Source organism: Pseudoselenomonas ruminantium (genome assembly GCF_900104055.1).
Taxonomy (GTDB): Bacteria; Bacillota; Negativicutes; order Selenomonadales; family Selenomonadaceae; genus Selenomonas_A; species Selenomonas_A ruminantium_C.
Genome location: NZ_FNJQ01000003.1, coordinates 1 through 55,426, shown reverse-complemented (window position 1 = coordinate 55,426; position 55,426 = coordinate 1). Strand labels below are relative to the sequence as shown.

61 protein-coding genes are annotated in these 55,426 nt (G+C 51.3%); 25 read left to right on the top strand and 36 right to left on the bottom strand.

The window, feature by feature from the left end; genetic code table 11:
• The first annotated feature begins 193 nt into the window (after positions 1-193).
• Positions 194-940: an NAD-dependent protein deacylase gene (locus tag BLQ59_RS02045; RefSeq protein WP_074571268.1), complete on the top strand. Its 747-nt coding sequence runs from the start codon at positions 194-196 to the stop codon at positions 938-940.
• Positions 937-1,449 (top strand): O-acetyl-ADP-ribose deacetylase, encoded by a 513-nt coding sequence (locus BLQ59_RS02040; protein WP_074571267.1) that lies wholly within the window; start codon positions 937-939, stop codon positions 1,447-1,449. The genes BLQ59_RS02045 and BLQ59_RS02040 overlap by 4 nt, the downstream gene beginning before the upstream one ends.
• 121 nt (positions 1,450-1,570) lie before the next feature.
• Here BLQ59_RS02040 and BLQ59_RS02035 read toward each other — a convergent pair whose 3' ends face one another.
• Positions 1,571-2,044 (bottom strand): hypothetical protein, encoded by a 474-nt coding sequence (locus BLQ59_RS02035; protein ID WP_074571266.1) that lies wholly within the window; start codon positions 2,042-2,044, stop codon positions 1,571-1,573.
• Positions 2,045-2,369: 325 nt separating this feature from the next.
• Here BLQ59_RS02035 and BLQ59_RS02030 point away from each other — a divergent pair, with 325 nt between their 5' ends.
• The 4 genes from BLQ59_RS02030 to BLQ59_RS02015 all read left to right on the top strand — a co-directional run bounded on the left by BLQ59_RS02030 (position 2,370) and on the right by BLQ59_RS02015 (position 7,342).
• Positions 2,370-4,997 (top strand): alpha-L-rhamnosidase, encoded by a 2,628-nt coding sequence (locus BLQ59_RS02030; RefSeq protein ID WP_074571265.1) that lies wholly within the window; start codon positions 2,370-2,372, stop codon positions 4,995-4,997.
• Between the two features lie 218 nt (positions 4,998-5,215).
• Positions 5,216-5,665, top strand: a complete 450-nt coding sequence (locus BLQ59_RS02025; RefSeq protein WP_074571264.1) for a hypothetical protein — start codon at positions 5,216-5,218, stop codon at positions 5,663-5,665.
• A gap of 206 nt (positions 5,666-5,871) precedes the next feature.
• Complete coding sequence (locus BLQ59_RS02020; protein ID WP_074571263.1) at positions 5,872-6,585, top strand: MmcQ/YjbR family DNA-binding protein; 714 nt, start codon at positions 5,872-5,874, stop codon at positions 6,583-6,585.
• Positions 6,578-7,342, top strand: coding sequence for an SDR family NAD(P)-dependent oxidoreductase (locus tag BLQ59_RS02015; protein WP_074571262.1), 765 nt, complete (start codon positions 6,578-6,580; stop codon positions 7,340-7,342). Before BLQ59_RS02020 ends, BLQ59_RS02015 begins: the two co-directional genes overlap by 8 nt.
• Positions 7,343-7,346: 4 nt before the next feature.
• Here BLQ59_RS02015 and BLQ59_RS02010 read toward each other — a convergent pair whose 3' ends face one another.
• Positions 7,347-8,477 (bottom strand): AraC family transcriptional regulator, encoded by a 1,131-nt coding sequence (locus tag BLQ59_RS02010; protein WP_074571261.1) that lies wholly within the window; start codon positions 8,475-8,477, stop codon positions 7,347-7,349.
• 309 nt (positions 8,478-8,786) lie between these two features.
• On the opposite strand from BLQ59_RS02010, the gene BLQ59_RS02005 reads away from it, so the two are divergent.
• The 7 genes from BLQ59_RS02005 to BLQ59_RS01975 all read left to right on the top strand — a co-directional run bounded on the left by BLQ59_RS02005 (position 8,787) and on the right by BLQ59_RS01975 (position 17,937).
• Entirely contained in the window at positions 8,787-10,100 is a 1,314-nt protein-coding gene (locus BLQ59_RS02005; RefSeq protein WP_074571260.1) for an MFS transporter, read from the top strand.
• 70 nt (positions 10,101-10,170) lie between these two features.
• Positions 10,171-11,601, top strand: coding sequence for an S-layer homology domain-containing protein (locus BLQ59_RS02000; RefSeq protein WP_074571259.1), 1,431 nt, complete (start codon positions 10,171-10,173; stop codon positions 11,599-11,601).
• Positions 11,602-11,626: 25 nt separating this feature from the next.
• Positions 11,627-13,336, top strand: a complete 1,710-nt coding sequence (locus BLQ59_RS01995) for a glycoside hydrolase family 3 protein (protein WP_074571258.1) — start codon at positions 11,627-11,629, stop codon at positions 13,334-13,336.
• A gap of 6 nt (positions 13,337-13,342) precedes the next feature.
• Positions 13,343-13,984, top strand: a complete 642-nt coding sequence (pgmB, locus tag BLQ59_RS01990) for a beta-phosphoglucomutase (RefSeq protein WP_218122851.1) — start codon at positions 13,343-13,345, stop codon at positions 13,982-13,984.
• Between the two features lie 51 nt (positions 13,985-14,035).
• Positions 14,036-15,340: a glycoside hydrolase family 1 protein gene (locus BLQ59_RS01985; RefSeq protein WP_074571256.1), complete on the top strand. Its 1,305-nt coding sequence runs from the start codon at positions 14,036-14,038 to the stop codon at positions 15,338-15,340.
• A gap of 133 nt (positions 15,341-15,473) precedes the next feature.
• On the top strand, positions 15,474-16,445 hold the full coding sequence (locus tag BLQ59_RS01980; protein ID WP_074571255.1) for a phosphatase domain-containing putative toxin: 972 nt from the start codon (positions 15,474-15,476) through the stop codon (positions 16,443-16,445).
• 481 nt (positions 16,446-16,926) lie between these two features.
• Positions 16,927-17,937, top strand: coding sequence for a tyrosine-type recombinase/integrase (locus BLQ59_RS01975; protein WP_074571254.1), 1,011 nt, complete (start codon positions 16,927-16,929; stop codon positions 17,935-17,937).
• Between the two features lie 160 nt (positions 17,938-18,097).
• Here the strand turns inward: BLQ59_RS01975 and nadE are convergent, their stop codons facing one another.
• Genes nadE through BLQ59_RS01955 form a run of 4 tightly spaced genes read right to left on the bottom strand, consistent with a single transcriptional unit; the run spans position 18,098 to position 21,502 of the window.
• On the bottom strand, positions 18,098-18,877 hold the full coding sequence (nadE, locus tag BLQ59_RS01970; RefSeq protein WP_074571253.1) for an NAD(+) synthase: 780 nt from the start codon (positions 18,875-18,877) through the stop codon (positions 18,098-18,100).
• Positions 18,878-18,912: 35 nt separating this feature from the next.
• Entirely contained in the window at positions 18,913-20,130 is a 1,218-nt protein-coding gene (gene pncB / locus BLQ59_RS01965) for a nicotinate phosphoribosyltransferase (protein WP_074571252.1), read from the bottom strand.
• A 24-nt stretch (positions 20,131-20,154) separates the two neighbouring features.
• Entirely contained in the window at positions 20,155-20,706 is a 552-nt protein-coding gene (locus BLQ59_RS01960) for a cysteine hydrolase family protein (RefSeq protein WP_074571251.1), read from the bottom strand.
• Entirely contained in the window at positions 20,696-21,502 is an 807-nt protein-coding gene (locus tag BLQ59_RS01955; protein ID WP_074571250.1) for an NUDIX domain-containing protein, read from the bottom strand. The genes BLQ59_RS01960 and BLQ59_RS01955 overlap by 11 nt, the downstream gene beginning before the upstream one ends.
• Positions 21,503-21,731: 229 nt before the next feature.
• On the opposite strand from BLQ59_RS01955, the gene BLQ59_RS01950 reads away from it, so the two are divergent.
• The gene (locus BLQ59_RS01950; protein ID WP_074571249.1) at positions 21,732-22,121 is read left to right on the top strand and encodes a hypothetical protein; all 390 of its coding nucleotides are present in this window, start codon (positions 21,732-21,734) and stop codon (positions 22,119-22,121) included.
• Positions 22,122-22,430: 309 nt separating this feature from the next.
• Here the strand turns inward: BLQ59_RS01950 and BLQ59_RS01945 are convergent, their stop codons facing one another.
• From BLQ59_RS01945 to BLQ59_RS01935, 3 genes are read right to left on the bottom strand one after another with little or no spacing between them, the layout of a single operon-like run.
• Entirely contained in the window at positions 22,431-23,603 is a 1,173-nt protein-coding gene (locus tag BLQ59_RS01945) for an MFS transporter (protein WP_256324576.1), read from the bottom strand.
• A 19-nt stretch (positions 23,604-23,622) separates the two neighbouring features.
• Positions 23,623-24,489: a histidinol-phosphatase HisJ family protein gene (locus BLQ59_RS01940; protein WP_074571248.1), complete on the bottom strand. Its 867-nt coding sequence runs from the start codon at positions 24,487-24,489 to the stop codon at positions 23,623-23,625.
• A gap of 1 nt (position 24,490) precedes the next feature.
• Positions 24,491-25,480, bottom strand: coding sequence for an ROK family protein (locus tag BLQ59_RS01935; RefSeq protein ID WP_074571247.1), 990 nt, complete (start codon positions 25,478-25,480; stop codon positions 24,491-24,493).
• 186 nt (positions 25,481-25,666) lie between these two features.
• Here BLQ59_RS01935 and BLQ59_RS01930 point away from each other — a divergent pair, with 186 nt between their 5' ends.
• The 4 genes from BLQ59_RS01930 to BLQ59_RS01915 all read left to right on the top strand — a co-directional run bounded on the left by BLQ59_RS01930 (position 25,667) and on the right by BLQ59_RS01915 (position 28,546).
• On the top strand, positions 25,667-27,073 hold the full coding sequence (locus tag BLQ59_RS01930) for a hypothetical protein (RefSeq protein ID WP_074571246.1): 1,407 nt from the start codon (positions 25,667-25,669) through the stop codon (positions 27,071-27,073).
• Between the two features lie 122 nt (positions 27,074-27,195).
• Complete coding sequence (locus BLQ59_RS01925) at positions 27,196-27,465, top strand: hypothetical protein (protein ID WP_074571245.1); 270 nt, start codon at positions 27,196-27,198, stop codon at positions 27,463-27,465.
• 166 nt (positions 27,466-27,631) lie between these two features.
• A complete protein-coding gene (locus BLQ59_RS01920) occupies positions 27,632-27,877 on the top strand; it encodes a DUF4405 domain-containing protein (protein WP_074571244.1) in 246 nt (81 codons plus the stop codon).
• 63 nt (positions 27,878-27,940) lie between these two features.
• Positions 27,941-28,546 carry a DUF1847 domain-containing protein gene (locus tag BLQ59_RS01915; RefSeq protein ID WP_074571243.1) on the top strand — a complete coding sequence of 202 codons (606 nt, stop codon included), beginning with the start codon at positions 27,941-27,943 and terminating at the stop codon, positions 28,544-28,546.
• Between the two features lie 89 nt (positions 28,547-28,635).
• On the opposite strand, the gene BLQ59_RS01910 is transcribed toward BLQ59_RS01915, so the two are convergent.
• The 7 genes from BLQ59_RS01910 to BLQ59_RS01880 form a co-directional block, all read right to left on the bottom strand.
• The gene (locus BLQ59_RS01910; RefSeq protein ID WP_074571242.1) at positions 28,636-29,823 is read right to left on the bottom strand and encodes an MFS transporter; all 1,188 of its coding nucleotides are present in this window, start codon (positions 29,821-29,823) and stop codon (positions 28,636-28,638) included.
• A 156-nt stretch (positions 29,824-29,979) separates the two neighbouring features.
• Positions 29,980-30,381 (bottom strand): pyridoxamine 5'-phosphate oxidase family protein, encoded by a 402-nt coding sequence (locus tag BLQ59_RS01905; protein WP_074571241.1) that lies wholly within the window; start codon positions 30,379-30,381, stop codon positions 29,980-29,982.
• Positions 30,382-30,493: 112 nt separating this feature from the next.
• The gene (locus BLQ59_RS01900) at positions 30,494-32,179 is read right to left on the bottom strand and encodes an FAD-dependent oxidoreductase (protein WP_074571240.1); all 1,686 of its coding nucleotides are present in this window, start codon (positions 32,177-32,179) and stop codon (positions 30,494-30,496) included.
• A complete protein-coding gene (locus BLQ59_RS01895) occupies positions 32,176-32,745 on the bottom strand; it encodes a cytochrome c3 family protein (protein WP_074571239.1) in 570 nt (189 codons plus the stop codon). Before BLQ59_RS01895 ends, BLQ59_RS01900 begins: the two co-directional genes overlap by 4 nt.
• Before the next feature lie 86 nt (positions 32,746-32,831).
• On the bottom strand, positions 32,832-33,362 hold the full coding sequence (locus BLQ59_RS01890) for a phenolic acid decarboxylase (RefSeq protein WP_074571238.1): 531 nt from the start codon (positions 33,360-33,362) through the stop codon (positions 32,832-32,834).
• A 244-nt stretch (positions 33,363-33,606) separates the two neighbouring features.
• Complete coding sequence (locus tag BLQ59_RS01885) at positions 33,607-34,875, bottom strand: PucR family transcriptional regulator (RefSeq protein ID WP_074571237.1); 1,269 nt, start codon at positions 34,873-34,875, stop codon at positions 33,607-33,609.
• Positions 34,876-35,032: 157 nt separating this feature from the next.
• Complete coding sequence (locus tag BLQ59_RS01880) at positions 35,033-36,142, bottom strand: alpha/beta hydrolase (RefSeq protein ID WP_074571236.1); 1,110 nt, start codon at positions 36,140-36,142, stop codon at positions 35,033-35,035.
• Between the two features lie 164 nt (positions 36,143-36,306).
• On the opposite strand from BLQ59_RS01880, the gene BLQ59_RS01875 reads away from it, so the two are divergent.
• A complete protein-coding gene (locus BLQ59_RS01875) occupies positions 36,307-36,858 on the top strand; it encodes a PadR family transcriptional regulator (RefSeq protein WP_074571235.1) in 552 nt (183 codons plus the stop codon).
• An 18-nt stretch (positions 36,859-36,876) separates the two neighbouring features.
• Here the strand turns inward: BLQ59_RS01875 and BLQ59_RS01870 are convergent, their stop codons facing one another.
• The 3 genes from BLQ59_RS01870 to BLQ59_RS01860 are packed head-to-tail and all read right to left on the bottom strand — an operon-like array spanning position 36,877 to position 39,062.
• Positions 36,877-38,196, bottom strand: coding sequence for a replication-associated recombination protein A (locus BLQ59_RS01870; RefSeq protein WP_074571234.1), 1,320 nt, complete (start codon positions 38,194-38,196; stop codon positions 36,877-36,879).
• A gap of 15 nt (positions 38,197-38,211) precedes the next feature.
• Positions 38,212-38,616, bottom strand: coding sequence for a winged helix-turn-helix transcriptional regulator (locus tag BLQ59_RS01865; protein ID WP_074571233.1), 405 nt, complete (start codon positions 38,614-38,616; stop codon positions 38,212-38,214).
• Positions 38,617-38,630: 14 nt separating this feature from the next.
• Positions 38,631-39,062, bottom strand: a complete 432-nt coding sequence (locus BLQ59_RS01860; protein ID WP_371118266.1) for a DUF4440 domain-containing protein — start codon at positions 39,060-39,062, stop codon at positions 38,631-38,633.
• A gap of 115 nt (positions 39,063-39,177) precedes the next feature.
• On the opposite strand from BLQ59_RS01860, the gene BLQ59_RS01855 reads away from it, so the two are divergent.
• Positions 39,178-39,702 (top strand): MBL fold metallo-hydrolase, encoded by a 525-nt coding sequence (locus BLQ59_RS01855; protein WP_074571231.1) that lies wholly within the window; start codon positions 39,178-39,180, stop codon positions 39,700-39,702.
• A 9-nt stretch (positions 39,703-39,711) separates the two neighbouring features.
• On the opposite strand, the gene BLQ59_RS01850 is transcribed toward BLQ59_RS01855, so the two are convergent.
• On the bottom strand, positions 39,712-40,584 hold the full coding sequence (locus BLQ59_RS01850) for a LysR family transcriptional regulator (protein WP_074571230.1): 873 nt from the start codon (positions 40,582-40,584) through the stop codon (positions 39,712-39,714).
• A 151-nt stretch (positions 40,585-40,735) separates the two neighbouring features.
• On the opposite strand from BLQ59_RS01850, the gene BLQ59_RS15880 reads away from it, so the two are divergent.
• Positions 40,736-40,897: a hypothetical protein gene (locus tag BLQ59_RS15880; RefSeq protein WP_176756693.1), complete on the top strand. Its 162-nt coding sequence runs from the start codon at positions 40,736-40,738 to the stop codon at positions 40,895-40,897.
• A 57-nt stretch (positions 40,898-40,954) separates the two neighbouring features.
• Here BLQ59_RS15880 and BLQ59_RS01845 read toward each other — a convergent pair whose 3' ends face one another.
• Positions 40,955-41,746 carry an MBL fold metallo-hydrolase gene (locus BLQ59_RS01845; RefSeq protein WP_074571229.1) on the bottom strand — a complete coding sequence of 264 codons (792 nt, stop codon included), beginning with the start codon at positions 41,744-41,746 and terminating at the stop codon, positions 40,955-40,957.
• Between the two features lie 157 nt (positions 41,747-41,903).
• On the opposite strand from BLQ59_RS01845, the gene BLQ59_RS01840 reads away from it, so the two are divergent.
• The gene (locus tag BLQ59_RS01840; RefSeq protein WP_256324575.1) at positions 41,904-42,800 is read left to right on the top strand and encodes a LysR family transcriptional regulator; all 897 of its coding nucleotides are present in this window, start codon (positions 41,904-41,906) and stop codon (positions 42,798-42,800) included.
• 32 nt (positions 42,801-42,832) lie between these two features.
• Here BLQ59_RS01840 and BLQ59_RS01835 read toward each other — a convergent pair whose 3' ends face one another.
• The 3 genes from BLQ59_RS01835 to BLQ59_RS01825 form a co-directional block, all read right to left on the bottom strand.
• On the bottom strand, positions 42,833-43,048 hold the full coding sequence (locus tag BLQ59_RS01835) for a hypothetical protein (RefSeq protein WP_074571228.1): 216 nt from the start codon (positions 43,046-43,048) through the stop codon (positions 42,833-42,835).
• A complete protein-coding gene (locus tag BLQ59_RS15685; RefSeq protein WP_176756694.1) occupies positions 43,015-43,191 on the bottom strand; it encodes a hypothetical protein in 177 nt (58 codons plus the stop codon). The genes BLQ59_RS01835 and BLQ59_RS15685 overlap by 34 nt, the downstream gene beginning before the upstream one ends.
• A 222-nt stretch (positions 43,192-43,413) precedes the next feature.
• Entirely contained in the window at positions 43,414-44,397 is a 984-nt protein-coding gene (locus tag BLQ59_RS01825) for a YeiH family protein (RefSeq protein WP_074571227.1), read from the bottom strand.
• A 123-nt stretch (positions 44,398-44,520) separates the two neighbouring features.
• Between BLQ59_RS01825 and BLQ59_RS01820 the strand changes: the two genes are divergently transcribed.
• Positions 44,521-45,390: a LysR family transcriptional regulator gene (locus BLQ59_RS01820; protein WP_074571226.1), complete on the top strand. Its 870-nt coding sequence runs from the start codon at positions 44,521-44,523 to the stop codon at positions 45,388-45,390.
• A 520-nt stretch (positions 45,391-45,910) separates the two neighbouring features.
• Here BLQ59_RS01820 and BLQ59_RS01815 read toward each other — a convergent pair.
• Both BLQ59_RS01815 and BLQ59_RS01810 read right to left on the bottom strand, forming a co-directional pair.
• The gene (locus tag BLQ59_RS01815; protein WP_074571225.1) at positions 45,911-46,459 is read right to left on the bottom strand and encodes an SMI1/KNR4 family protein; all 549 of its coding nucleotides are present in this window, start codon (positions 46,457-46,459) and stop codon (positions 45,911-45,913) included.
• A gap of 164 nt (positions 46,460-46,623) precedes the next feature.
• Complete coding sequence (locus tag BLQ59_RS01810; RefSeq protein ID WP_074571224.1) at positions 46,624-47,658, bottom strand: Gfo/Idh/MocA family oxidoreductase; 1,035 nt, start codon at positions 47,656-47,658, stop codon at positions 46,624-46,626.
• A 171-nt stretch (positions 47,659-47,829) separates the two neighbouring features.
• Between BLQ59_RS01810 and BLQ59_RS01805 the strand changes: the two genes are divergently transcribed.
• Positions 47,830-48,828 (top strand): hypothetical protein, encoded by a 999-nt coding sequence (locus BLQ59_RS01805; protein ID WP_074571223.1) that lies wholly within the window; start codon positions 47,830-47,832, stop codon positions 48,826-48,828.
• 103 nt (positions 48,829-48,931) lie between these two features.
• On the opposite strand, the gene BLQ59_RS16290 is transcribed toward BLQ59_RS01805, so the two are convergent.
• Together BLQ59_RS16290 and BLQ59_RS16285 are read right to left on the bottom strand one after the other, a co-directional pair.
• Complete coding sequence (locus BLQ59_RS16290; protein WP_371118265.1) at positions 48,932-49,129, bottom strand: hypothetical protein; 198 nt, start codon at positions 49,127-49,129, stop codon at positions 48,932-48,934.
• An 11-nt stretch (positions 49,130-49,140) separates the two neighbouring features.
• On the bottom strand, positions 49,141-49,329 hold the full coding sequence (locus tag BLQ59_RS16285) for a hypothetical protein (protein ID WP_081342399.1): 189 nt from the start codon (positions 49,327-49,329) through the stop codon (positions 49,141-49,143).
• A gap of 63 nt (positions 49,330-49,392) precedes the next feature.
• On the opposite strand from BLQ59_RS16285, the gene BLQ59_RS16485 reads away from it, so the two are divergent.
• Positions 49,393-49,563, top strand: coding sequence for a transposase (locus BLQ59_RS16485; protein ID WP_081342398.1), 171 nt, complete (start codon positions 49,393-49,395; stop codon positions 49,561-49,563).
• Between the two features lie 126 nt (positions 49,564-49,689).
• Here BLQ59_RS16485 and BLQ59_RS01790 read toward each other — a convergent pair whose 3' ends face one another.
• The 8 genes from BLQ59_RS01790 to BLQ59_RS01755 all read right to left on the bottom strand — a co-directional run.
• Positions 49,690-50,244, bottom strand: coding sequence for a universal stress protein (locus BLQ59_RS01790; protein ID WP_371118264.1), 555 nt, complete (start codon positions 50,242-50,244; stop codon positions 49,690-49,692).
• A gap of 11 nt (positions 50,245-50,255) precedes the next feature.
• Positions 50,256-51,440 (bottom strand): ABC transporter permease, encoded by a 1,185-nt coding sequence (locus BLQ59_RS01785; protein WP_074571221.1) that lies wholly within the window; start codon positions 51,438-51,440, stop codon positions 50,256-50,258.
• Complete coding sequence (locus tag BLQ59_RS01780) at positions 51,421-52,524, bottom strand: HlyD family secretion protein (protein ID WP_074571220.1); 1,104 nt, start codon at positions 52,522-52,524, stop codon at positions 51,421-51,423. Before BLQ59_RS01780 ends, BLQ59_RS01785 begins: the two co-directional genes overlap by 20 nt.
• 56 nt (positions 52,525-52,580) lie before the next feature.
• Positions 52,581-53,066, bottom strand: a complete 486-nt coding sequence (locus BLQ59_RS01775; RefSeq protein ID WP_074571219.1) for a MarR family winged helix-turn-helix transcriptional regulator — start codon at positions 53,064-53,066, stop codon at positions 52,581-52,583.
• A gap of 159 nt (positions 53,067-53,225) precedes the next feature.
• On the bottom strand, positions 53,226-53,774 hold the full coding sequence (locus BLQ59_RS01770) for a glutathione peroxidase (RefSeq protein WP_074571218.1): 549 nt from the start codon (positions 53,772-53,774) through the stop codon (positions 53,226-53,228).
• A 24-nt stretch (positions 53,775-53,798) separates the two neighbouring features.
• Positions 53,799-54,029, bottom strand: coding sequence for a glutaredoxin family protein (locus BLQ59_RS01765; RefSeq protein ID WP_074571217.1), 231 nt, complete (start codon positions 54,027-54,029; stop codon positions 53,799-53,801).
• Complete coding sequence (locus BLQ59_RS01760; protein ID WP_074571216.1) at positions 54,023-54,970, bottom strand: NAD(P)/FAD-dependent oxidoreductase; 948 nt, start codon at positions 54,968-54,970, stop codon at positions 54,023-54,025. Before BLQ59_RS01760 ends, BLQ59_RS01765 begins: the two co-directional genes overlap by 7 nt.
• A 217-nt stretch (positions 54,971-55,187) precedes the next feature.
• The coding region (locus BLQ59_RS01755; protein ID WP_143005248.1) for an IS3 family transposase at positions 55,188-55,426 on the bottom strand (239 nt) is incomplete at its 5' end.

Sequence of the window (55,426 nt, the reverse complement as noted above, 5' to 3'; positions counted from 1 at the left end):
ACTTTACTACCTACAGCGTTGACTAAATACTGGTGCTGAGTGATAAATGGAGAGGTATGGGCTGTTTGGTTATTTGCTAGGCAGTCCTTTTCTTTGGTGGTAGAGAATTGTCATGTAGTGATGTATAATAATTGTAGCAAAATTCTCAGAACGAAGGCCGGCGAAAGCCGGAAGAGGATGGAGGTGCCAGGCAATGAGCAGGATTGATGAGTTGGCAGGAATTATTGCCGACAGTTCCGCTATCGTATTCTTCGGCGGTGCGGGAATGTCTACGGAGTCAGGAATACCAGATTTTCGCAGTGCTGACGGTATATACAATCAGAAACTTGATCGGAAGTTCAGTCCGGAGGAGATGGTGTCCCATACTTTCCTGCTTGACCATCCGCAGGAGTTCTTTGCGTTCCTCTTTGCCAAGATGATATTCCTTGAGGCCAAACCCAACGCAGGGCATCTGGCTTTGGCTGAATTGGAAAACAGCGGAAAACTGCTGGCAGTGGTTACCCAAAACATAGACGGCCTTCATCAAGCTGCCGGCAGCGAAAATGTGTGCGAATTGCATGGTTCACTCATGCGCTGGCATTGCATGGAATGTGGCAGGCAATATACATTGGAATATGCTCTGCAAAATAAGCCTGTACCTGTTTGCAAAGAATGCGGCGGTATAGTGCGGCCGGATGTCGTCCTATATGAAGAAGCACTCAACGAACTGGTAATCGAAAAAGCTGTGCAGGCCATTCGTAAGGCCGATACGCTGATTGTGGGTGGCACTTCGCTGGCCGTATATCCGGCGGCGGGATTACTGGATTATTTTCGTGGCGACAATCTGGTGGTCATCAATAAGACTGCCACCAAGGCAGATAGGTCTGCAAATCTAGTCATACGGGAACCGATAGGCAAGGTGCTGAGTGAGGCGGTTAGGAAAAGCGGAGGTGCAAGATGACAATAATCAGAACGGAGTTAGGCGATATCACTGCCAAACATTATGCCGATGCCATTGTAAATGCAGCCAATGAAAGCCTGCTAGGTGGCGGTGGCGTGGACGGGGCCATTCACCGGGCAGCAGGGCCGGAACTCCTGGCAGAGTGCCGGACGCTGCATGGCTGCAAAACGGGGCAGGCCAAGATCACCAAGGCCTATAAACTGCCTTGCCGTTATGTTATCCATACGGTGGGCCCGGTATGGCATGGCGGCAGGCAGGGCGAGGAAGACCTGCTTGCCGGATGCTACAGGCATTCCTTAAAGCTGGCCATAGAGCATGGAATCCGTACGGTGGCCTTTCCGTCCATCTCCACAGGTGTGTATTCCTACCCGGTGCAACAGGCGGCGATGACCGCCATACAGACGGTTCGAAAGATGGTTGAACAATACCCGGGGGCGTTTGATGAAATCCTGTGGGTGTTGTTCGATGAGCGGACAAAATTAGTGTACGATGGAGAGCTGCAGAAATGAGAAGACACAGGCGGCTTCATCTTAGCGATGAAGCCGCCTGTGGTTCGTACTCCAATAGAGGCCTGCCGCACGGTTGTGCGCGGCAGGCCCTTTATGTATGATCATGAATTTTACCGCATCATCAACTGGCCATAGCGCATTTGTTTTGGGGGAAGGAATTTTTGATGCGCTCCACTTCCAGCAATGCCTGATGCATCAGTTCTTTATGCCAGCTGTTCTTGCTCCTGGCATAAAGGCTGCGGTAGAGGTCAGCAGCCATCTGTTCATAGCTGAGCCAGTAGCCAAGGGCTGCATGATGCAGGCGGTCTTTTTCCTGTTCATCCTGAGGTGCCTGACCGGTCAGCCTCATCATGAACAGCTTATCCCAAGGCTGGGGAACCCGGATATTAAGCTTATGATGAACCATTACACCGAATTTATCCACAAAATCACTGCGTGTGGTCAGATTGTCATCCACAGCCGTCTGCATTTTCTCCTTCAGCACGCGTGACATGCGTTGGGAACCAAGCCAGTGATAAAACTCTGCCAGATTGCCATATAAGCGAATACCATGTTCCTGCAAGTCCAATACTTGCGCTTCCAATAAATGTTCCATTTCACTTACCTCATAGCTTTCATCTTACACCTATGGATAACCCGCCGATTGTTTACACCCTATTGTATTTTACTCGTCTTACCTTGGCTATAATATAGCATAGCCGTTTTTCTCCCACAATACAGGGAAATCATCTTGAAGCAATGTTTCATAAACAACAGGGAAATTGGGAAGCGTTATTACAGCAGGCGTGCAAAGATGCCGGTATATTTTTAGTTCCTTCCGACATCTCTTTGGCAACCGCCTTGAGCCCCGTGAAACGGGGCTTTTTTCGTGTTACAATACCCATGACGCAAGAACAATAACGATGCGGGGAGGAAACATCATGTTTACCATCAGGAAGATTTTGCTGGATTATATGGAAGAGGCAAATGGCGTTTTGCGCTGCCCCGTGCTGAGCTGGCAGTTTGAGACGGAAGAGCGGAATTTCCGGCAGAGTGCCTTTCATATACAGATAGCGGCAGATGCGGCGTTCACGGATTTGATCTATGACAGCGGGGAGACTGCGGGCACGCAGTCGAGCGGTATCCGGCCACAGGTGAAGCTCGTCACGGCCCGGCGTTATCATGTGCGGGTGCGGGCTGCAGCCGGGAATGTCTGGTGTGACTGGTCGGCGCCGGTAAGCTTTCTCAGCGGTAATGTCGAAGGAAAGTGGCAGGGAAAATTCATTTCGGCGGAAACGCCTGCGGATAAAGAAAATTCCAAAGGCACATACCTGCGCAAGGAAATCCGCCTGGCGAAAGAGGTAGCTCATGCTGTTGTCTATACCACGGCTTTAGGCCTTTATCAGTTCTTCATCAATGGCCAGCGGGTGGGGCGGGATGAGCTCACACCAGGCTGGACGGCTTACCAGAAGCGCCTGAGCTATCAGACTTATGAGGTGACGGAACTTTTGCGCTCCGGTGAGAATGTGCTCGGCGCTCATCTGGGGGCTGGCTGGTACAAGGGCATGTTGACCTTTCATCATGTCCGCAATCTCTATGGGGAGCAGACCGCGTTCTGCGGCGAACTGCATGTGCGTTACACCGATGGCACAGAGGAAGTCTTTGCTACGGATGAAAGCTGGCAGGGTTCAGACAGCCCCGTGGAATTTGCGGAGATCTATGGCGGGGAAAATTATGATGCCCGCCATGAACAGTGTGGATGGAATCAGCCGGGCTTTGATGCCGCGGCTTGGCAGAAGGTCATGACCATTCCTTATCCGCTGGGCAATCTGTGCCCGCAGACGGCTTCCCCCATCCGCAGGCAGGAAAACTTGCCGGTAAGGGCTTTCCTCACCACGCCCAAGGGCGAGCGGGTGCTGGACTTTGGCCAGAATATGTCGGGCTGGGTGCAGTTCAAGGTCAGAGGGCCAAAAGGAACGCAGGTAAAGCTACATTGCTTCGAGGTGCTGGATAGGGACGGCAATGTCTATCTGGAAAACCTGCGGGAAGCAAAGGAAACCATCACCTATACCAAGGGCACGGATGAGGAGGAAGTGTTTACCCCGCATTTCACCTATCAGGGCTTCCAATATGCCTGGCTCGAAGCATGGCCCGCGGATGCAAGGGCCGAGGATTTCACGGCGCAGGTGCTCCATTCGGATATGCCGCAGGCCGGGACTTTCAAGTGTTCGGACAAGCTGCTCAACCAGCTTCAGCATAATATCCTCTGGGGGCTCAAGGGCAATTTCCTCGATGTGCCCACGGATTGCCCGCAGCGAGATGAACGACTGGGCTGGACGGGCGATGCGGAGATCTTCAGCGGGACGGCAAACTTCCTGATGAATACCCATGCGTTTTTCCAAAAATGGCTGATGGATTTGGAGGCGGAACAGGCTGAAAACGGTGCGATCCCCCATGTGGTGCCGGATGTGCTGACGCCTGTGGCTTCGCAGGATATGATTGACCATATGGGCATGGATGGCGCTTCCGGCTGGGCGGATGCCGCCACCATCGTGCCGTGGAATCTCTATCTGGCTACTGGCAATCTGGATATCCTGCGCAGGCAGTATGTATCCATGAAAAAATGGGTGGCCTTTATGGATGCGCATCTTGATGAAGCCGGACGGTTCAGTTACAAGATGCAGTTCGGTGACTGGCTGGCGCTGGATGGTGATGGCAAGACCCCCTTGGGCGCAACCCCTACGCCGTTCACTTGCTCGGTCTACCATCTGGTATCCATGGAAATCATGGCCTGCACGGCAAAAATCCTGAAGCATAATCAGGATGCCCAAATCTATAGCGGCAAATTTACTAAATTGCGTCAGCGTTTCCTGGAAAATTATCTGCCGGCCGGGAAGATGCAGGTGCAGACGCAGTCCGCCTATGCCATGGTGCTGGCCTATAAGCTGGCACCGGTCGAATACCGGGAGCAGCTGGCGGCAGAACTGGCAGAGCTTCTGGAAAAGGACGGCCATCTGATGACGGGCTTCATGGGTACCCCTTGCCTGTGTACTGCTTTGTCGGAAAATGGCCAGGCTGAGGCGGCCTGGAGGCTTTTGCGCCGGGAGGAATTCCCCGGCTGGCTCTATCCGGTCAAGCAGGGCGCAACCACCATTTGGGAGCATTGGGACGGTAAACGGCCCGATGGCAGTTTCTGCAGCCCCGATATGAATTCCTTCAACCACTATGCTTATGGGGCCATCGGTGACTGGCTCTACCGCTATGCTGCCGGCCTGGACTACGATGGCGGCGAGCCTGGTTATAAGCAGATCAACTTCCATCCCCAGCCCGGCGGCAATCTGGACTTTGCGGCCGCTTCCCATGAAACCCCCTATGGGCAGGCGGCCATCCGCTGGGAAAAGCAGGGTACAGAAATCGTTGTCAAAATGACCGTACCGCCGAACAGCAGCGGCCAGCTGACATTGCCAGCTGGTGCCGAGCTGCGCCAGACCGGTGGCCTGAATTTCAAGGGCCTGACCAGCAGGAAATTCGGTTCCGGTCAGTGGGAAGTAAGCTTCCTGCCGGCATGAATAATGGAGGGACTGTTGCACGAGTCTATCGCTTGTGCAACAGTCCCTTTGCGTTTCGCAGAGTATATATACGACATATTTTTATATATGCTGGACGAAATCCGACATATATTTAGAAAAAGTTCTTGCCTTTTCCTAAAGAATCTTTTATGATTGTAATAGATAGTCAAAGAATATGGTATAAAAAAGTGATTGTTTAAAGGATGGGAGGAAGCATTATGCGGAAATTATGGCGGATTGTATTGGGGATGGCCATGGTTATGGTTTTGGGGGCTGGCTCGGCGCTGGCGGCAAGTGCAGGTCACGATTATCTGCGCGTGCTGGATTCCCTGCCCCGGGTAGGTTCCTATGTCTCTGATATGCCGGGCTACACCTGCCTGCTGCAGCGGAAGGGCTATGAATTCTCGGAATTCCATGGCAAGATCGGTGCGGCAGCTTATCAGGAACAGATGGATCATTATGGCCGCATCGCCAGCCTGCGCATCGCACCCCGGCAGCAGGTGAGTCTGACCACAGAAGAGACCGCCGAATTGATTCATAAACTCAGCACCAGCTACGGCCGGCCAAGCCATAGCGAGGGAGATAAACTTATCTGGGATGGCCGCACGGGATATACAGGCAGCTTTGATACGCAAAGCGGTGCCCTTGAATTGAATTTAGCCCCATAAACGAGAAGGGACTGCTGCATGTACGCAAACGTGCAGCAGTCTTGTTTTTGGTAAAAATCCTTATGGTGGACATTGCCGGCAGGAGAACGTATCTGTGGGAGGTTTCTGACTTGCTGGATGTGATGCCATCTGTTATGATTGCATTAAGCAGAGGTCAAACTTTCGGATGGGGGAAGTGACCAATCAGTGCATGGGGGATACGCGCGATGACAGATGAATGGCATGAATTAGCAGCGGGAGAATTGCCAAGACTGCAGTTGGAAAGATTGCCGGCTTACGGCTTCCAGCATGAAGGCGAAAGTTATCTTTATGAAGAAGTATTACTGGATGGAGCGTTCCTTTTGCAGATAAAGGTCGCGGCCTCGGGCAAGGCAGCCACACGCCTGTTGGACCGCGAGAGTCAGGAGCCTTATGTGCTGCACTTGATCGAGTCGGCGGAAGGCGCCTTTGTGGGGAGTGTCAAGGATGCCTATCGAAAGGCTTTGAACAGGCTGGGAGAATCCTGTGGTGAACATGGGACTTTCAGCGGCGGCTATATCCAGCAGATTTTGGACTATATCCGTGATACCTATGGGGATGAAATCGAATATCCCTGGAAGGATGATACGGCGGCGGTTATCCGTTCCCATCTTTCCCGCAAATGGTATGTGCTGTTCATGGAAATCCTGCCGGAGAAAATCGGTCTGGGCGGCCAGAAGCCTATTCGGGTTATGAACCTGCACGGTACAGCAGAACAAGTAGCGGCACTGGTGGATGGTCGGAAGTACTTTCCGGGCTATCACATGAATCGGAAGTATTGGTATACCCTTTGTCTGGATGGTTCTGTCCCCATGGAGGAATTGCGGCAGAGGATTGCGGAAAGTTTTCGCTTGTCCCAGCCAAAGAAGAAAAAGGCAGGTGTGGTTGACGAAAATGGATAAGTTGAATAATATTGCAATCATTACAGGTGCTTCCAGTGGATTGGGGGCAGAATATGCGAAATTGTTGGATCAGGAAGGTTTGGATGAATTATGGCTTATTGCCAGACGCGGCGGGAAACTGGCAAACTTGGCAGAAAAGCTCCATACGCCCTGTCGGTGTTTGAACATGGATTTAACTGACGAGAGTAAGCTGGATGAATTGGAACAGGAATTATCATCGCAAGGGCCGCGGGTGCGCTATCTGGTAAATGCTGCAGGCTTTGGCTGTATTGGGCTGAGCCGGGAATGTCCGCGAAAAAAATTGCAGCAGATGGTGAAGCTCAACGATATGGCGGTGCTGGACATTACGGAAATGTGCATTCCCTTTATGACTAAAGGCAGCATCATTATGGAAATCGTATCCTGCTCGGCTTTCCATCCCATCCCCAATTTGGCTGTGTATGCAGCCAGTAAGGCTTTTCTGTTGTCGTATAGCCGGGCCATGAGCGTAGAGCTGGCAGACCTCGGCATAAAGATTACGGCAGTATGTCCTTTCTGGATAAAGGATACGGAATTTGTAGACAAGGCCAAAGAAACCGATAAACATCATGTATATCGGGATATGCCTGGCGCGACGAATGTCAGGAGCGTGGCAGAAAAATCCCTGCGGGCCGCCAAAGCCGGTGCCGTGGTCTGTACCCCGGATATGGTCAGCAGCCTGCACCGCATTGTGGCTTCCATCCTGCCGCATTGGCTGTTGGCCAGAGTGTGCAAATGATTATTCATTCTTTTTCTGTCCGGAATTTGGTGCGGTATTTTTGCGGTGAGCAGTCATAGTATTGCTTGAAGGTGCGGGAGAAGTGGTCAGCGGAGCTGTAGCCTACAGCTTCGCTGATTTCTTGTATGCTCATATTGCTGGTTTCCAGATAGCTTTTGGCGCGGCCGGTTTTGAGCTTGTTCAAGAGGGTGGAGAAGTTCATGCCGGCATTTTTGCTGATCAGCGTGGAAAGATAGGCTTCGTTGTAGTGGAAGACCTGGGAGAGCTCATGCAGGGACACGGTCTGATAGTGCGTCTGGATATAGCGCATGATGAGCGGTGCCCGGGTGGAGAGGAAGTCGTAGCTGTAGAACTGGATGGTATCGCTGTAATGGCGCAGCATATAACACATGAGGATGTTGACGAGACTGATGCCGCAGAGATTGTGATAGCTGTCGCCCAAGTAGCTTTCCATCATCAAGGTCTTGAGCAGGCGGCGGATATTTTCCTCATTCTGGCTCGTGAAGATGATGTAGTTCGGGTAATCGGGGCGGGCGAGGATGGACTGGAAGAAATAGGAGAGCAGGTCCTCGCCGGCCATCAGATTGAAGAAGGCGTTCTCAAAGGTGCTCTTGCGGATGTCAATGCAGATGAGCACGGATTCATCATCATCCATCTGGATGGAGTGGCGGGCATTGGGGCCGATGATGTAGAACTGCCCCGGCTGCAGATCGAGCGTTTCCTGCTCCACGGTCAGCAGGCAATGCCCGCGCATAATATAGCCCATCTCAAAGAAGTTGTGTTTATGCGTATCGATATTGATATAGTTGAAGGCTTTGAAGACAATCAGGTCATTGCCCAGCGAGAACATCAGGTCTTCGCCGACGGGATTGCCTTTGTTGCTCTTGTTTTCGGCTTCATTCTGGATGATGAGATCAAGGCCGATGGGCAGCTGGTTTATGTGGCGCAGGAATTCCTCGTCATCGAGACTGTCCCAGAGCTTGTCCACGGACAGGGGCGGAAACTGTTCCAAATATTTGCCGGAATTATAGATGTTCAAGAGCGCCTCAGGGACGCTGGCGCGCCGGCCCGTTTCATGAAAGATACGGCTGATTTCGGCTTGAACTTTGGCCACAGTGGTAAAATAACGCATCATAACAGGATAAAACCTCCCGAGAAAGTGGTAAAAACAAAGAGAAACGCACAAAAAAATAAGCAATTCAATTATAACAGAAAAAATAACGCCTGAAAACGTCAGATATAAAAATATGTCGGATTTATATAAGACCTCTACATGGTATAAGGCTTCATCCCTTGCTATAATGTAGACTGTGAGGTAGAGGAAGAATCGACAGATAATTTGAAAGAGTTACAATCGATTCTGATTTAAAGGATTAGCGCCCATTATCCGCGGTGATGGGCAAATTCTGCAAAAGAACAGCCTATCTTAGGGGGAGAAAGCTTTATGGATACGATCAAATGGAATAAAACGCCGTTTTACCGGCTGATGGCAGCCATGGTTTTAGGGGTTGGCACGGCCATTGCACCGCTGGTGCTGTTGATGTTTGGTCTCATACAGTTCAAGATCATGAGCATCGTGGGGCCGGAGGCCACGACCAGTGCCTTCGGGGTTGCTTCCGGGATTGCCAGTCTGGCCATTGTGGTACTGACGCCGTTGGGGGGCATGATTGCCGATAAGACCCATGTGAAGATGGGACGCCGCCGTTTCTGGATTGTCGTTGGTTCCATCGGTGCCTTTATCAGCATGATGGGGCTGTCCTATGCGGAGACCATGGCACAGCTCGTAGCCTCCTGGTGCATTGCCCAGTTCTTCTATGGCATGGTTTCCCTGTCCTGCTTTGCCATGATTCCGGAGCAGGTGGAAGAAGCTCGCTTCGGCCGAGCTTCGGGCATCATGAGTTCGGCCGCTCCGATCTTTGTCATGAGCGGTTCCATCATCATCGGCATCTATGCGGCTACACCGGTGGCACTTAAGATTGCCGTGGTTTCCGGCGTGCAGCTGTTGGCTGGCCTCTTGGTAGCGCTGCTCGTCAAGGATACCTATATTCCGGCTGCCCATATGCAGGAAAAATCCGGGGCAATGAATCCCTTCAAAGGCGGTCTCAAGAATGTCTATCCGTCCTTCAAGAAATATCCTGAGTATACCTGGGCCATGCTGACAAAATTATTCATCAACTTCTCCAATGCCGGCCTGACCATGCTGACGCTCTTCTATGTGGCGCGCTTCCATCTGTCCGAAGCAGAGGTCTTTGAAATCGGCTCCTATACGGGCGCTTCTATCATGCTGATGGTAATTGCGGGCATGGCCGGCGGCTGGCTCTCGGATAAATTCCGCAAGCAGAAGCCTTTTGTGATGGGTGCATCCCTGATTACCGGCGTCTGCCTGATACTCTTCGCCTTTGCCACGGATCTTTGGACCGTGATTGCTGGCTACTTCGTCTTCAATTTCGGTTTCGGCCTCTATAACGCTGTGGACAACGCACTGGTCAACCGCATCCTGCCCAGCAAGGAAAATGCGGGCAAGGATATTGCCATTATGAATATCACCACCAATCTGGCCTCTTCGCTGGTCAACTTCGTCGCTCCTATGCTGATTGCCCTTGGTGTCAGCCTGCTCGGGGATGACGGTTATACCTTCTTCTTTATCCTCTTGTCGGTCTGCTCAATCATTTCCTTCCTGGCTGTGATTCCGATACCGGAAGTCGATGCAGGAAAAAAGCCTGCTGCGGAGTCAGACGCTGAACTAGCCAAAGCATAAGCAGAAGCCTTCCCTTGGGGGAAGGCTCGGCAGAAATATCAATATATGAATATATATGAGGGTGAGAGTTATGAAGAAGGCGGCACTTTTCGGTATCTCTTTACTATTATTATCCGGTGTGAACGGCACGGCAAATGCCGAAGTTTTAAACGATAAAGCCCTGCAGCTGGCGGCGGAGAACAATGCCAAGGTTGAGGCGGAACTTAACGGGAAGAAGCAGAAAAAGGCTCCCGCCGATGTCAAGGCAGGACATTGGTCCTATCAGGCGGTGAAGCAGCTGACAGAGGCCGGGCTCGTGGAAGGTTTTGACAATGGCATGTTCGAGGGGGACAGGAACCTTACCCGCTATGAGATGGCCGTGATCATCTCCCGCGCCATGGACAAAATGGAAACTGTCGATGCGCAGCAGAAGATCATCATCCAGGCTTTGCAGGATGAATACACGAAGGAACTCAAAAATATCGGCGCCCAGATTGAGGAACTCAAGAAAAAGGTGGATAAAGTACAGTTCCACGGCTATTTCGGCACCCGTTATGACCATGTCAAGGGCATGGCGGTATCCAGCGATCCGGTGATGAAGAAAACCACTCAGCTGTCCGTGGATACCCAGTATCATTTTGACAAGCACACGATGATTACCCTGAGCACCACCTATAACCGCAGCTTCAAGGCCGAGCAGGCGGACTATACCAACCTGGGTGCCCTGCAGTGGGTGGATTATAACAATCGGGGCTACAGCCTCAAAGTGGGCCGCTATGCGACGACGATGGGCTATGGCCTGATGTTCAACGATGAGAAGATCCAGGGCGTGGAAGTGGGCTTTGGCAAGGGCAAGCGTCTGAGCGGCCGGGTGACCTTGGCTCAGTACAAGCCGGTTACTTCCATTGAAGCCGATACGGATAATGAATTCACCAATAACCTGAGTTCCCACAATCTGCACCCGGCACTGTTCAATGAGGATTTCTGGTCTTTGGAACTCGATTATAAATTAACGCCGAAAACCAATGTGAAGGGTGTTTTCCAGACCAAGCCCAATACCCGGGACAAGGCTTTCCCCTATAGGAACTGGGAGAGCACGGGGACAAGATTCGTGGAACTCGGTTTTGACCATCAGCTTTGGAAGGATAACACCCTGATTGCCGACTGGGTGCATGCGAACTCCGATGTGAGCCGAAATGCCTATAAGGTCCAGATGCAGTTTGGCAATCCCTGGCCGCCCATCAAGGGCAAGCATGCACACACTGTAGCCTGGTACAATGCACCGGCCGATGCCATGATTATCGGTGGCTCCGGCGGTATGATTGGTGACTATATCAGCACCCTGGGCGAGGGCTTCCGTGGCTGGGTAGCCGGCTATCAGTGGTCGCCTGTCAACAATACGATCTTTGATGTGTTCTATATGTATGGCCGCACCGTAGATGCTTCTGCACCCTATGGTTACACGATTCCCGGCGGCGTACGGAAGAAGATCTTCCGTTTGGACTTTGCCCTGTTATTTTGATTAAACGTAGAAAGATGGAATTACGATGACCCAGAAAATCAACCTGAAAGCAAAACCCTTCAATCTGACGGATGAGGATGTCCGCTGGGTGGAGGAGACTTTAGCCCAAATGACCGTAAAAGAAAAGATCGGTCAGCTCTTTTGTCCGATTGCGCCCGGTCCCGATAAAGAGGCCCTGCAGGAGGTGCTCGATACCCTGCAGCCCGGCGGCATGATGTTCCGCGCCCTGCCCGGCGAGGAAATCCAGGAAGCCCAGCGCTTCCTGCAGGAAAAATCGCCGGTACCGCTGCTGCTGGCGGCTAATCTCGAGGCTGGCGGTAATGGCGTGATGACCGAGGGCACTTACTTTGGTTATCCTATGGCCATGGCAGCCACGGGGGAGGATGTGCATGCCTATCATCTGGGCAAGGTCTCTGCGGCTGAAGGGAAGGTGACAGGCTGTAACTGGGCGTTTTCCCCGATCGTGGACCGGAATGTCAATTACCTCAATCCCATCACCAATGTGCGCACCTATGGGGACGATACGGATACCGTTATCCGCATGAGCAAAGCCTTTACCCGCGGCGTGCAGGAGGAAGGCATGGCTGTGGCCATCAAGCACTTCCCTGGCGACGGCATGGATTACCGCGACCAGCATCTGCATCCCACCATCAATTCCTGTTCGGTGGAGGAATGGGATGCAACCTACGGCGAAATCTACCGTCAGCTGATTGCCGAGGGGGCCGAGTCAGTCATGGTCGGCCATATCCTGCAGCCGGCCTGGCAGATGGCGCTGAATCCTGAGCTGGAATTGGCGGACTTGCTGCCCGCTACGCTTTCCCCGGAACTTTTGCAGGGACTTCTGCGTGAGCACTTGGGCTTCAACGGCCTGATCATCACGGACGCAACGCCTATGGGCGGTTTCACCAATGCCATGAGCCGCCGGGAGGCCGTGCCCCGGGCCATTGCCGCCGGCTGTGATATGTTCCTCTTCAACCGCAATATGGAAGAAGACTTTAAGTTTATGGAGGCGGGGCTGGAAAATGGTATCCTGACCGAAGCGCGGCTCGATGAAGCCGTCACTCGCATCCTGGCGCTCAAAGCCCATCTGCAATTGCCCGCTAAACAGCAGGCAGGCACATTGGTTGCGGGCAAGGAGGCGATTGCCGAAGTTTTGTCCCGGCAGGAGTTCAAGGCCTGGGTTGACGAGGCTGCCGACAAGGCCGTGACTTTGGTCAAGGATACCCAGCAGGCCCTGCCGCTGAATCCCGCCAAACAAAAACGCCTGCTGCTCTATGTTTTCGGCGATGAATGGGGTTACTTTGGCAATGGCAGTGCCAAGCTGTTCCGGAAGCTGCTGGAAGAAGCCGGATTCAGCGTGGATGTTTTTGACAAGGAAGCCCTGCGCTTTGCCTATATCGATATCAAGCGGGAAGATATCATCAAGCAGTATGATGCGATAATCTACTATGCCAATATCGAACCGGCCAGCAACAAGAGCACCCTGCGCATGGAATGGAACTGGCCCATGGCTTCCAATATGCCCTGGTTTATCTATGACTTGCCTGTGATTGGCGTAGCTGTCGGTTCTCCCTACATCCTGCAGGATATTCCGGCGCTGAAGACCTTGGTCAACGGCTATACGGCCTCCCCTTCGATGCTGCAGGCAATTGTCAAGAAATTGACCGGTCAAAGCGAGTTCAAGGGGCATAGCCCCATCGATCCTTTCTGTGGCATGTGGCAGACAAAATTTTGAGGTGAAATGATGCGTTACGAAAATATAATCTTTGATCTGGACGGTGTGCTGGTGTCCACTGACGAATACCACTATCAGGCTTGGCAGAAGATTGCCGATGAAGAAGGCATCTATTTTGACCGCGCCATCAACAACCGCCTGCGGGGCGTTTCCCGTATGGAGAGCCTTGACATCATCCTGGAGCGGGCTGGGAAAAAATATACGCAGGCCGAAAAAGAAGCGCTAGCCCAGCGCAAGAATACGTACTATCAGCAGCTTTTGGGGCAGCTGACAAGTGCCGACACGCTGAAGGGCGTGCGGGAAACCCTACTGGATCTGCGACAGAAAGACGTGCATATCGCCGTGGGTTCTTCGAGCAAGAATACCATGCGCATCTTAAAGCAGGTTGGTTTGGAAAACGCGTTCGATGCCATTGCCGACGGTACGGAAATCACCAAAAGCAAACCGGATCCCGAAGTTTTCCTGCTGGCTGCGCAGAAGTTAGGTGCCAAACCGGAAACATGCCTGGTCGTAGAAGACGCCGCAGCGGGCGTAAACGCCGGCTGCAACGCCGGCATGCCCGTGGCCGGCATCGGTGAGGCCGCCAAATCCCCTCGGATTACCTATGCCATAGCCGAAATCAGCGATTTACTGCGGATTATTGCCTGACGAATATAATATATTGAAGCTTTTGAATGATAACAGAAAGGATGATAGAAGATGAAGGACTTGATTTTTCCGGAAAACTTTATTTGGGGCAGCGCTACGGCGGCCCATCAGGTGGAGAGCATGAACACGCACGCCGATATCTGGGCTGAGGAGCATGTGGAAGGCTCCATCTACAAGGATAAATCCGACAGGACCTGCGACCATTATCGGCATTATCGCGAGGATATTGCGCTGATGGCCGGTGCCGGGCTCAAAGCTTACCGATTCTCGATTGAGTGGGCGCGCATCGAGCCGCGCGAAGGCGAATTTCCTGCCGAAGCTATTGCCCACTATGCCGATGTGCTTGCCGCCTGTGAGGAACATGGCCTGACGCCGGTGGTAACGCTCCATCATTTCACGAGCCCGCAGTGGCTGATGAAATACGGCGGCTGGAAGGGAGAGAAGACGCCTTATTACTTTGGCCGCTATGCCCGTTATGTGCTCAAGGCTTTAGGTAAGCACATCCCCTATATCATCACCATGAATGAGATCAATATCGCCACCATGCTCAAACAGCTCTTTGCCGAGTGGAATTTCGTGCCGCCCATCGGCATGGCTGCCGAAGGCTGGACGGCGCCCGAATGGCGTGAACAGGCTGCTAAGGCCTGCGGCACGGATTTGGACCATTATTTCACCATCCATATGGCCTCTGAGCCGGAGCATATCGAAATCATCCGGCAGGCCCATAACGAAGCCGTGAAGGCGGCCCGGGAATATGCTCCGCAGGCCAAGGTCGGCGTGAGCCTTGCTCTCTCCGATGTCTGTGCTGTGCGTGGTGGGGAGAAGGTGGCAGACAAAGTCTGGCAGAGCTATTTCGGCCAGTACAAGGATATCTATATGAATGCCGACTTTGCTGCCGTGCAGAACTATGAGCGGGAAATCTACGACGCCAAAGGCCGCGTGCCCCATGGCGAGAAAGAAGAACTCACCGAATGCGGTTACCCCTATTGCCCCGAAGCCGTCAGCTCCGTGGTGCGCCGCGTATATAAGGAAACGGGCCTGCCCGTGATGGTGACGGAAAACGGCATCGCAACGCAGGACGATGACCGCCGTATTGACTTTATCCGCGAAGCAATTGCTGGCCTGCATAGCGCCATCAAGGACGGCGTGCCCCTGTTGGGCTATATCTACTGGAGTAGCTTGGACAATCTGGAATGGGCCATGGGCTTTGACAAACACTTCGGCCTGATTGCCGTGGACCGGGAGAACATGCGCCGCACCGTAAAGCCCAGCTGCCGTTATCTGGGAAGCATTGCCCAGAATAATGGGCTGCTGAATTATGCAGACAAGAACATAAAAGAACAAAGGATTTCTTGATGCCGGTATCCGTATTATATGATTGTGAAAAAGAAGGATAATTATGGTATAATAATGAAGATAGAAATACGTGTTCCGCTGTAATACATTTCTCGCTAGTGCATACATAAATGTGATGAGGGGGGGATTTGGTATGTTGGGAAATAGGAATATGAAAAAATATGGCGGCTATGTTCTGGTGCCCCTTTGCTGTCTGCTGCTTTTCCTTATGGCAACGGCTCAGGCTGGGGCAAAAAAGCCGGAGGTTCAGTGGCGGCTGGATGCAAAGTATGGAGCCGTATTGCCGCGCAGCCTGCGCTTTATGAGCGATGACTTCGCTCAATCCGTCAATCCTGCGCCCAGCCGTCAGGGGCTGGATAGGTTGAGATGCTCCGCCAGTGCCGAGTTTTCTGCTTCCGGTCTCTCCTTGATTGGGGAAAAGATTCGTAAACATGCTGGAAAGAACGCAGATATTTACGTGGTGGATCTGCGCAAGGAGTCTCATGGTTTTGTCAATGGAGAAATCCCCGTGAGTCTTTATATGAAGGGAAATCATGGCAATCGCAATCTTAGCAGTGCTGCCGTTTCACAGGTGGAGAAAGAACTTTTGCAGTCCATAGTCGGGAAGGAAATAACTTTTGTTCCGCTGGGCAAAACGGATACGAAGCTGTTTCCGGCCAGTACGGTCAAAGTCGAATCCGTGGAGACGGAAGAAGCCGTTGCGGCACGATTCGGCATGCACTATAAGCGAATTCCTGTCGTAGATCAGGCCGCCCCTACGGATGATAATATTGATGCGTTCATGGACTTCTATAAAAAGCTGCCGAAAAATGCCTGGCTTCACTTCCACTGTCATGCCGGGCACGGGCGCACCACCACTTTTGCCATATTCTATGACATCTTGCGCAATCCGGATGTTGCCTTGGACGATGTGGCTGCACGACAATATCTCCTGGGGGGAACAAACCTTTTGGCCGTAAGAGACGGCAATGGCTGGAAAGCCGAGGAGACGCGCAAACGTGCTCAAAAGATTCGGGATTTTTATGGATATGTGCAGGCTAACCGCCAGAAGGGATTTGTTAAAACCTACTCGCAGTGGAAACATGAGGTAAAGGGAACGAACTGACAGGAAATCGTTAATATTCTCTGGAAAAGAATTTCAACCTTTAAGGTACAAGCTTACGCTATATCTTGAAGGTTGTTTTTTTGCCTTAAAAGCTGGGCTTATGTAATCTAAATATAAATGAGATAATTTATCAACCGGCAAAAAAGATGACCGCGCAGAAACGCCTGTAAGCACCGTGAAAAAAGAAATGCATATAAACTATTGCAAAAATTTTAGATGCGCTTAAAATGGCTCTCAGATGGTGTGAAGGCAAAATCAAATTTTTCGAGAAAATATCCTGCAGATCTGGATGAAGAGGTGCACCTCTTCTTAGTAGTATGAAAATCTTTATCATTAGATGGACGTAGTTGCCGAGAAAAAAATTTTTCCACAGTTTACTGTGTATAAGGGGAATTATATACAGTAAAATTTCTGAATCTGTTTACATCCTATGTAATTTAGGTGTATCATATTGATACAGACTTTGGAGGAGGGATTCTTTATGCCAGATGCGTTAGTTGAATTAAACCAAGAACTTGCTGGTTCTTTGGATACGGAGATCATCACGCCGGATTCCTTTGTCCAGCATTATGCGGAATTCCTGCCGCGTTTCATTGCCAATGGCAATCCGTCTCAGGATACCATGTATCAGTATTGCCATAAGATCAATCAGTTCATCAAATGGTGCATCAGCAGGAAACGTCATCCCTTGAATATGCATGAATACCAGCTCCGCATCTACCGGGAGTTCCTGCTGCAGCAAAATTATAAAAACGAGAGCATTCAGATCATGCTGGCGGCAGTGCGGGCGTTCTATCACACAGCGTTCAAGATGGGCCTGATCAAGAGCAATCCGATGGCGGATATCTTCGCCCCGCCGGTCGCCAATCAGGAAGCGCTGCTTTCCTTCTATAGTACGGAACAGCTGGCAGAGATCCTGAAGGTATTCGATAACGAATCAGATCCCTTCATTAAATATAGGAATAAACTGATCGTCTATCTGATGGGCGTCGAGGGGCTCCGCAATGTAGAGGTTTACCGGGCCTGCCTGGAAGATATCAACTGGGAAGCCCAGGCCATCATGATCCGGGGCAAGGGCACGCGCGGCCGCCGCGATCCAATCTATCCTTGCGAGCGCACCTTTGCTTTATTGAAACAATACCTGACGGCCATCCCTGCGGACGACAAGCATCCCGTCAAGAAAGATGGCGCGCTCACGCCGCTGATCCTATCCTCTTCCAACCAGAATTATCTGGGGCGTGTTTCCCGTAATGGTATCCGCTTTGTCATGAATCAAGCGCTGACTGCCTGCAACCTGAAACATCCCGGCTATTCCTGCCATATCCTCAGACATAGCTGCGGCACCAATCTCTATGCCCAAACCAAGGATTTGCGCATGGTGCAGGAAACACTGCGGCAAAAAGATCCGAAGGTCACCGCCCGTTATGCGCATGTCAACCGAAGGCTGTCCCATCGGATTACAGCATCTCTGGTTCCGGAAGATACGTTATGAAAATTATTTTCATTTATCTATTGATTTTCATTCTCAATGGTGCTATATTATATACAGGCTTTCGTTAAAGCTCTCCTAAAATATAATACACAGCAAAGAACCGGACGTACTGCTCATGCGTCCGGTTCTTTGTCGGTGGGAAATACCGCCGTTTTCGGGATCATCGCTCTACCATTGGCAGGGGGCGAAGCTTGTGGAGGTTACACCTGTGCAGATGCTCGATCCTGGACTGGACCGCTTCGTCATCACAATGTCCGGTCTTGATATAACGGTCCAAAACGGCGTAGGTAAAGCCCAGATTATCCTCATCGCTCTTGCCGCAAAGGCCATCGGCAGGCGTCTTATGCACGAGTTCATGCGGCAGCCCCAGCGCATCGCCGATGGCAATCACCTCATCCACGGTATAGGCGGCCAGTGGGGCCACATCACCTGCGCTGTCACCGTATTTGGTGCTATACCCCACATAATCTTCCGAGCGGTTGCAGGTGTTGATAACCCGTCCCCCTTCCGCGATTCCCTGGGCTGCCGCGTAAAGCACAGCCATGCGCAGGCGCGGGGCAAGATTCTGCTGCAGGGCAGGCGTAAGATTCACAGCAAAGTCCTGACCGTCATCACCAGTTGCATTGGTCAGCGCCTGCAGCATTTCCTGATAGGGCTTGCCGATATTCACCGTGCGATAGGCAATGCCCAAATGCCGGGCAGCAGCCTGGGCATCAGCAATCTCTGCCTGCACCCCATTGGGCATCAGTACGCCAACCACCCGCTCCTTGCCCAATGCCTGCACGCAGAGGGCTGCAGCAACCGTGGAATCCTTGCCGCCGGAAAGGCCGACCACGGCCTTGGCTGCAGGGCCATTCTGGGCAAACCAGTCTTTCAGGAAACCAACGATTTTCTCTAAATCATGCCCGGCAGCAAAAGCCGGGTATTTTTGCGTATTCATGAGGATGCTCCTTTCCCGCATTCCATTGTCAAGCGTCAATCATCATTGGCCAGCCGATAATCAATGGCTCGCTGCAGATAGTCCACATATTCCTGACTCTTGCACATGCCTTTGCCCGGGGTATCCGAAATCTTGGCTACATGCTGGCCATTGCATGCGGTCACCTTCATGACAATATTGAGCGGTTCCACATAGGTGTCATTGGAAATATAGGTGCCAATCCCGAAGGCCACCTTGGCCTTGCCCGCAAAGTAATGGGCAATCTTGTCAGCCTTCTCAAAGTTGAGGGAATCCGAGAACAGCAGCGTCTTCGTTCTGGGATCAATTCCCAAACGGATATAATGGTCAATCATCTTATCGCCCCAGACAAAGGGATCACCGGAATCATGGCGGACACCGCTGAACAAGGTCGCCAGCGTCTTGTCAAAATCCCGCAGGAAGCAGTCTGTCGTGATCGTATCGGTCAGTGCAATGCCGTTCTCCACGCCATACTCCTTCACCCAAGCCGTCAGCGCCACTTTGTTGGAATACGCCGGATTGTAGAGGTGATTGCCCTGCCCCATGCACATGATCCACTCATGGGCCATGGTGCCCACAGGTTTCACGCCGTACTTTTTTGCCAGGAAGACATTGGACGTGCCGACAAAGTTGGAACGCAGCACATCGAAATCATCCAGACGGGAGAAACGTTCCACGGCATATTCCTGCACCTCGGCACAGAGCCGTCTGCGCAGGCCGAACTCGGAGAATGCCGGCAGCCAATACTGCCCCATCTGAATCATTTCCGCCTTGGCTTCGGTACGGCGTTTGGCATCTTCCACCAGGGCCTCATAGTCATCACGGAAACGGTAATAGACTTCGTTGACAATTGCCAACGTCGGAATCTCATACATGGACGTATCCAAAAGGGTGCCGCCGGCCTCGAGGATCAGCCCCTTCTCACCGCCGGCCTGAATCGTGAAATCCGCATAATCCGGCTGCCAAAGGCGCAGATGGTTGATATAGGACTTCTGCAGCCAGCTGATGCCGGAAAGATACGCCAGTTCCTCTTCGGTGAAGCGCAGGGAACAAAAGGCCTTGACCTGCTCCTTGATTTCCTCCACCATTTCCGGCGTGAAATAAACATTTTCGTTCCTGCATTTGAAGCTCCAGGTGGTTTCATACTCACTGGCCTGATGGAAGATTGCCTGGCCCATGCTGAATTTATAGAGATCTGTTTCCAGCAAGGAATTGATGATCTGCTTGAATCTCATTTTCGTTCCCCCCTCATCGATATGTCAGCGCCAGGGCTCATTGCCCTGATTCAGCACCTCAACCTGAATGACCTTCATGGCAGCCAGTGCCGTATCATGAGAGGCCGGCGTCACTCCTGCACAGCAGGCGGCATCCACCACGATATGGGCATTGGGCAGCGCAGCCTTGGCCATTACTGCATTGGCCAGCACGCAGATATCGGTGCAAAGTCCCACGAGCTCAATATTTTCTGGCGGAAACGCCAGTTCCTTGAGGAAATTGCCCAAATCCAGGGAACCGAAGGTGTACTTGTCGAAAATCGGAGCCTTCTCGGGGCAGGGAATCTGCTCACTCAACTGCCAGCCTGCCGTGCGTTCCAGGCAGTGCGGCACAGGCAGATGCTTTCCTTCCTCCGTCGCCAAATAATCTTCGCCATGGGTATCCCGGGTAAAGATCACGAGGCTGCCTTCCTGCTGAGCTTTCCTGACTTTATCCGCCACATTGCCGACAATGGCTTGGGCTTCTTTGGAACCCAATGTCCCATCGATGAAATCATTCTGCATATCCACGACAATCAGTACCTTCTTAGTTTTCATCGTAATCCTTCCTTTCCAGATAGCAATACAAAGCGGTCTTGGGCTTGCCGGCTGCATCATACTTTCCAATTTCCTTCACCCGCTGGCGGTCCACCAGGCTGCGCAGGAACATCTTGCGGAAATTCGAGCGGTCCAGCTTCTGAAAGAGAATCGCCTCATGGATCTTCATCAGCTCATAAATCTCAAACCTGGACTTGTCCTGTAGCAGCGCAAACGCATCATCCGTATAACTCAGCCTGCCCTGCAAGCGCTTGATGGCCGTGCTGATGAGGAACCCATGGTCAAAGGCAAGGTGCTTCATGGTGATGGAGCACTCGCTGCTGACGAAATACGTGGACAGCTCCCCATGCTCATCATAGCCACGCCGAACCTTGAACAAGCGGGCATCCGACGCATCGTCCCCGGCTTTGATTGCCAAAAGCCCTCTGGGCACCAGCGCCGTATAGACCACGCTCACCACATGGGTTCGGGGATCCCGGTCCGGCGCTCCCACGGTGATGAGCTGGCGCAGCTCAATCCCATCCGACACCTTCACACCTGTTTCCTCGTAAAGTTCCCGGGCCGCGGCCTCATCCACGGACTCTTTGCCAGCTTCCAGGAATCCCCCGGGTATGGCCCAGTAATCCTTGAACGGATGTCCCCCGCGTTTGATCAGGAGCACATTCAGTTCATTGTCCTCATCCATGGTGAAAATCACCACATCGGCCGTCACCGACGGCCGTTCATATCGAGCCGGATCATAGTTCTTCAGGAATTCCTGTTCTTCCTGACTTCTGCTCTCGGTCATCATCATCATCCCCAATTTGCTTGTTTGATTACATGTGGTATCTTTTACTACTTAAAGTGTAGTACATATTACCACTTATGTCAAGCGAAATTTATCTGAATATGCTGCGCAGAAATTTTTTCCTAGGACGAAGCTTTCCTGCAACAGGAGCTTGACACAGCTTTCTGCCTATGCTAAGATACGAGCAATCATATTTCAGGAGATTACCTTTGCTACTATAGAAAGGAAGATTCATCCCATGTCGATGAGCATCAATCCTGCCGGACATTCCTGGCAGCAGCCGCCAGTTCCCCGCCATGATGACCTGCCGCAGAAACTCATGCAGGAACGCGGTGATTATCGCGAGGAGATTGCTTCGCTTTCCTCTGCTGATGATGAAGAGAGCCAGGCACAGCTGAAAGAAGACTATCAAAAGCTTTCCAAGGTTGAATCCAAGCTGGCCCAGATCAGCGCCCAGCCAAAACCCTCTGCGGTTGGTGCCTACCAAAAGGTACAGACTCCTCCTCCCACCGATGAGGAAATGAACCGCCGTTTCGGCAGCGCCTACAGCGTGGAAATTTCCAGCCTCCAATCCGGTAAGACGCTGACCTCGGCCATCCCCGAGCTGGAGACGCACTCCCATCTGTAATGTTTTCCTAACCAAATATATAAAGATAAGCTCCAGACTGTAATAAGCCAGTCTGGAGCTTGTTTATTTCAAAATTTCTCTGCATCCTCATCTATTACTTTCAGCAAGAAACTCACAAGACAAAAGCCGCCCCCAAAACAGGAAGCGGCTTCTTGATTCCCTCAAAGGCGGACTCTTTGCGATACGGTTAGTCACTCCGCATCGCTGCCCACACATGAGAATTTCTCTACTAGAGTCATTATAGCATAAATAGTAAAAAAATGCTATAAATTTTACCCCAAATACTTCTGTATCAGCTTCCTCTTGGCGTTATAAAACTTTCCGATAAACATACCGGGCAATAATAAACTGCAGGGCCACGAGTCCGGCCAGCAGGCCGAAGGCGGCGTAAAGGCTCGTGGCATGGGCCAGGGCGCCAATGGCCGCGGGGCCCATGAGGATGCCCAGATATCCAAGGGTGCTTACCGCTGGCACCGCAAGGCCGATGGGCATATCCTGCTGCTTGCCCAGCAGGGAGAAGAACACCGGCACGATATTGGCACTGCCCACGCCGATGGCGAAGAAGCCTGCGTAGAGCAGCCAAGCCTGCGGCGCAAAGATTACGGCCAGGAAACCGGCAAAGGCTAAGACACTGCCGCCCAGGATAACGATTTTCTGTCCCATTTTCTGTACCAGCCTGTCCCCCACCAGCCGCATCGTCAGCATGGCGGCAGAAAAGACCGTAAAGCCCGTGCCTGCCAGCGACATGTCAAAGCCGCGCACAGTTGTCAGGAACACGCCGCTCCAGTCCATAATGGCCCCTTCCACCAGGAAGGCAATGCAGGCGATAATACCCACAAAGGCTACAATGCCTTTCGGAATGGCCAGCATCTTGCCACCGGCATCACCGCCATAGGGCAGCAGGAAGCGGGCAAAGAACAAAATCGCTGCTGTCATGATGCCAACAGCAATCAGCGTGGAAACCGTGGGCGTAAGCCCCAATCCGCCTACCCAGACGCCAAATAGGCCAGCCCCGGCAAAACCGCCGACGCTCCAAAGGCCATGCATGCCGGACATCAGCCGCTTGCCCGCAGCTTTTTCCACGATTACGGCCTGCACATTGGCCACCACATCAATACAGCCCATGATGGCGCCAAAGAATAGCAGCACCGGAACAGCCAGCAGGATATCGCTGACCTGGCTCAACAGGAACAGCAGCAGGGCAAAGGCAAGGCTCGCAAAGGTCAGTACCTTTCGGCAGCCCAGTCTTACGGCCGCCGCGCCGGAGAGCGGCATGGTCAGCAAAGAACCAATGCCGATGCAGAGCAACAGAAGGCCCAAAACATCCTCGCCAATGGCCAGTCTTTGGCGCAGCAGCGGCACCAAAGGCGCCCAGGAAGCCGCGCCAAAGCCACCGATAAAGAAAACCGCCCTTGTGGCATGCTGTGTCCAAATGTCTGCCGGATCAAATTCCACGTCCCGGAGTGATTGTGTCATTTCCATAAAATCCTCTCGTCAAAAATCAAAAATCATGGGCGATCGGCTCGCCGTGCTCAAAGGTATAGATCTGGGCAAAGCCGATTTCGTTGGCCAGGATTTCCCGGGCATCACGCATATGGTCAGCCAGATATTTCGTAGAATGGGCGTCGGAGCCAATGGTGATGATCTTGCCACCCAAATCCTTGTACAAGCGCAGAATATCGCGGGAAGGCATGGTATCGTCAAGGCCGTAATGCCAGGACGAAGTATTAAGCTCAATGCCCTTGCCGTCCGCAATGGCCACCTTCAGGATTTCGGCCACCATATCCCGGACCGTAGCAAAAGGATACTTTCCTTGCTTATCATAGCGGCTGATCAGGTTCAGATGGGCCAGCACGGAATAATGCTTGAAGGCCTTGATCACATCGTACATTTCCTGATAATAGCGCTCGTTGTATTCCTGCTGCGTCCGCCCTTCCTGAAATGCCTGATTCCAGAACTCCTTGTTTTCCACCTGATGGATGGAGAGCAAAACAAAATCCAGCTCCTGCTCATAACGGGCAAAGAGTTCCTCATAGCGTGGAATCGTCCCCACCTGCACGCCAAATTCCAAGCCGCAGCGCAGGGCAATCTCCCGGCGGTATTCATCCCGCAAACGGCGGAACTTGGCAAAATACGCCGGATAATCCACATTGGCCAATGGCTGCCGATCTTCTGCGGCCAAACCGATACCGTCACCGCCCCGATATTCGATATTCCCCTCTGACCAATCCTTCTTGATGCCATAGTCCACATGGTCGGTAAAGCAAAGCTCCGTAAGTCCCAGGCTGACGGCTTTTTTGACCTGTTCTTCCATGGGTTCCCGGGAATCATCGCTGAATTCTGTATGCACATGATAATCTGCCAGCATCTTAACGTCCTCCCTCATTGCAAAGCAATTCTCTTCCAATCTGCTGCAGTCCCTGCACATAATCCTGCGCAAAAGAGACTCCAATTTCTACCTGCGGCAGCAGCGCCTGAGGCAATTCCTCTTGACAGGCCGACAGGATTCCAGCCAGTTCGTCTTCTGTCATTCCCTCCCGGTAAATGATTAGACGATGAGGATTCCAATACCGCACCTGCCGGATGATCTCTGCGGCCGCCAACCGAGGGAAATTTTCTTCCCGATAAGACTCAACTGCGGAAAAGCGGCATCCCACTTCCCCGGCAATTCCGTCCCGGCCGGTATAAAGCCTGCCGTTCAGCAAAATCCCCGCTCCCGGCGGATAGCCGTGCGGCCAGTACAGCCCCACGATGGTTTCCTGCCCAGCTTTTTCACAAGTCCTGCCGTAGCCGCTCACCGCCGCATTGATATCATTGCAAAAATACACCGGCAGGCCGAGTTTTTTTGACAAGTCAAATGTCAACGTCAAATCCCGCAGCTGCGGATAATCAATAACCAGCATCCTGCCTGCTGCTTCCACACCGGGCATGCCCAACAGCACCTGACTGACCTTAGGAAATTCCTCTAAAGCGGCCTGCAGTTCCGTCAACAGGACAGCTTCCGTAATCTCGTTGGGGAACATGTCCTTCTGCCAGATGATTTCCCCCAGCAGGTTTTCCACGGCGAGCACCAGCTTATCCCGCCCCTGCTCCTCAAACATATAGAGCAGCAGCAATAGTTTCCGGTTCCGGCAGTAAGCAAACTGCTGCGCCGGACGGCCGCCGGCCTCTCCGGGAACTGCGGCAGCCTCCACGGCTTCCGCTTCGCCTGTTTTCACCAGATCTTTCAACAGAGCATTAACCGTCACCACACTGAAGTCTGCAGCCTCAGCCAGCTGCGGCTTCGTGGCCTGTCCCAAGTCCATCAGCGCCTGCCGCAGTATTTGCAGATTGGCCCTGCGTATATCTTTTTTGTCCATTTCAAACCTCGAAAAGTATGTTTGTAAAGTAACTTTATAAAGATACTTTAACATGGTGTTATTGACTTGTCAACGCAGGCAGAAAATTTACCTAAAAAATTTTTAATTAAATTTTAACTATACTCACAAGCTCCTATAATATTAATCCTTTATGATAATACCCATATTGGATTAGGAGTGATTACCATGTCATTGATAAAGAGAAAACATCTGCAATGCCTGATTGCGGCCAGTCTGGCCCTTGCCTGTCTGGGAACCGCAGGGGCTATGGCCAGCGCCGCTGCCGTAAGCCAGCCTGCCGCCGTCCATTCTCAGCAGCCACCGGCTCCGCCGGAAGGACAATTCCCGCCGGGCCCGCCTCCTGACGGCAAATTTGGTGGGATGCAGGAAGCCAGCAATGATGCCGGCACATTGAACGCAACAAAAATCATAGATGGTTCTGATCAGAATCTGACCGGTCAAAACCTCACCAATGCCAACACCGATGAAAACGTCCTGCTGGTCCGCAAGGGGGCGAATCTGACTTTGACCGGTGGTGACTTCACGAAGACCGGCGACAGTTCCAGTGCGGATGCCAGTAATTTCACGGGCCAGAACGGCATCATCCTGGTCAACAACAGCACGGCTGCACTCGAGAATCTGAACCTTTCCTCAGACGCTGACGGCGCCAATGCAATCTTTGCCACGGGAGAAAAGGCGCAGATTACGGCCAAGCACATCAAGATCCATACCAAAAACAACTCCTCCCGCGGCCTCGACGCCACCTACGGCGGCACCATCAAGGCTTCGGATGTGGACATCACGACCGAAGGAGCACACTGCGGTGCTTTGGCCACGGACCGGGGCGAGGGCAATGTGCTGGTCAATGGCGCCAAGATCAAAACCTCCGGGGAAGGCAGCCCCTGCATCTATTCCACGGGTAATATCCAATTGACCAATGGTGTCGGCGAGGCTACCGGCAGTGAGATTGCCGTCGTGGAAGGCAAGAACTCCATTACCCTCGACCATGCTGTGCTGACCGGTCATGTAAAACACGGTGTCATGCTCTATCAGAGCTTTTCCGGGGACGCCAATGTGGGCATTGCGAAATTCACGGCCAAGGATTCTACTCTCAACAACCAATCAGACGGCCCCATGTTCTATATCACCAATACCACGGCTGAAGCTGATTTGGAAAATACAATCCTCAATCAACAGGGCGATGTGCTGGTCAAAGTCACCAGTGACCGTTGGGGGGCCGAGGGCAAGAATGGCGGCGATTTCACCCTGAATGCCAAACAGCAGATCTTGAACGGTCAGATCCTGGCCAATAATATCAGCAAGGTAAAGCTGAACTTGGGTGAAGCAGCTGACTTCAAAGGCACCATCAATGCAGACAATCAGGCGGAAGCTGCCGGCATCACCCTCAGTAAAGATGCCACCTGGGAACTCACAGCCGATGCCTATGTGACGACCATCAGCGATGAAGCTGCGGACTTTGAAAACATCAACAGCAACAAGCACAACATCTACTATGACAAGAGCAGCAATCCCGCCCTGAACGGCAAGACCATCCGCCTGCCCGGCGGCGGCAAGTTAAAACCCATGCATTAAGCCCTGTATTTTTTAATGAAAATATAATGTTTTTTTCAAGTGATTCTAATACTCCCCCGTTAAGATAGAGCACATGGAAATCGCACAGGGACGAATTACTTTTTGGAAAGGGGATTATCTCCATGAATAAGAAATTTATGCTTGCTGCCGCACTGGCAGCAACGACGTTCTCCGCAGGCCTTGCCGGCAATGTTGCCAATGCCAATCCGGCACCGGCCCAGATCCAGTATCAGCAGCAGGTAAACGCACCTCAGGCTCAGCCACAGCAGAATGCGGACAAAGAGGTGAAGAAACCGGCCAAACAGCAGCAGAATGTAAAGCAGCCACAGGCAGAAAAACCGCAGCCCAGCCAAAACAATCCGGTAAAACCGCAGCCGCCTAAGGCGCGCTGAGCAAGATCCCCTGCATCAGCTATGACATAGCTTTGCAGGGGATTTTTTTGCCACGAATCCATCCCAAATTACACGATATAACTTGTCAAAACTCATTTTTACAACGATAATATGAGTAGAACTTATCGCAAGATCTATGGAATGATTATATCAGGAGGGATTTATCATGAAAAAGAATTATTTTTTGGATTGGCTGCTTTTTCTATGCATATTGGCCTGCTTAGTTACCGGCATCCTGCTTGATTTCCACCTGATCCCAGGCGGCCGGGAAGGGCGGGCACCATTTCGCAATATCCATCGCTATAGCGGCTACCTCATGGCCGTGGCCATCCTTTTGCACCTCCTCTGGCACAGAGCATGGATTGCCATGACCACTCGTTACATATTCAAGTCCAAAAACGAGGATGATTGAACCGCATTGACATCCGTTTACCGGAAGTCGAATATTTGTATATATAAAACGGAGGCTGCATCGATGAAAGCTGATTGTGCGAATTGCCAAACTCACGCCTGTTATACCAAGGGCGTAAACTGCACCGGCCTTGACCGGGAAGAAATCCTGTCTGCCTACAGCGAGGAAGACAGGCAGATCATGAAGGCCGCTGCCTATGTGGAAGGCACTTTTTACAGCAATATCACCCGCTTACAGGAAACAGCAGAATTTGCCAAAGCCATGGGGTATCAGAAACTGGGCATGGCCTTCTGCATCGGCCTCAATGCCGAAGCGAAAACCATCGCCCGCTACTACCGGCAGCAGGGATTTACATTCTACAGCGTCTGCTGCAAGGCCTGCAGCTTCAACAAAAAAGAGCTTGACCTCAAACAGGTCAAGCCCGAAGCTGCCCATGAAGCCATGTGCAACCCCAAGATCCAGGCTAAGCTTCTGGCCGACAAAGGCACGGAGCTTTTTATCTCCTGCGGCCTCTGCGTCGGCCACGATGCCCTCTTCAATGCCGCCTGCCCCGGCCCTGTGACCACTCTGGTGGTAAAAGACCGCCTGCTCGCCCACAATCCCCTGGGGGCCATCTACTCCAGATACTGGAAAAAGAAACTGCAGCTTCTGGAGGATGGCGAAGTCTAAAAAGCATATTGCGACCTGCACCCTGATATGACACGCCCCAGAAGCTTTCTCCCGAACAGCTTCTGGGGCGTGATGTCATTATGCTATTGTTACAGTTCTTCTGCTTCAGCCAGCACCTGTTCCGAGCGGTGATAGTATTGGAAAACAGCCAGCAGCAGGAACAGGGCCATGATGCCCATCACATACATGAACATATGGGTATAGCCCACACTGCCTGCCAAAGTCCCCAGAACGATCAGGCCGGTGCTTGTGCCGATATCCAGCATATTGTAGAAGGTGGCGCTCGCGGCACTATGGCGGTCAGAACGCACCATATTGAGCATCCAGGTCAAAAGTGCCGGCAAAAGCGCTCCGGCACCCAGGCCATAGAATACGGAAGCAACAAGCAGGCCGGTCAGGGAATCGGCCATGATCATGATGCCCAAAGCCAGCAGATAGGAAACCGCACCGGGCAGGACTACCGCAAAGGCGCCGTACCTATCCAGTAGCCGTCCGCCAAAGGGGCGGGAAATAAAGACGAACAAGGTGCCAATTACGAAGAACAGCCCCGCATTTTCCACAGATTTCTCCGCTGCCAGCATGGCGATAAAGGTGTTCACACTGCCATAGCCTGCACCAAAGAGAATAGTCAAAAGCGACGGCCCCGCCGTGCCGTGCTCGCAGAGGCGGTTGCGGATGGAGGAACGCAGAGGCGGCGTCGGGGGCAGTTCCGTCACGGCCTCCTTGGTCTTGCAGGCATAGGCCATCATCAGCGCCAGCAAGCTGACGGCAATGGAAGCCGTGAACAACCAGATGGCACTTTCTGCCAGCAGATACAGGCCGAAGGCCGGTGCCAGCGCCATGGCCACGGTACTGCCCATGCCAAAGTAGCCAATCCCCTCCCCCCGGCGCGCCGCCGGAATCACATCCGCCGCAATAGCCGCCGCAAAGGTGGTGGAAAGCCCAAAGCCCAGACCATGGATCACCCGGGCAAAGATAATGGCATCAGCGCTGGGAAACAGCATATAACCGAGCACAGAAGCCACACAGAGCAGCAGTCCCGCATACAGGCATTTCTTCTTGCCGAAGGCCCTCACTCCCGTATCTGTAAACAGGCGGATAAAAATCGCCGAATAACCGAAAATGCCGCCAATCAGGCCAATCTGCGCTCCCGTAGCCCCGAGGCTGGCCGCATACACCGTAATGGTCGGCAGCAAAAAGTGAAAGCTGGCAAACAGAAAACCATTCGCCGCAATCAGCGCGATAAAATTCCGTGTCCATAGTTTTTGACAAGTCATCGAGTCAATCCTTCCCATATGAGTAATTATTTACATATTAAACATACCTACTATATCACTACACTATTGACCTGTCAATTATGACATGAAACTTTATAACCTGCCAAAACAAAAACAGCCTGACCAGTCAATTGACCGGTCAGACCACTCGTTGCTTTATACGGCAAATTCTTCCTTCAGATCCAGCATGCCGCGGATTTCCACATGTCCATCTTCCAGATAGAACAGCCCCATTTCCCAGCCATTCTTATCATAGATATCCATGATCTGCGGCATGAGCTCCCGCACCTTGGCCAGCAGTTTGTCATCCTTGACCACCTTGGCCCTGCCGTCATAGCGCATGAACTCATCGCCATTAAGCGCCAGCACCTCCACCTGGGGATTGGCGGTCAGCTGTTTGAACACATTCTTGAACGTGCCGCAGCCAAAATAAAGCTTGCCATCCACCAGCATATGGAAGCCGAAGGGGCGCCCCTTGGGCTGATTGCCGTCAGTGGTCAGGAAATAAAAGGTCTTGGCCTGATCCAGAAACTCGCTTACTTTTTCAATATTGGACATGATCATAACCTCCTGTCAGTATCTCACAAAAATATTCCTCTATTGACTTCGACAGAATGGAGTAAAATCCTCTATCTTTTCTGTCTATGTCTTATCTTTTCCCCATAAACGCTTACTCTTTCATAACCTGCTTGCCCGCCAGATACCCGAAGGTATAGGCCCGGCCATGGCTGTTGCCCATAATGGTCATGCAGTAGTCATTGGCGTAGAAACTGCCGGAATTATTCCCTGCGGCATAAAGGCCGGGGATCACATGCTTTTCCTTATCCAGCACCTGCATGTTTTCATTGATCTTCAAACCGCCCAAGGTTACCAGCAGGGCAATGGAGATATGCGCCGCATAGAAGGGTGGCTTTTCAATCGTAGTCAGGCACTCCTTACGCTTGTAGAAATCATCGTCAAAGCCCTTGCGCGCCATTTCATTGTAGCGCTCCACCTCCACCTTGACCTTTTCATAGGGCAGGTTCATCTGCCGCGCCAGTTCCTTTAGTGAATTGGCAGACTTGACCACGCCATCATCAATCAGCTTTTGCAGCCGCTTGGGGTCATGGTAAACGCTCTTGAGCGACTTGCAGGCCGTCTGATGCATGGCCGGAGCCTCGGTCGGCCACTTGGAATCCCAGATATTCCACTTACTGTAATCCGGCTCCTGCCGCACACCATTGGCAATGAAGGGATAGGGCACATCCTCATTGGCAAAGCGCTCCCCATAATTGTTCAGGGATAGCCAGGGCTGGCGCATGACCGAATCCGCCAGTCCCGGCGCATTGACCATGCCAAAGTCAAAATACATGGGCGCATGCGGTCCTTCATCTATGGCAGCCCCTACCCACATGCCCATCTTATGTCCGTCACCGGTATTGGCCTTACTGGGATAAAGATTGATCTTGACCGTATCGGCACTTGGAATGTAATAATGGAGCATTTCCTTGTCATGGCCGTAGTCCCCGGCACAGAGAATGATACCCTTTTCCCCTATGAACTTATGGTATTTGCCCTCTTTATCCTGGGCGATAACCGCGGTCACCCGGCCCTTGTTGTCATCCTCACGGACTAACTGCACTGCGGGCAGCTTAAACCGCAGATCTACGCCTTTATCCTGCGCCGTGGACAACAGGGTATAAGCCATGGCGATAACCGGCTTGCCGCCAATCATGCCTTTGGGCGCTTTTTCGATGGCTTCCTGCGTCGGTTCCAGCACAAAGGTCATGGAGGGACGGGTAGGCAGGGTGGCACCTTCGGCCACCATTTCATCATAAGTCCAGATATGCTGCACCTTGCAGCCCTTTTTCAGCGCCATATCCAACAGCCAGTCATTGACATGGCCGCTGTGCTTCACCCACTGCATAACCACTTTCTGATTGGGCTTGTAGGCACCAAAACGCATGATTTCCCGGGTAACATCTACGGGATCCAAATGATTGCCCACCTGCTGCTGCACCCGCGAATTGACCGCTGCATAGTCATAGCCCCGGAAATTCACCGTATTGGTCTTTTCCAGCACGATGACCTTGCCGCCTTCCTCCGCCGCTGAAATGGCTGCACAGAGGCCGCTCATGCCAGCCCCGACGATGACGACATCCGCCTTTTCCGTGCTGACAATCTGACTGTCCGCAATGGGTGCCGGCGGCTTCATGAAATCCGGCTGCGGATCTTCCTGCTTGAAATTGCCCTCATCATCCATCTCATGTTTGCGGCCATTGCCGCAGCCAGCCATAAATGGCGCTACAGCTGCACCAGCCAGGGCCAGCGCACCGCCCTTCAAAAAATTACGGCGGCTCAAATCACTTGCTTTCATAATGCTCCCTCCCCTGCATGCGGGTCCTGTACTTTTTCCCATTCCGGCGGCAGATTATGCAGGAACTCAAAATCATGACAGTTCTGGCAGGCTGCCTTTGACTGCTTGTGCATCTTATGGCAATCCGAGCAGGTCAGATCCTCCAGATGGGAATTATGCGGATTGACGCCATTGCCCTTATCGGTCTTGGCAACCAAGGCATCCATATCGCTATGGCATTTCGTGCACATCTTGTTGTCAAAATGACGTTTGGCCGGCGGGTCATCAAAATCATCCGTCACATACCAGATGGTTTCCTGTACCTTGTCTTCAATTCCGTTTTCATGGCAGTCAATACAATCCACATGGGCATCCTTATGCTTGTTTGCGAGCAATTCACCATGGTCATAGCCCTCCACATAAGACCCCATCACATGACAGGGCGAACAGGCCAGCTTGGGAAACCTTTCTGCCTGCTGCATGGCAAGATTGCCCAGGATACCCAGCAGAACCAATCCGGCTATCGCCATGAGCGGATGTCTGCCGAGCAGCCGGGCCGCATTTCTTAGCCGTTCTTTCCATCCCATAAAAACTCCCCCTTAAATATAGTTGCACCTTACGTGCAGAAAAAGCGGAAGGCATTTTTACCAATACGCTTCCGCAGTTTTCCCTATTATTTTTTCAGGCGCTTATAGTCAGCGTCAAAGTATTTGCCAGCCCGGATATCATCCGTCATGCCCACATAAGGAGCTTCGGCAATGACTTCCTCATTGTTCTGTCCGGCCTTGCCCATATAGGTAATCTTGGCAAACTCGGGTACCAGATATTTCGGATAAGTCTCGTATTTTTCCCGAGACTCTTCCATCAGGTCAATGTGCTCATTCTGGAAGCAAACCGTGATGGACGGATGATCCTGCACCCATTTCGGGAAGAAAATCGTGCCATGCATGATGTTTTCGTTCGGCATGAAATCCAACGCCACATCCGTGCCCGTAGGCTCTGTCCAGGTCACCTTGAATACGCCATCTGTAAGCTTGACGATATTGGCTTCTTGATCCTTCACCCAACGGCCAGCCACCATACCGCCATGAATGCGGTAATCCACCGTATGGTCATTCTTGGCGTACCATTCATATTCCCAACCGTTGTCATAGGTGTAGATAAAATGCGTGCCCAAAAAGTCATCCAGTTCCTTAAATTCCATTGTTGATTTCCTCCTTGTAATTATGTATTTATTTACATGTATCTGATATATGTATCATACTCTTCTTCGTTTGACTTGTCAATATCATGTAATAAAATACATATTTTTCTTTAAAAAAATAAGCAGGCAAGAATGCTGCCAAGGAAACGGTCTGACATTTATCATACTGGCTTCCCTTCCATAATCATGCACAGCAAAGGAATGCACGAGCTGCCCCAAGGTCGTGCATTTCTTGTTGTATTTTTTAGAACAGCGTCTGCGTCTCTGTGCCGCTGTTTTTATGATTTCCTATACTTCCCACATAACCAGGCTGCAGCATGTTCAGCGCTTTAAGCACATCCCCCACCCGCAAGGCCGCATAGAGATTGAAGCGGGTATCCGGGTGATTGAGGTCAATCCCCAGCAGCTGGGAAATCTTATCGCAGCGGTAACGCACGGTATTGACATGGACAAAGAGCTTTTCCGCCGTCAGCTTGTAGTTGAAATTGGTATCCATAAGGGTCCGCAGGGTTATCTGCAGGCCCGCATCACAGTTGTGGTCATAAGCCAATAATTTATCCAAAGTCTGGCGGCAGAAACGGATAATCCGCTCCTGCTCACAGCCAAAGAGTTCCCGGAAGATGCCTAAATCGGCAAACTCCTGCACAAAGCCCTGTTCCCCCTTTATCTGCCGAAACATCAGGGCAATGCGAGCTTCATGATAACTGCGATGCAATTCCGGCAGCGAATAGCTTGTGCCCACACCAATGGAAACCTCCGCCTTATAAACTTCGGAGAAAAGCTGCTGCCAGCAGGCAAACATCTCCTGCCGCTTGGCTTCGGACAGGAAGTCGAACTCCGGTTGACTGTAAATCCCCGAGAGAATCACCAGATACAGACCATTCCATTCCAAGGGATAGATGAGTTCCGTTTGATGACGCTGACGGAACTGCAAAAGTTTCGCCCGAAAATCCGCCGGTGGAATCAGCGGCTGATCCTGCCCCATATCCATCAACATGACCGCATATTTACTGTCACGATGAATGACGATTCCCTGTTCCCGTAGCAGCTCCTCCACACCGATATTATGTTTAATGAAAACACCTTCAAAAAAGGCTGTGCGCTGTTCGTGGAGCCGGCGGGCAAACTCTTTATGCCCCCGCAGATACCACTTCAAAGCTAATTGGCTGCTCTCCACAATACTGCCGATCCTGCTGATATCCTCTGTGCCCACGTGCGCGAAAAAGAGCAACAGCATGCTGTCCGGGATATCCGCCAGCATTACCTTGAACACCAGCATCTGCTGATTTTTGGCATAATAATATTGATTTTCCTCAAATGCCGGCATACTTGCCAGCAACGCCTGTACTTCATACGGCGCCATAATGCCTGCTTCGGGATAATGGGCGATGCCCTGCCTGCCCGTAATAACCAGCTTCCTGCCGCACTTACTCTGCAGCTTCTGCCCCAAAGCCTTTATACCCTTACTGGCTGCCAGTTCCAGCCAGTCCAAAGCAATATTCTTTTCCTCCATAACCTGTATCACCTTTCGTCTTTGTCCTTGTAAATATTCGTACAGATCCACAAGATTTTCTGTCCCAACGCTCCTGTACGAAAGCAACCGCCCGGCATAAGCAGATAGCCTTGCCGAGCGGTTGCTTCATAAGTGTATATTATGGAAATGTGGGGAGTCAGTATTTAACGCCGAGCTGACGGCAGAGCCAGCGCATCATGGCCTGGTTGGTATCTTCGCCCTGATAGCCATGGGGTGCCTTGGAATTGCACATGAAGATATTTTCCACGCCGGCATCGGTCAAAGCCTTCTGCAGGCTGATGCTCTGCTGGATGGGCACGAGGGAATCATGGCCGCCATGAGCGATAAAGAAAGGTGGCGCATCTTTCGTCACCTGATACACGGGGCTGGCCAGTTTGGCCATTTCCACCATGCTCCAGTAAGGCGAAGTCGTATCCCCGGCTTCATCGATCTTGCGCAGGGTACCTACGCCCTGCCCTTCGCCGGTAAAGCCCAGCAGGATGGACTCATTGGCCCGGACGGAGTCATGAGTTTCTGCCGCCTTGTCCGGGGCCTCCAGCGCCGGGTTCATCTCCGGCGCCATGGTCAAAAGGTTCGTCGGCCCATAATAATCCACGCAGGCTTTGACGCTGCTGCTGTACTCCAGATTACCGCCTTCGTCCCCTTCCAGCGCTTTGTTGCCGCTGGTCACGGCAAGTTCCGTGGCCAGATGGGCGCCGGCCGAGCTGCCGGCAATGGCAATGCGGTCTGCATCCAGGCCGTATTCAGCAGCATGGGCGCGGACGAAGCGCACCGCCGCCTTTACATCATAAATCTGGGCCGGAAAAGCCGCTTCGCTGTTCAGCCGGTAATCCACGGAAACAAAGGCAATGCCATGGTTCAGCACATCCTTGAAAATCCGATAGGCCGAGTTATTATCCCGCGCCATCAGAGCATTTGTGCCGATCTGAGCCGAAGCAGCCTCTTTCTTTACGGCATCATCGCCTTCATAGGTGCCCTTGGCCCAGCCACCGCCATGGACGAACACCAGCACAGGAACCTTTTCATCCTTTGCCTTTGGCGGCACAAAGACATTCATGCGCAGCTGACGCGGTGCACCGTTATCATTCTGCACATTGGCCACTACTACATCCCGATAAGTCGGCTGCATATGGACAAGATTTTCCGGCGTCTTCGCCGCCTCGCAGCTGCCGCCAGCCATCGGCACTGCCAAAGCCAAAGACAACAACGCCGCCACAGACAGTTTCCGTAATTTACCTGCTTTCATCTAGATAACCTCCCGTTATTCAGACTATATATCATGTATTTATTTACACAATCATCATAAACTCTTTTCCCTTACTTGTCAATATTGTGTAATAAGATACATGTTTATCTGTCGAAACTATGTTATACTAAGGGCAGATAAACAATGAGGAGCTGTGAACGAATATGGCACAAAAAAATGTCCTGAAATATATTATCCTGGGCCTGCTGAACCGGGAGGAACTGGCCGGCTACGATATCAAGAAACTGTTTGAAGAAGAACTCGGCGACTTCTGGTACTCCAACCACAGCCAGATTTACCCGGAGCTGCGGCGCATGGAAGAAGACGGCTTGATTTCCTCGCGCACGGAACTGGTGGGCAAGAAGCTCGAAAAGAAATTCTACCAGATCACAAAAGACGGACAGAAGCTTCTGTCCGCCTGGATGGCTGAACCCTTGAATCCCCCGGTGCCCACCCGGGATGAGTTCACCATGAAACTCTATCTGATTGATTCTGCGGATCATCCGCTGGTTGGCCGGCTCTTCCAGGAAGAAATCGCCCGGCACGAGGAAAAATACCAATACCTGCAGGCCCGCTGGCAACTGCTGTTTGCCGATGAAAGCGAGCAGCACAAACACTTCGGCCACCGCTGCATCCTGCAGCAGGCCATCCTGCGCGAAAAACAGCGCTTGGAATGGCTGCATCAGGAACTGAAAAACATTTCCCCAACAAAGTAATGGACCTTTCCATTCCTTTTACTTATCGTGTTCCCGCTTCCAATTCTTGATATCCCGCAGACGCTGGGCAAAGCGCCCCTCCAAGCCTTCATTGGTGGGATGGTAATAGCTTCTCCCCTGCAGGGACTCCGGCAGGCATGCCATATTGGTGAGCTTTTCTTCCGCATCATGCGCATACTGATAGCCCTTGCCATATTCCAGTTCTTTCATCAACTTGGTGGGGGCATTGCGCAGGTGCAGCGGCACGGGCTCAGCCATGCGCTCCTGGGCATCTTTTCTAGCCATGCCATAGGCCACATAGAGAGCATTGGACTTGGGGGCCAGTGACATATAGACCACAGCTTCCGTCAGATGCACGGTACATTCCGGCATGCCAATAAAATGGCAGGCCTGATAGACTGCCACAGCAATCTCCAAAGCTCTGGGGTCAGCAAGGCCAATATCCTCACTGGCAAAGCGGATGATACGCCTTGCCACATAAAGCGGGTCTTCGCCCCCTTCCAACATACGGGCCAGCCAGTACACTGCCGCATCCGGGTTGGAATTGCGCATGGCTTTATGCAAGGCTGAAATGATGTTATAATGCTCTTCCCCGCCCTTATCATAGAGCAAGAGCTTGCGTGAAGTGCATTGCTCTACATTCTCCTCCGTGACTGTCAAGCCATCTGCTGAAGCTTCGGCATTCAGCACTGCCATTTCCAATATCGATAACGCTTTGCGGGCATCCCCGTTGGCAAAAGCCGCCAGCTTTGCCAGCAGGGAGTCCGCAATTTTTATCTGCTGACCGCCAAAGCCCCGCTCATCCGCCATGGCCCGCCGTAAAAGGGTGGCAATATCCTCTTCGCTAAGAGATTTCAGAACAAAGACCTTGCAGCGGGACAATAGCGCCCCATTGACTTCAAAGGAAGGATTTTCCGTCGTAGCGCCAATGAGGATAATGCTGCCTTTTTCCACAAAAGGCAGGAACGCATCCTGCTGGGCTTTGTTAAACCGGTGAATTTCATCCACAAACACGATGGTCTGTTCTCCATAAAGCCGGTTGCTCTCAGCTTTTTTCATCACTTCCCGGATTTCCTTTATCCCACTGGTCACTGCCGAAAAATTGATGAATTTGGCCTTAGTCATCTGGGCAATGACACCAGCCAACGTGGTTTTGCCCACCCCCGGCGGTCCCCAGAAAATCATGGAAGAAACGCAGTCCTGTTCAATGAGCCGCCGCAGGACCTTTCCTTGCCCCAGCAAATGCTGCTGCCCAACGATTTCTGCCAGCGTTCTGGGCCGTATGCGTGCCGCCAGTGGCTCCGGCACGGCCTTGCTGAAAAGAGATTCCTGCTCCATCTTTTCCCCCTGCTGTCACTTATCCTCCCGGGCCTCGTAGATTTCCTTTTCGTATTTGAAGCCCCAGTTCATGATGGCATAAAACACTGGTTGCAAATCCCGCCCCATCTCGGACAAGGAGTATTCCACATGAGGCGGCATCTCGTTGAACTGTTCCCGAATGATCAAGCCATCTTCTTCCAATTCCTGCAAGCTCTTGGTCAGCATGGTGTTGGTAATGCCCGGTAAATCTTTCTTGAGCTGGCCAAAACGCACGCTGTCATAAATGCACAGCTCATACATCAGCTGGGATTTCCACCGTCCCTGCAGCATTTGCAGCAAAGGCGTCACCGGACAGTGTCCTGCCTCGGTGACAATCCCCTCCTTGACCCTGACTAGATATTCTTCATAGCTCATATATGTTTTATCCTGTTTGCCCATAAGAGCCCACCACCTTATAAAATCTCTTCTTTGGCAAAAGCACTGAAATCCATCGTCATCGGCAGGATAAAGGACCAGGTGGAGTGAATGACCTGCCAGCCAGCTTCTTCCTGCTGAAATATTTCAATGCAGTTATACTGCATTGAAAAAGGCTTGCCAAATAACTTCGTATCGGCAAAAAGCTGATAGGTCAAAACCGCCATGTCCTTGCCCAATTGGACTCTGGGACAGCAGAAATCATATTTTTCTGCAAAAAGCTGCCCTTCCACTAGTTCCAACGCCTTGCAAATTTCCTCGTAGCTGTCCACACGATGTTCCTTTGCTCCGTCAAAGTAGGAAAAATTCTTTTTCGACCACAAATTCCTGTAACCAGAAGTATCTCCCTTAAACCATTTATCCAGCGCCGCTTTTTCGTACGCAGTTTTTTCTAACCTAGTACGCTCGATGATACTAATGGGCGCTGCCGCGGGTTCACAAACGAAATAATTTTTCCTCGACCTTACGATATTGACTTGTCAAACTATGCTATAATGATTTCAGTTACGCAATAAGGAGAAATTTATGCTACAGGAAGCCACGGGCGAAACGGCCATGCACTATTTATTTGACCGCACGCCCATCGAACCTGTGCAAGTCTTTGACAACCTTTTCTATATTGGTACCATATCCGTGGCGCAGTTCATTGTGCGCACCAGCGAAGGCCTGATCATGATTGACTCGGGCTGGGATGAGCAGGATGCGGACTATGCTGCCGCCAGCATGAAGAAGCTGGGGCTCTCCCCTGCCGATACCCGCTACATTCTCCTTACCCACGGTCACAGCGACCACTATGGCGGAGCCCAGTTCTTCAAGGATAAATATGCACCCCAGGCCAAAGTCGGCATCAATATCATTGACAGCAACTGGTATTCGGTGATTCCTGCGGAAAACGCTTTTGCCGACATGCGTCCCCAGATTGACATCGAACTCAATGACCGCCGCCCCGGCCAGCCCCATCCCTTTGTTATCGGGCAGGAAAAGTATCGCCAGTACGAAGATGTCTTCCGGAAAATGGCCCAGGATGCCATTGGAAAATACCAAAAGTAAATATCCTTATCATAATGCGGCAAATTTATGCCGGACGAAGTCGATAAGACATCGTTCATCGGCATAGATTTGCCGGCCTTTTTTCGTGACGATAAAGCCTTTCTGCTGGAGCCCTTCGATAGGAATGGCCGTAAGGCCGCTTTCCGGCAGGATGCCATTGCCGGTCAAAATGGACAGCGCAATGCCCTGCTGAACGATATTCCAGACACTGGAAAGATTGGGCGAATAATGCAACACCTGTGGCTGGAGCTTTTGTTTGGCGAACTCAGCCAAGACCTGACGAGTCAAAATGAAATTACGACTCAGCAGTACCAAAGGATAGACAGCGGCCTTCGCCAGGGGGATGCTTTTTTGATTGGTCAACGGATGCTCCCGGGGAACGCAGAGACAGATGGGCCAAGTGGACAGCTTGCGCAAGCTCAGATTAGGACGGCCTTCCGCATCGTGGACAAAGGCCAGGTCAACCTCTTCCCGTTCCACCATATCCAGTGCCGCCCCACCGGCGGGCTCGATGATTTCCAGCTGAATTTCCGGATGGAACTGACGAAATTCCCCAAGGAGCAGAGGCAGGATAACCGTGGCAATCTGGGAAGGAACCGCCAGCTGCAGGCGGTTGTGCCGTTTGGCAATCTCCTTGACGCTTGACTCAAAGCGCTTAACCTGCTTGAGCATCTTTTCCACTTCGTGAAACAGCGCCTGCCCGTCTTCCGTAAGCTGGATATTGCGCCCCACATGACGGAACAGGTTGAGTCCCGTGTCCTCTTCGATATTCTTCATGGCCAGGCTCAGGGTTGACTGGGACATATGCAATGTCGCTGCCGCCTTGGTCACATTCTCCTGACGGCAGACCTCGGCATAGTATTGCATTTGCTGGATATTCATGGCGTCACCTCCGTTTTCTTTAGCTTTATCATAACCAAATCCATCGATTTTCTCAATATATAAATTGATTATATGTGTTTTTATTTTCCGTTTGGATGGGCTATGATTAAGTCAGAAAGAACATCACAACTCAAAACAGGAGGCAATGATCATGAAACAGGCAATGAAAACCTACGCGGAAAAACTGATGAAAAGAACCCATAAAGCCGTGATGATTTACCAGCAGGATCTGGCTAAGAAACAGGAACTGCCACTGGCGCAAAGGAATATGCTCTATGGGAAATATCTGCTGGATATCAATGATGCCCTTTAACCCCGCGCCACTTACTACTTTTTTCTGGGCGTATGCCCATAGTAACTCTTGAAGAATTTATAAAGTTACCGTCTGCCCATCCAGTGGCATATCATAATTGGTCACGCCGCGCTCTGCCAAACTACCTTTCAGTGTATGGCGGGTAAGCGCAGCATGGGCCACATTATCCAAGTGCGTCAGATAGAGTCTGGCTTCTGGAGAAGTTTTGGCTACACATTGGACATCTTCAGCATTCATGATGAGCCTGCCATTTTCCACGGTCTCGGCAGCACAGCAGTTAAGCGCCACTACCTCCGGCTGATATCGCTTTAATGTATCAGCCACGGCTGGATACCAAACTGTATCACCCGCCAGATAGAAAGTCTTTTCTCCTTCAGCAGCAAACATTACCCCCATCGCATCGCCACAAGGAACCACAGTTCCATGGAGCGCTGGAAGTTTTATCAACTTTGCCTTCCCACACATCATGCCATCTTCAGAAAGCACCATTACCTCCCGGAAGCCTGACTTCTGAAAAACTTCCGCATCTTGTTGATTTTGGCAGATTACCGGAACATTCTTATCAAGCGGCGCACCAACAGTACCGTCCATTCCCATGTCGATATGGTCAGGATGCAAATGCGTTACCAGATAGTAATCCACGCCCGTCAGAATCTCTTCCATCGACATAGGCAAATCATAAAAGGGCATGAGAAGATGCTCCTTCATCTCATCCGGCACATGATAAGGCCTGCCTGGCACATCAATAAAAGAAAACTGGTGTTTCGGCATTAGCCAAGGGTCTATAAGAAAAACCTTGTCTGCGTATTCGAGGCGGTTAGTAGCATTGCGGATTTGTGTCAGATTCATGGTCATACTCTCCTTTTCGTCAACACTTAATTGCTTTCTCATTGTGATAAGTCTAGTATAAATCCCATATTACGTCACAACAAGCAAATATGTTTTCCATTGCCGCAACTAAAATATTGCTGTAAAATGAAAACAAAAACGAAGGGAGCTGTCTATTTTGAATCAAAAACAAATGGAATATTTCCTGGAAGTATACCGGCAGGGCAATATCCAAAATGCGGCCAACAACCTTTATGTATCACGACAGGGAGTCAGCAAAATAATAAAGACATTAGAAGATGAGCTGGGGCAGCTACTTTTTATCCGCAATCCCCACGGCCTTGTCCCCACAGACTACGCTACGGCACTTCTTCCCCATGTTCAGAGACTGCTGGAAGAATACCGCACTATTGAAAGCATGCGTACACTGGCCTCACAATCAAAAAGTGTGGTTACCGTCTTTGCACTCGACCATGTCTTTGCCTTTCTGGGCGCAAAATTTCTTTTGGACTTTCATCGCACTTTTCCAGATATAATTCTTAGCACAGTGGACACCACAGATGACGCAGCCTTAAAAGGCGTTCTAGAGAAGAGTTGCAATTTTGCCATTGTAACGGGAGAACTTGACAAAACCCGCTTTTGCGGCGAACCGCTGTTCTTTTCCCGTTACTGTGCCCGCCTTCATTCCAGTCACCCTTTGGCGAAAAAGGATAAACTCACGTATAAAGACCTTGATGGCACAAAAATCGTCAGTAAAGGGCGCGCTTATCAGTGCTTCCGGCACAATATGGACAAATACATCCTGCTACCCGGACTGAAAGTAGACCTTGTAGCCGAAACAGCCGATGAGATGCTTATTGCCGACCTGATTCTCCAGCACCAGGTTGTAAACATTGGTTATGATTATGCCGCTATGTTGAAGCCACATCCGGATATTGTCGTGAGACTCCTGGGCACGGAAGACGAGCAAGGGCAGACCATATACCTTGCCTGGGATAAAACCACTGTCCTCACCAAGGCCAGCCAAAAGTTCCGTGATTTTCTGCTAAACTGGCTCCCCCAAAATGCCCTGTGATTTTTATATACGACGGATTTCCGCTTTACGTTTTAACTAAGCGCATTCCCTGCCTCTGCCAGAATCCGCATCTGCTCCATGGTCTGTGCTTCCGTCACCAGCGGCGCCGCACCATTGATTGCCGTTTCATATAGGGCATCATAGTATCTTGCATAGTCCCCTTTTTCACTGGGGACTTTTTCTTCGTGGTAATTTCCCGCTTCATCATAGTAGATTAACGTGCCGTAAATTCCACGCCTGCAACCCACGCCCAGTCTTGCTTGGCCAGGTTCCGCTGGTAGATCATCTTCACGCGGATCTTATCGGGTCGGTTCAGCGCAAAGGGCAAATGATAGCGGTTCGTGCTCTTGCCATTGCCGATATAGCCAATCACTAATTTACGATTTTGCATTATCCTATCACCTCAAAGCAATCTATTCGTTATCCCTCTTATCATTTCCTTTATTTATCCGCAATGTCATTTTCCAATGACCTGATGGCTCTTGCCGGCACTCCTCCCACCAAAGTATTGTCTGGCACATCTTTCGTCACCACTGCCCACCTGCCCTTGCTACACTAGCATTTTCTAATGGATATCGTGGCAATTTCTAAGAGGATGTAAGCTAAAAAGATTTTACAGAATCCCCGTCACATACTGTACAAAAAGCGACATGCAGGCTACGGCTGCCCAGCAACAGAACCCTAGCGCGATGGGTGCAAGACCATGCTTTACCAATTCCATCAGCCGGGTATTCAGGCCGATGGCGCACATGGCCAGCACGATAGCAAACTTGCCGAGGCTGCCCAACATATGGGAAAGCGCTGCAGGCAGGAAACCCGTGGTATTGACAATAGATGCCACTACAAACCAAAGGATAAACCAGGGAAAGATTCTGCCCAGGCTGAAACCTCCACCCTGCCCAGATTTTTCCCGCGCCGTGAGGAAGGCAAAGAACAGGCACACCGGCACAATCATCAGCGCCCGGGTCAGCTTTACAATGGTGGCAAAGCCGCCTGCTTCCTCACTGTAGGAATACCCTGCCGCCACCACGGAAGACGTATCGTTTACCGCCGTACCGGCCCACATGCCGAAGCCAAAATCCGACATGTTCATCAAATGTCCCAGAAAAGGAAAGATGAAAACCGCCAGCACATTGAACAGGAAAATCGTGGAAATAGAAAAGGCGATGTCCTTATCCTTTGCCCCGATAACCGGTGCCACTGCCGCAATGGCCGAGCCGCCGCAGATAGCCGTTCCTGCTCCGATAAGCGTCGTGGTGCTGCGTTCCAGCTTCAGCAGCCTGCCCACCGTAAGCGCCACAAAGAATGCCGTGAGCAGCGTAAAAATCATCACCGAAAAGGACCGGGCACCGACTTCCAGCACATGGAAAAGGTTCATCTCAAAGCCCAGCAGGATAATGGCATACTGCAGGATTTTCTTCCCCGTAAAGGAAATACCCGCTTCAAAAGCCTGAGGACGATGCAGCCCCGCAAAGAGCATCCCGAGCAAAATCCCGAACACCGGCCCGCCCACAATGGGAAATTGCTGCCCCAAAAACCACGCCGGCACAGCAAAGACCAGGGCAAACAAAATGCCCCGGATATATTCTTTCTTCATGATATATACCTCCTGCAATTCATCATTGACAGAAGGTATGTTAACACTTAGATTAGAATATGTAAAATACTATAATTTGATTATAACCATAGGTATACAGTTATATAACAGGAGGAAGCTTTCATGACACTGCGGCATTTCCAAATTTTTCTCCATGTCTGCGACGAAGACGGCATGACACGAGCTGCTGAGAAAATGCACATTTCCCAGCCCTCTGTCAGTCAGGCCATCAAGGAATTAGAAGAACACTATCAGGTACGACTGTTTGAACGCCTGGGCAAGCGGCTGTTTCTCACCGCCGCCGGCCAGGAGCTCATGCATTATGCCCGTCATGTGATCAGCCTGACCACACAGGCCGAATTCGCCCTGCGGGGCTTCTCTGCCCTCTCTCCTCTGCGCATCGGTGCCACCCTGTCCATCGGCGAAAGCGTATTCATCCCGCTGCTTTCCCGCCTCAAAGAAAAACTCCCCCAGCAGCCCATTTTTTCCCGCATCCACAACACTGCAACACTGGAACAGTACCTCTTGCAGGACGAACTGGATATCGCGTTGGTGGAAGGAACCATCACCTCCGAATACCTGCAGGAAATCCCCTTTATGGATGACGAACTGCTCCTCGTAGCGGCACCCGGCATTGCTGCCAGACTCACATTGGACGACCTGGCCACCTGCGATTTCATCATGCGAGAGGAAGGCAGCGGCACCCGTAACCTTTTTGAACAGGTCATGCATGAGCAGGGAATCACGCCGCATATCGTCGGCGTCTACAATAACTCCGCCAGCATCAAACAGGCCGTCATAGCCGGCCTGGGCATAACGGCCCTGTCCCGCCAGCTGGTGGAAACAGAAATCCGGGACGGCAGCCTTATCGAGCTTACCGTCCCGAATATCCGCTTTAAGCGCAATTTCCGCCTAGTTCATCATGTCAACAAATATATCACGCCCACGCTGCAGCTATTCATCGACTTATGCCAAAACGACGATGACTTTTAATTCCACCAGCCACTCTATCTGGCAGTTGTCCATAAAAGTAGTACTTCCGTCATCATCCAATCAGGATATAGTACCTATGTAGCCGGATAATAACACAGCTCGTATTCTATTTGGTCCCTGCTTAAGTTTTCCAAATCATCAAATATACGAAACCTCATAACCCATCTCCCGTGTCCAGCGAGACACTTCTCCTGTAAGTTAGTTCGCTTTGTCATACTTCAAAACCTCCCCATATATGCAGTCCAAAAGTCAATCCATATTTTCATAGGCTGACTTTTGAAAAAAAATGCGGGACGGATAAAAGATGAAAATGACTCATGCATGACTGTTTCTCGGTCTAGTACTCTTTAGCATACCAAGCTTTAGCGCCTGTGGCTCATATTCGGAAGTGCCCATAGACGGAGGCAACATCTGCCTGAACAGTGATCAGCAGCTGCCTCCTGCGTATAAGGAAATTTTTGCTGAACTAAGACGCGCACTGACCGTGATAGAGGAAGATGTCAGACAAAATCAATAAAAATCACACTAGCCGCTTTGAAGTTAGCTTTTGCCATTCTTCTTCGAAAATATCCTCATAAAAATCTACTTTAACGCTCATTTTCCTTATGAAATCATCAAGTGAATCGGCAATAAGAGTATAACCATCATCCGCCTCGCTAGGATCCACCACAGGGCTGCGTCCCTCATTATCTTTTTTAGTCAAATCCAGGCAAAAATACAGCTGATCTCCTATGTAGAAAAATGGAAACATAATTTTTCTGTCTCTTGATTCTATATTATCGTCCTGCTCGCCTTCATAACATCCTTCTTTTAGAATAATATCTGTTAATTCCTCCGGATGTATAATTTCATCAATTGAATCATGCTTTTTGGCACAAAGCCCGCCCCAACCGATTTGCATATATAATGCTCTCAGTTCTGGAGGAAAGGAGCACCCTAGTCGTTTTTCCTGCTTTTTAATTTCTTCTCTTTTCAAAGAGAAAAAACGATGCATAATTTTTTCATCATTTTCCCATTCTTTGTTATCATCAATACTCGAAATCTCTTCCAGCCAAGAAAAATCAATCATTTATAAGACACCTTCTTTTGTTGCTTCATAAAAAAAGAAGCGACTTGTATAGCCGCTTCCAAGTATATAAAACAATCATTAGATTTTAATTAAAGTTACAGCACTTTACAACTTCAACAATTCTTGTCATAATAAATATCCTCTTAGTTCAAGTATTCTGACTTTCACCTAAGCACTTTCCCTGCCTCAGCCAGAATCCGCATCTGCTCCATGGTTTCATCCTCTGTTACCAGCGGTGCCGCACCATGGATTAGCGTTTCATATAGGGCATCATAGTATCTTGCATAGTCCCCTTTTTCACTGGGAACTTTCTCTTCGTGGTAATTTCCTGCTTCGTCGTAGTAGATCGACGTACCGTAATGCTCTGGCAAATCGAGGCCAAAGTCCGGATGGCCTGCAGGCAGGTAAAATTTCTTTAAATCTGCTTCCTGCCGGTCTTCGGTCTCCTTGACAAAACAGCCCCGCCGTCCGTAAAGCTCGAAGCTGGGGCGGGATTTAGCCCGGAAATAACTAGACTTCACGGATACCTTAAAGCCCTCATAGAACAGATCCAAATCAAAGTAATCGTTCATGCGGCCCTGGCCCAGAAGCTGCCGCACATCCGAGCGAACCTCCAAAGGCTTGCCAAACCAGGAAAGCACCTGATCGACGGTATGGCAAGCATGGGTATAGAGGAAGGCATCTTCCTTCCGGAAGCCCTCTGCCCCTTCCGGCACATAAGCCCGGTAATAGTCATAGTTCATATTGACTTCAAAGAGCTCGCCCAATTTGCCGGAGGCCAATACCTTCTGCGCCGTCAGGAAATCGCTGTCAAAGCGGCGGTTCTGATAGCACTGCACCATTACGCCCTTTTCCCTTGCCAGTTGGAACAGATCTGCTGCTTCCTCTGCACTTGTGGCAAAGGGCTTTTCCACCACGCAGTTTTTCCCGGCCTCCAACACTTTCTTGGCCAGCAGATAATGGGCTGCCGTGGCCGTCGTCACCACCAGCACATCGATTTCCGGGTCATGCAGAATCTTTTCCAGGTCATCCGTATATTCCACCCCCGCAATCCGCGCCCAATCCTGCTTGGCCAAATTCCGCTGGTAAATCATCTTTACCAGGATTGTATCGGGGCGGTTCAGCACAAAGGGCAAATGATAGCGGTTCGTGCTCTTGCCATTGCCAATATAGCCAATCACTAATTTTCGATTTTGCATTATCCTATCACCTCAAAGTAATTTATTCGCTATCCTCTTTGTGATTTCCTTTATTTTCGGCCCATGCTGTATGTGCGGAAAATCCTTTTGAGAATCCAGACAGGATTTTCCCGCTGCTTAGCGAATCTCACCATAAGAAAACAACACGAATTACAATGGGAGGGATATCGGATGAAAATAACTCATGCATGCCTGTTTCTCGGCATGATGCTCATTAGTCTGCCGGGCTTTGGCGCCTGCGGCTCGTATTCGGAAGTGCCCATGGACGGAGGGCTTGAAGATCGTTCCAATCCGCAAGCCCCCAAAGTCATCCATTCCAACACCATCACAAAGTTTTCCCTGCATTTTGCCGAAGATGGCAATATCGGCGTGCCCGCGTCCGAGCCCAAAGATTCACAGCCTCCCTTCCCTGCTGGAAGATACACGCTGAGTGCCGAACGGCATGGAGCCCAGGCACATTTCCTGCTCGTATGCGACCGCTATGGCACGGTCACACCGCTCCGCTTTGCCAAAGACCTGCCGGCAAGTGCGCTTGATGAACTGCAGGCCATCATCCAAAAGCATAAACTTGCTGCCATCAACGGCAGCAGCCTGCGAAACAGCGCCCTAGGCACAGCGCTCAGCTTCCATGTGGACTACGACACAGACGAAACGCTTTCCGTTTACGCCGAAGGCGGCGCCTCAACTCTGCCACCCGGCTGGTGCGGCACGACGGTCTTTCTGGAATTTTTCACGGCCAAGCTGGACGCAGGAAATCGTCTCATCCCGCCCCTGCGCTCCTGCAGCTATGCCCTGAGCAATAGCAAAGGCCTTGTCTATTGTCTGGAACTGAATTCCGAACCCTATCAGGACAGCAAACGAGCCATCTTCAAAGAAACCCGTCCCACCCAAAATGCCGGCCAGCCTGACAGTGAACAGACCACCAAAACCATCTACGTACCCCGCGAGAAACTGGAAGCCCTCGAAGAGATTGCCGCCAAATACCAGCTCTGGAAATGGAAGGATTTACCCAGCCGGGACGATGACGTGGATGACCAGGATTTCATTTCCATCGTCTTCAATTACAGCGGCGGAGGCAACATCTGCCTGGACAGCAATCAGGAGCTGCCTCCTGAGTATGAGGAAGTTTTTGCGGAATTAAGACGCGCGCTGACCATGCGGATAAAGTGAAGGTTGATGTGGACGCCTGGAAGGTTAATGGAAAAGCAGCTCAACAAGGTAACGTCCAAGAGTTTGACCGGTCATTGCCCCGTCAAACTGCTGTTTTAATTGACTAAACGTCCATTATTATATTTTTTGCGCTCCACTGCAGACAGCCAGCGATAATCTGTACCAGATAACCATAGAAGCTATGTGCAGTTTTCTCTGTTACCGCTTCGACAAATGCCAGATACCAGTCCAGCACGTAGACCGTTTCCCACGGAGCAGCCAAAGGACGTGGCGGCCCCATGAAAAGTTGTGCATAGTCCACACGGGTTTGCTTTAATAAGTCTGCCGGCTCTGCCGCTTGTATTCCGCTGACAGATACATGGACAGCGCAATGGTCAGCGGCTTGATGATTTGCTGCGTAAACTCCGTCCGATGGACATACACCACCACCATCAAGCCCAAAAGTTTCCAGATGGGCGACTCTGTCGGCAGCGTCATATGGACAAATTCTTCGGCAAACATTTACCCCCCATGATAGAATGATTATGGTATCGCAAGCCAAATCATTAACATGGGGGTGCCTAAATGGACAGTTTAAGTTTAGCACAGGCAAAGTGGAAGTGCCAGTATCACATAATGTTTATCCCAAAGTATCGACGCAAGATGTTATATGGGAAAATACGGAGTGACCTAAAAGAAGTAATAACAAAGCTATGCGCATACAAGAATATCGAAATAATATCCGAAGCTTTTTAGCAGGTCACGCTCCTTCTCATCCATATACAGTTGGTTTCTCAGTTTCGATTTCAATCTGGGCCATTTCCAGTTCTGTGCGTGGTGTCTGGTCTTTTTTACGTCTGCCAACAGTGTTGACCAGCGCTGTTACTTGTCCGCTATATAATGTTCCTCGTCATCCCAATCATCCGGCATACCCTTGCACAGCAGCACGGGGCAAGCCGCATGCTGGGTGACGAAGCTGGAGACACTGCCCATCAGCAGCGTGCGGAAGGTGCCAAAGCCGTGCGTGCCCATGACGATCATATCACTTTCCTCTTCCTCGGCCACATTCAGGATGACTTCGCCGGGGCTGCCGACCTCCACTCGGGTATGGGCGTGGATTTCACTGGGAATCACATGCATGAGGTCTGCCAAAAACTTATAGGCGGCGATTTTCAGTTCTGCCGGCACATAGCCGCTGAGGCTGACCTGCTCAAAGGCCGCCACGTTCTGATTGTAGTCCACCACCATCAGCAGCGTGATTTCTGCATTGGTCACGGCCGCCAGCTGAACGGCTTCCTTTACCGCCTTGAACGCCTGACCGGAACCGTCCGTAGGCAGCAGGATACGGTCACACTTTATCGCCTGCTGCGGGCGCTTTTTGATCTCCTCAATCAGCGTGTCCGTATCCATCTGACCGGTCACTTCGAATTTCTCCACAACACCATCCCCTATTCTGCCAACTCTTTGGCGAGTCTGTCCATCTGTTTATGCTGGCGCGCCTCATCTGCCTGCTTAGCCAACAGTTCCTTGCGGGAAGCATTGAACCGCAGGCAGAACAGGATGCCCACGATGCCCATATAAATCAGGAAGGCACCAAAGGTCTGGGCGATATCTCCAAAACCCGCGCCCCGGGCGATAATATCCCGCTGGAAATGGAATTCCCAGGTCAGCGGGAACACATGACTGAGCTTTACCACCCAGTCCGCAAAGAAGGTTGTGGGCGCCGTCATGCCGCCTAGGATAAAGCCTCCGGGGATGAAGAGGATCATGCGGCTCGAAGCAATGCCGGGATTGGCCGCCGTCCAGCCAAAGAACAGGGACAGCGCTCCGATGGTGGGAATCATAAAGAGCTGCACGAAGATAAAGGTCAAAAGGCTTCCCGAAAACGTCAGGTCACCCCAGACGCGCAGGACTGCCAACCCGACCACCCAGGATACCAGCAGACAGAATCCATAAGGCAGAAGACGGACGAGTAAATCCCAGGGCGTACCATTGAGCAGCACTTCATCGAGCTGATGGCTCAGCCGCAGCCGGGGAATCATGCCGATGGTGGCAAAGGTGAAGAACATCGCCCCAAAGAACAACAGGAAGCCCAACGTTTCCCCATTGTCCTTGGAATCCTGCGGATTGAAGAGGTTACGTGCCGCCAGACTGAGCTGGCCCTGCAGGCTGTCATTGCTGCTGCCCACATCGCCGTTTGCCGCAGCATTATCGAGCCCCACGATTTCATTGAGGGCCTCCTTGATATTGCTGGTTGCGGCAGAGCTGGTGTTATCGTAGAATACACCGATATTGGCCGCCACGCCCGTATAACGGGCTTTTTCCAGTCCCTGCGGGAAATACACGACCGCCGACGCCCTGTCCTGATAGAACAAATCTTTCGGATCCTGTGGCGTGTTGAGCACCGCTGTGACCTTCATGAATTCAGAGGCCTCGATATGGTTGATCAATTCGCGCGAATAAGCCGAGTTATCCAGATCGATAACAGCGACTTTAGCATCCTTGGCAATATTGCCACTGAGGATCACGGACATGATGACCGTGATGACCATGGCCACCATAAGACAGACTTTTTCATAGGGCATCCCCTGACCGGAAAACAGGAAATTTAACTCATCTCTTAGCGAATTCACTGTCTTTCACCTCAATCGTCATGCCCGGGATGATTCCATCCTGCTTATCGATGTAAATGCGCACCTGGAAGGCCGACAGGTCCGACTGCCCCTTTTCCCGGGAGTTCTTCAAATCAGCAAAGCCCGGCGCCTGCGTCAGCAGATGTACCGTACCGGTAACTTCCCGATCCCCGGCTACCGTAGTCCCTGTAATTGCCTTGCCTTCGGCCAGCTGGGCCGCCTGCTTTTCGCTGACATAGATATCGTAATAGCTGCGGTTGCTCTCGAGCAGCACCACGGGTGTAGAAGGAGAAATCATCTCCCCTTCCTTGGCCAGCACCTTCAAGATCTTGCCATCCTCGGGGGCGCGCAAAGTCAGACGCTCTTTGGCGACTTCCAGTTCCTTGAGCTGCACTTCCAAAGCAGCTTTCTGCTGGCGCAGGGCTTCCACATCATTGGCCATATTGGCCATATTGGCGGCGGCCATCCGGGCCTGGGCAATGGAGTCCGTGCCGCTGCCATTGGTGACGGCAGTCAGTTTATTCAATAATTGCTTCTGCTGTTCCAGATTGGCCCGCGCCACATTGAGTGTCATTTCCGCATCATCGAGCTGGGACTGGGCAATGGCTCCAGCCTGTACCAAAGAAACCTTGCGGTTATAGTCAAGCTGAGCGTTCTTCAGCGTAACGTTGGCGGACTGTATCGCAGCCTGCTGCTGGTCGATGCCGCGATAATTCTGGCTCTCATCCGTATCGGCTTTGAGATAGTTGATCCCCTGCGTGCCGCTCGTGGAGGCAATCTGGGCTTCCATCTGGGCAATCTGCGTCTTGAGCTTGGCAATGGAAAGGTCTGTGTCCGTGGAGTCCAGCTCCATGATCACATCGCCCTTCTTGACGAAATCCCCTTCCTTGACTGCCTCTTTCACCAGCCGTCCGCTGACCGAATCAAAGGACATCTTGACCTGTTCGGCCGTGAGGATGCCTTCCTTCTTCTCCGTGGCCAGCACCAGGGCATCGTTGCCCGTGTACATCAGGACCAGCCCGCCGATAATCAGCAGGGCGATGAATATTATACCGGTACGCTTGGCTTTTTCTTTTGTGTTCATTCTCTGATCTCCTTAATTAGTTTACTAGCTAACTATATGGACAAAAATCAAGTGCCTCAGGCACTCAATTTTTCCAAAAGCATAATGAGTTCTTTCTGCTCTGCCTCGCTCAGCTTTTCCATCAGCTTGCTGACGCGCAGATAATGTGGCGGCAGGATCTCCTCCATAAAGTCGCGGCCTGCTTTCGTCAGGCTTACCACCTTGCCCCGGCCATCCTGCTCCGCGGGGCGGATATCCACCAGCCCGTCACGCTCCATGCGCCGCAACATATTGCTGATGGTGGCCCGGGTTACACCGACTTTGGCCGCCAGCTCCGAAGGGGCAATTCCCTGTTCCACATGCTGATGGAGCACCACCAATGTGCAGAATTTCCCTTCCGACAACTGATAATCCTTCTGCAGCACATCCAGTATGGACTGCTGAATCTCCTCACTGGCCATCTTAATGCCCAACATGGCAATGACCGCCGCCGGATTGATCTCCGGCACCATTTTCTTATGCCGCTCCAATTCCTCAAAAGTAGGCACCATTTCTCGCTTCATGATCTTCCTCACCAATAATAATTAGCTTGCTAACTATTTATTATAAGGATTTTTTCCTTTTTGTCAACTGACGTCAAGGTATTTTTATGTCTGCAAAAAAATCCGGGACGGCAGCCTCATACAGCTTACCGTCCCGGATTTCTTTTTCCGTCTAATCCTTCATGCCAACAGTTTTTCGATATCCGCTGCCATCTTTGCTGGAGAGGCCGTGGGCTCAAAGCGGGCCACGACGTTTCCTGCCCGGTCTACCAGGAACTTGGTGAAGTTCCACTTGATGGAATCCCCTTCCAGATACTCGGGGAAATTCTGCTGCAAAGCTTCTTCCAATTTGGCCGCAATGGGATGGTCCTTATCAAAGCCCTTGAAGCCCTGCTGCTCTACCAGATACTTGAACAAAGGCTGGGCCGTTTCGCCGCGCACATCGCCTTTCTCAAAGATCTGGAAGGTCACGCCATAATTCAGGCGGCAGAATTCCTGCACTTCACGGTTGGAACCTGGCTCCTGACCGGCAAACTGGTTGCAGGGGAAGCCCAGAATTTCCAGCCCCTGCCCCTTGTACTTCATATAGAGGTCCTGCAATTCCTTGAACTGCGGAGTAAAGCCGCACTTGGAGGCCGTGTTGACGATGATCAGCACCTTGCCCTTATAATCCGCCAGGGATTTTTCCTCACCTTTATTCGTTCTTACCGGAAAATCATAGATCCCCATTTTATTTTCCTCCTCGTCTATCGCTTAAAGTCCCAGCAGCTCATCCAGCTTGGCTTTGTCAAAGCTGAGCACATAATCCTTATCATTGGCCGTGGTGATGGGAACCACCAGATCCCCCGTGAGAGCATAGCAGGCATCGCGGTCTGCATCATTCATCTCGATATTGTGTTCCTCAAATTCCACGTTTTTGCTCTTCAAGTACTTTTTGACCTTGTCACACCAGGGACAATCATTGATTGAATATACCTTTACCATACTACATTACCCTCTTTCAATTTCACCAGATATTTCTCAGCCAGCAGGGCTGCCGTCGTACCATCCGCAGCGGCCGTGGTCAGCTGACGTATTTCCTTTTCCCGCACATCACCGGCGGCAAACACACCGGGAATGGACGTGCGGCAATCCTCACCTGCCGCAATGCGGCCGCTGGGAGCCAGGGGCAGTTCCTCCGCAAAAAGCTCTGTATTGGGCACCACGCCGATATTGACGAAGATGCCGTCCACCGGCAGCTGGCGAGTCTCCCCCGCTGCCTTGTCCAATACCTCGATGGACTCCAGCCGTCCTTCACCATGAAGGCTTTTGACTTCTGTCTGTAGGAAGACCTCCGCCTTGGGATTATCCTGCAGGCGCTTCCAGGAAACTTCATCCGCCCGTATTTCCGAGCGATGGATGAGATAGAGCTTCTTGGCATACTTCGAGAGGAAGTTCGCCGCATCCACCGCCGCATTGCCGCCGCCCATGACCGCGATGACCTTGTCCTGATACATATGGCCATCACAAAGCTCACAGTAATGCACGCCTTTGCCCGCATATTTGCTCTCCTCCGGCAGAGGCAGCTTGCGGCGGTTCATGCCCGAAGTGATAATCAGCGCATCGGCTTCGTAGATGTATTCCTCGGTCTCCACCAGTTTGGGATTTTCCTTGAGGGATACCTTCACAATGGAGTCAAATTCGTCAATGACCGCGCCAAAGCTCTCCGCCTGTTGCTGCAATGTGCCGATCAGCTCCTTGCCGGAAACCTTGGCAAAGCCCGGATAATTCTCAATGCCGATGGCATTGGCAATCTGACCGCCGATAATGCCGTTTTCCAGCACCAGTACATCAAGGTTCATGCGGCCTGCATAGAGCGCTGCGGTCAGCCCCGCCATGCCGGCACCAATAATGACAATATCCTTGTGGATATGCTTTTTTTCCATATCATCAACTCCTTCAACACCTTGCTCTGTTTTGCTTATGGTTTTATTATATACTAAAATTCAATTTTGTCAATTATAATTTTAGTATTTTTTATTTACAGAAACCATGCACCAAAAAAAGCAGTGCTGACCGGTCAAAAAATGAACTGCTACCCGTCAAGAGGACAATAAAAAAATATAAAATTTCTTTGGCCGGCAGATTCGTCTGCCGGTCTTTTTATGCGGCTAAATACAAGCTGTGTTTCTCTATCGGCGTTAGGATTCCGAGATTACGTTGCACACGCCTGTTGTTGTAATAATGGATGTAGGCTTTAATTGAATTCATGAGGCTACTTTTGCTGGTAAAACGCCTGCCATAGTACATTTCACGCTTGAGAATACCCCAAAATCCTTCCATAGGCCCATTGTCAATGCAGTGGGCTACACGGGACATACTTTGTGTCATGCCCTGTTTTT

Excerpts from the sequence above, each read along its gene's own strand:
- BLQ59_RS01820 (WP_074571226.1), top strand. The coding sequence starts at position 44,521 with ATGACACTGCGGCATTTCCAAATTTTTCTCCATGTCTGCGACGAAGAC.
- BLQ59_RS15685 (WP_176756694.1), bottom strand. The coding sequence starts at position 43,191 with ATGCAAAATCGTAAATTAGTGATTGGCTATATCGGCAATGGCAAGAGC.
- BLQ59_RS02015 (WP_074571262.1), top strand. The coding sequence starts at position 6,578 with ATGGATAAGTTGAATAATATTGCAATCATTACAGGTGCTTCCAGTGGA.
- pgmB (WP_218122851.1), top strand. The coding sequence starts at position 13,343 with ATGATGCGTTACGAAAATATAATCTTTGATCTGGACGGTGTGCTGGTG.
- BLQ59_RS01910 (WP_074571242.1), bottom strand. The coding sequence starts at position 29,823 with ATGACTTGTCAAAAACTATGGACACGGAATTTTATCGCGCTGATTGCG.
- nadE (WP_074571253.1), bottom strand. The coding sequence starts at position 18,877 with ATGAATACGCAAAAATACCCGGCTTTTGCTGCCGGGCATGATTTAGAG.
- BLQ59_RS16285 (WP_081342399.1), bottom strand. The coding sequence starts at position 49,329 with ATGTTTGCCGAAGAATTTGTCCATATGACGCTGCCGACAGAGTCGCCC.
- BLQ59_RS01855 (WP_074571231.1), top strand. The coding sequence starts at position 39,178 with ATGCTACAGGAAGCCACGGGCGAAACGGCCATGCACTATTTATTTGAC.
- BLQ59_RS01815 (WP_074571225.1), bottom strand. The coding sequence starts at position 46,459 with ATGATTGATTTTTCTTGGCTGGAAGAGATTTCGAGTATTGATGATAAC.
- BLQ59_RS01845 (WP_074571229.1), bottom strand. The coding sequence starts at position 41,746 with ATGAATCTGACACAAATCCGCAATGCTACTAACCGCCTCGAATACGCA.
- BLQ59_RS01935 (WP_074571247.1), bottom strand. The coding sequence starts at position 25,480 with ATGGACAAAAAAGATATACGCAGGGCCAATCTGCAAATACTGCGGCAG.
- BLQ59_RS02030 (WP_074571265.1), top strand. The coding sequence starts at position 2,370 with ATGTTTACCATCAGGAAGATTTTGCTGGATTATATGGAAGAGGCAAAT.
- pncB (WP_074571252.1), bottom strand. The coding sequence starts at position 20,130 with ATGAGATTCAAGCAGATCATCAATTCCTTGCTGGAAACAGATCTCTAT.
- BLQ59_RS01810 (WP_074571224.1), bottom strand. The coding sequence starts at position 47,658 with ATGCAAAATCGAAAATTAGTGATTGGCTATATTGGCAATGGCAAGAGC.
- BLQ59_RS01950 (WP_074571249.1), top strand. The coding sequence starts at position 21,732 with ATGTCGATGAGCATCAATCCTGCCGGACATTCCTGGCAGCAGCCGCCA.
- BLQ59_RS01985 (WP_074571256.1), top strand. The coding sequence starts at position 14,036 with ATGAAGGACTTGATTTTTCCGGAAAACTTTATTTGGGGCAGCGCTACG.
- BLQ59_RS02040 (WP_074571267.1), top strand. The coding sequence starts at position 937 with ATGACAATAATCAGAACGGAGTTAGGCGATATCACTGCCAAACATTAT.
- BLQ59_RS01890 (WP_074571238.1), bottom strand. The coding sequence starts at position 33,362 with ATGGAATTTAAGGAACTGGATGACTTTTTGGGCACGCATTTTATCTAC.
- BLQ59_RS01870 (WP_074571234.1), bottom strand. The coding sequence starts at position 38,196 with ATGGAGCAGGAATCTCTTTTCAGCAAGGCCGTGCCGGAGCCACTGGCG.
- BLQ59_RS02005 (WP_074571260.1), top strand. The coding sequence starts at position 8,787 with ATGGATACGATCAAATGGAATAAAACGCCGTTTTACCGGCTGATGGCA.
- BLQ59_RS01995 (WP_074571258.1), top strand. The coding sequence starts at position 11,627 with ATGACCCAGAAAATCAACCTGAAAGCAAAACCCTTCAATCTGACGGAT.
- BLQ59_RS01765 (WP_074571217.1), bottom strand. The coding sequence starts at position 54,029 with ATGGTAAAGGTATATTCAATCAATGATTGTCCCTGGTGTGACAAGGTC.
- BLQ59_RS01885 (WP_074571237.1), bottom strand. The coding sequence starts at position 34,875 with ATGGAGGAAAAGAATATTGCTTTGGACTGGCTGGAACTGGCAGCCAGT.
- BLQ59_RS01900 (WP_074571240.1), bottom strand. The coding sequence starts at position 32,179 with ATGAAAGCAAGTGATTTGAGCCGCCGTAATTTTTTGAAGGGCGGTGCG.
- BLQ59_RS01760 (WP_074571216.1), bottom strand. The coding sequence starts at position 54,970 with ATGGAAAAAAAGCATATCCACAAGGATATTGTCATTATTGGTGCCGGC.
- BLQ59_RS02020 (WP_074571263.1), top strand. The coding sequence starts at position 5,872 with ATGACAGATGAATGGCATGAATTAGCAGCGGGAGAATTGCCAAGACTG.
- BLQ59_RS02045 (WP_074571268.1), top strand. The coding sequence starts at position 194 with ATGAGCAGGATTGATGAGTTGGCAGGAATTATTGCCGACAGTTCCGCT.
- BLQ59_RS01875 (WP_074571235.1), top strand. The coding sequence starts at position 36,307 with ATGGCACAAAAAAATGTCCTGAAATATATTATCCTGGGCCTGCTGAAC.
- BLQ59_RS01770 (WP_074571218.1), bottom strand. The coding sequence starts at position 53,774 with ATGGGGATCTATGATTTTCCGGTAAGAACGAATAAAGGTGAGGAAAAA.
- BLQ59_RS01775 (WP_074571219.1), bottom strand. The coding sequence starts at position 53,066 with ATGAAGCGAGAAATGGTGCCTACTTTTGAGGAATTGGAGCGGCATAAG.
- BLQ59_RS01940 (WP_074571248.1), bottom strand. The coding sequence starts at position 24,489 with ATGCTGGCAGATTATCATGTGCATACAGAATTCAGCGATGATTCCCGG.
- BLQ59_RS01955 (WP_074571250.1), bottom strand. The coding sequence starts at position 21,502 with ATGATGATGATGACCGAGAGCAGAAGTCAGGAAGAACAGGAATTCCTG.
- BLQ59_RS01880 (WP_074571236.1), bottom strand. The coding sequence starts at position 36,142 with ATGAAAGCAGGTAAATTACGGAAACTGTCTGTGGCGGCGTTGTTGTCT.
- BLQ59_RS01915 (WP_074571243.1), top strand. The coding sequence starts at position 27,941 with ATGAAAGCTGATTGTGCGAATTGCCAAACTCACGCCTGTTATACCAAG.
- BLQ59_RS02000 (WP_074571259.1), top strand. The coding sequence starts at position 10,171 with ATGAAGAAGGCGGCACTTTTCGGTATCTCTTTACTATTATTATCCGGT.
- BLQ59_RS15880 (WP_176756693.1), top strand. The coding sequence starts at position 40,736 with ATGAAACAGGCAATGAAAACCTACGCGGAAAAACTGATGAAAAGAACC.
- BLQ59_RS01920 (WP_074571244.1), top strand. The coding sequence starts at position 27,632 with ATGAAAAAGAATTATTTTTTGGATTGGCTGCTTTTTCTATGCATATTG.
- BLQ59_RS01805 (WP_074571223.1), top strand. The coding sequence starts at position 47,830 with ATGAAAATAACTCATGCATGCCTGTTTCTCGGCATGATGCTCATTAGT.
- BLQ59_RS01945 (WP_256324576.1), bottom strand. The coding sequence starts at position 23,603 with ATGGAAATGACACAATCACTCCGGGACGTGGAATTTGATCCGGCAGAC.
- BLQ59_RS01905 (WP_074571241.1), bottom strand. The coding sequence starts at position 30,381 with ATGTCCAATATTGAAAAAGTAAGCGAGTTTCTGGATCAGGCCAAGACC.
- BLQ59_RS01825 (WP_074571227.1), bottom strand. The coding sequence starts at position 44,397 with ATGAAGAAAGAATATATCCGGGGCATTTTGTTTGCCCTGGTCTTTGCT.
- BLQ59_RS01930 (WP_074571246.1), top strand. The coding sequence starts at position 25,667 with ATGTCATTGATAAAGAGAAAACATCTGCAATGCCTGATTGCGGCCAGT.
- BLQ59_RS02035 (WP_074571266.1), bottom strand. The coding sequence starts at position 2,044 with ATGGAACATTTATTGGAAGCGCAAGTATTGGACTTGCAGGAACATGGT.
- BLQ59_RS16485 (WP_081342398.1), top strand. The coding sequence starts at position 49,393 with ATGGACAGTTTAAGTTTAGCACAGGCAAAGTGGAAGTGCCAGTATCAC.
- BLQ59_RS01865 (WP_074571233.1), bottom strand. The coding sequence starts at position 38,616 with ATGGGCAAACAGGATAAAACATATATGAGCTATGAAGAATATCTAGTC.
- BLQ59_RS01925 (WP_074571245.1), top strand. The coding sequence starts at position 27,196 with ATGAATAAGAAATTTATGCTTGCTGCCGCACTGGCAGCAACGACGTTC.
- BLQ59_RS01780 (WP_074571220.1), bottom strand. The coding sequence starts at position 52,524 with ATGAACACAAAAGAAAAAGCCAAGCGTACCGGTATAATATTCATCGCC.
- BLQ59_RS02025 (WP_074571264.1), top strand. The coding sequence starts at position 5,216 with ATGCGGAAATTATGGCGGATTGTATTGGGGATGGCCATGGTTATGGTT.
- BLQ59_RS01895 (WP_074571239.1), bottom strand. The coding sequence starts at position 32,745 with ATGGGATGGAAAGAACGGCTAAGAAATGCGGCCCGGCTGCTCGGCAGA.
- BLQ59_RS01850 (WP_074571230.1), bottom strand. The coding sequence starts at position 40,584 with ATGAATATCCAGCAAATGCAATACTATGCCGAGGTCTGCCGTCAGGAG.
- BLQ59_RS02010 (WP_074571261.1), bottom strand. The coding sequence starts at position 8,477 with ATGATGCGTTATTTTACCACTGTGGCCAAAGTTCAAGCCGAAATCAGC.
- BLQ59_RS01960 (WP_074571251.1), bottom strand. The coding sequence starts at position 20,706 with ATGAAAACTAAGAAGGTACTGATTGTCGTGGATATGCAGAATGATTTC.
- BLQ59_RS01975 (WP_074571254.1), top strand. The coding sequence starts at position 16,927 with ATGCCAGATGCGTTAGTTGAATTAAACCAAGAACTTGCTGGTTCTTTG.
- BLQ59_RS01980 (WP_074571255.1), top strand. The coding sequence starts at position 15,474 with ATGTTGGGAAATAGGAATATGAAAAAATATGGCGGCTATGTTCTGGTG.